Here is a 57,671-nt window from a genome sequence, read left to right on the forward strand (position 1 = left end):
TCCCGACCTCGCCCCGCCGAACGTGCGGATCACCGCCAACTATCCCGGCGCCTCCGCGCAAACCCTGGAGAATACCGTCACCCAGGTTATCGAACAGAATATGACCGGCCTCGATAACCTGATGTATATGTCATCCCAGAGCAGCGCCACTGGCCAGGCGACGATCACCCTCAGCTTCACCGCCGGTACCGACCCGGACGAAGCCGTGCAGCAGGTTCAGAACCAGCTGCAGTCGGCGATGCGTAAACTGCCGCAGGCGGTGCAAAACCAGGGGGTGACGGTGCGCAAGACCGGCGACACCAATATCCTGACCCTCGCCTTCGTCTCCACCGACGGCAGCATGGATAAACAAGATATTGCCGACTACGTCGCCAGTAACATTCAGGACCCGCTCAGCCGCGTCAACGGCGTGGGGGATATCGACGCCTACGGCTCGCAATACTCAATGCGCATCTGGCTCGACCCGGCGAAGCTCAATAGCTACCAGCTGACCACCAAGGATGTGACCGACGCCATCAGTTCGCAGAACGCCCAGATTGCCGTCGGCCAGCTTGGCGGGACGCCTTCGGTCGATAAGCAGGCGCTGAACGCCACCATCAACTCGCAATCTCTGCTACAAACCCCGGAGCAGTTCCGCAATATCACCCTGCGCGTCAATCAGGATGGTTCAGAGGTGACGCTGGGCGATGTCGCCACCGTCGAGATGGGGGCGGAGAAGTACGACTACCTCAGCCGCTACAACCGGCAGGCCGCTTCGGGCCTGGGAATTAAGCTTGCTTCCGGCGCCAACGAAATGGCCACGGCGGAGCGCGTGATCAATCGCCTCAATGAGCTGTCGCAGTATTTTCCTCACGGTCTGGAATATAAAGTCGCCTACGAGACGACCTCCTTCGTAAAGGCCTCCATCACTGATGTGGTCAAAACGCTGCTGGAGGCGATCCTGCTGGTCTTCCTCGTGATGTATCTGTTCCTGCAGAACTTCCGCGCCACCCTGATCCCGACCATCGCCGTGCCGGTGGTGCTGATGGGCACCTTTGCGGTGCTGTATGCCTGTGGCTACAGCATCAACACCCTGACGATGTTCGCGATGGTGCTGGCGATCGGCCTGCTGGTGGATGACGCCATCGTGGTGGTGGAGAACGTCGAGCGCATCATGAGCGAGGAGGGCCTGTCGCCACGCGAGGCGACCCGCAAATCGATGGGACAAATTCAGGGCGCGCTGGTGGGGATCGCCATGGTGCTGTCGGCGGTGTTTGTGCCAATGGCCTTCTTCGGCGGCACCACCGGGGCCATCTATCGCCAGTTCTCAATCACTATCGTCGCGGCGATGGTCCTCTCGGTGCTGGTGGCCATGATCCTCACCCCGGCCCTTTGCGCCACGCTGCTCAAGCCGGTTAAGCCAGGTGAATCCCATGAAAGAAAAGGCTTCTTCGGCTGGTTCAACCGCACCTTCAACCGCAGCGCCAGCCGCTACGAAACCTTTGTCGGCAAAATTCTTCACCGCTCGCTGCGCTGGATGCTGATCTACGTCGTCCTGCTCGGCGGGATGGTGTTCCTGTTCCTGCATCTGCCCACCTCGTTCCTGCCGCTGGAGGATCGCGGGATGTTCACCACCTCGGTCCAGTTGCCGAGCGGCAGCACCCAGCAGCAGACGCTGAAGGTGGTGCAGAAGGCGGAAGATTACTTCCTCAATAACGAGAAGCAGAACGTCGAGTCGGTGTTCGCTACCGTTGGCTCCGGCCCCGGCGGCAACGGGCAGAACGTGGCCCGCATGTTTGTGCGTCTCAAAGACTGGGACCAGCGCGACCCGGAAACCGGCTCCTCCTTTGCCATTATTGAACGCGCCACCAAAGCGTTTAATCAGATCAACGAAGCGCGGGTCATCGCCAGCAGCCCGCCGGCCATCAGCGGCCTCGGCAGTTCGGCAGGCTTCGATATGGAGCTTGAGGATCACGCCGGTAAGGGGCACGATGCGCTGATGGCGGCACGCGATACGCTGCTTGAGCTGGCCGGCAAAAACCCTCTGTTGACCCGGGTCCGCCATAACGGGCTCGACGACAGTCCGCAGCTGCAGGTCGATATCGATCAGCGTAAAGCGCAGGCGCTGGGCGTCTCCATTGACGACATCAACGATACGCTGCAAACCGCGTGGGGGTCGAGCTACGTCAACGACTTTATGGATCGCGGCCGGGTGAAGAAAGTCTACGTCCAGGCAGCGGCGAAATACCGGATGCTGCCTGACGATATTAATCTCTGGTATGTCCGCAACAGCAGCGGCACGATGGTGCCGTTCTCGGCCTTCGCCACCTCACGTTGGGAGACAGGCTCACCGCGTCTGGAACGCTACAATGGCTACTCGGCGGTGGAGATCGTCGGTGAGGCGGCGCCGGGTATCAGTACCGGCACCGCGATGGACATGATGGAGAAGCTGGCCGCGCAGTTGCCAACCGGCTTTGGCCTCGAATGGACCGCCATGTCCTACCAGGAACGCCTCTCTGGCGCTCAGGCGCCGGCACTGTACGCGATTTCGCTGCTGGTGGTGTTCCTGTGCCTGGCGGCGCTGTACGAGAGCTGGTCGGTGCCGTTCTCGGTGATGCTGGTGGTCCCGCTCGGGGTGATTGGCGCCCTGCTGGCGACCTGGGTGCGCGGCCTGGAGAATGATGTTTACTTCCAAGTGGGCCTGTTAACGGTGATCGGCCTGTCGGCGAAAAACGCCATTCTGATCGTTGAGTTCGCCAACGAGCTGAACGAGAAAGGCCAGGATCTGCTCAGCGCCACGCTGTCGGCCTGCCGTCAGCGCCTGCGCCCCATCCTGATGACCTCGCTGGCGTTTATCTTCGGCGTGCTGCCGATGGCGACCAGCACCGGGGCCGGTTCCGGCAGCCAGCATGCGGTCGGTACCGGGGTGATGGGCGGGATGATCTCCGCCACCGTGCTGGCCATCTTTTTCGTGCCGCTGTTCTTTGTGCTGGTACGCCGTCGCTTTCCGCTGAAGGAGCGTCCGCAATAAGCCGTCGGGCGTTGGCGGCGAGCCTTAATAACAGAAAAGGCGACCCTTAAGGTCGCCTTCTTTATGTGTTCAGAACCATGACGCGCTTATTTACTTCGCGTTATTCCCCTGCTCACATTGCGGAAATTTATTTACGAAGCATGCCTTCAATAAAATCTTTCCAGTTCCCCAGTTCATGTTCAATCATAATAGCCTCTCTTATTATTATGGTCGATTCTATATAACTTCATTGCTGATGGGAAGTTGGGCTCCCCTATTGCTCTGATTGTCTTGTGGACGTCTGACAGAGATAAAACCTCTGGTTGCCGCCACTATGCCGTTTCGTATGTAAAATTATGTGACGCAGAGCACTCTCAGGCAACATTTTCGCAATATTGTTAATAGCCTCACATCACTTCCGCGAATGAGCAAAAATTCACCACGCCGTCAATTGAATGAGATACCCGGTAAAAAGTTATATTTATTCATCTGAATCACGTATTATTTCAGTAAGACTTATATATTCGGAAATATCTGAGTTAACCGCTTAATTGAATGTGAAAGGTTTATCTATGCTCACCATGTACGGAATTAAAAACTGCGATACCATTAAAAAAGCCCGTCGCTGGCTGGAAGCGCATCAGATTGCGTATCAGTTTCATGACTACCGCGCCGATGGCCTTGACCGCGCGCAACTGGATACCTTTATTGCCGAACTGGGCTGGCAGGCGCTGCTGAACACCCGCGGCACCACCTGGCGCAAACTCGACGAGTCGCTGCGCAACAGCATCGATAATGCCGACGCCGCCGCCGCATTGATGCTGGAAATGCCGGCGATTATCAAACGCCCATTGCTCTGTGCGCCCGGTCGTCCTATGCTGCTGGGTTTTAGTGAAGCAAGTTATCAGCAGTTTAACGAGGTATAGTCTATGTCTTGCCCGGTCATTGAGCTGGCTCAGCAGCTTATTCGCCGCCCTTCCCTTAGCCCCGATGATGCGGGATGCCAGGCGTTAATGATTGAACGCCTGCGTGCGATCGGCTTTACCGTTGAACCGATGGATTTCGGCGATACACAGAATTTCTGGGCCTGGCGCGGCCACGGCGAGACGCTGGCCTTCGCCGGCCACACCGACGTGGTCCCGGCAGGCGACGCCGACCGCTGGATCAACCCCCCGTTCGAACCGACCATCCGCGACGGGATGCTGTTCGGCCGCGGCGCAGCAGATATGAAAGGCTCGCTGGCGGCGATGGTGGTGGCGGCGGAACGTTTTGTCGCGCAGTACCCGAATCATCGCGGCAGACTGGCGTTTTTGATCACCTCAGATGAAGAGGCCAGCGCCAAAAACGGCACCGTCAAAGTAGTGGAAACGCTGATGGCGCGTAACGAACGTCTGGATTACTGTCTGGTCGGCGAACCCTCCAGTACCGAAGTGGTCGGCGATGTGGTGAAAAACGGCCGCCGCGGCTCGCTGACCTGCAACCTGACCATTCACGGCGTGCAGGGCCATGTTGCCTATCCGCACCTTGCCGATAACCCTGTCCATCGCGCGGCGCCGATGCTGGCGGAGCTGGTCAATATCGAGTGGGATAAAGGCAATGAATTTTTCCCGCCAACCAGTATGCAGATCGCCAACGTACAGTCCGGTACCGGCAGCAACAACGTGATCCCCGGCGATATGTTCGTCCAGTTCAACTTCCGCTTCAGTACGGAACTGACGGACGAGATGATCAAAGCCCGCGTGGTCTCCCTGCTGGAAAAATACCAGCTGCGTTACAGCGTGGAGTGGTGGCTCTCCGGCCAGCCGTTCCTCACCGGGCGCGGTAAACTGGTGGATGCGGTGGTGAGCGCAATTGAGCACTATAATGAGATCAAACCGCAGCTGTTGACCAACGGCGGCACCTCTGACGGTCGGTTTATCGCCCGCATGGGGGCGCAGGTGGTTGAGCTGGGCCCCGTGAACGCAACCATTCACAAAATTAATGAATGTGTGAACGCCGCCGACCTGCAGCTGCTGGCACGGATGTATCAACGCGTAATGGAACAGCTGGTCGCCTGACGAATTGACGTAAAGAGGAAGCGCGCATGGAATGGCTTATTAAACACTGGTGGATTCTGGTTCTGGTCTTTTTGGTGGGGGTGATTATCAACGTGATCAAAGATCTGAACCGCGTTGACCACAAAAAATTCCTTAACAACAAACCCGATCTGCCGCCGCACCGCGATTTTAACGATAAATGGGACGATGACGACGACTGGCCAAAGCACGACCAGTCGAAGAAACCGTAAGTTTGCCTTTATCGCGGTACTGCCCGCCTGTAACCCCGTCCGCCGGGGTTACAGCATTTCGATGATATCGTCCCCTTTTGGCGTACTGCCGCTCAGCGCCTCATCAAAATAGTGCTTCGGCACGGTATAACGCAGACGCTCGATGGCAAACTGCATGCTGCGATCGTCAATGGCATGCCCCAGATCGTCAACAATATCTAAGGTCACGTCGCCGCCCGCCTGCTGTAATGCCTCCTGAGCCGACACCGCCCACGCCAGGTCGATAACCCGATCTTCCCCCCCGTGGATCAGATGAATGGTGGTGGCCGTCGTTGCCGTCATCGGCAGCGTCGCGTAGCGGCCATTAAAGGCGATCACTCTTGAAGCCAGATCTGGCGCCGCTTTGATACTCTCCAGCGACATAATCGCCCCCTGAGAGAAACCGATCAGCGCGGTGGCCAGTGGACTGACGCCGCTTTTCTCTTGCCAGTAGCGCACAATGTCAATGAAGGTCGGCATAATGGCATCGATGCGCTGCTGACGATTCTCTTCCGTCACTCCCTGCACCGAAAACCACTGCCGACCGTTGGGACCGCAAGGTTCGACCCCGCCGATGCTGACAATTAGCGCATCGGGAAACTGCGGCGCGAACCAGCTGCCGATTTGCCCCATAGAGACCGGGTTATCACCCACACCATGAAACAGCAGCAACAGCTGTTGCGCAGGCGTCGCAGGGCTTTGAACAATAAAATGATCGTGTTTCATGGCTGTCTCCTTAGTGTATGCCGGCAGTTTACGCCGCTCGCCAGATATGACCATGCCATTTAACTGAATGAGTTAGTTAAAATAATTGCAGATGCGCCACCTGCTGACGCAGCGCCTCAGCACGCGCTGCATCGAGGAAGCGCAAGGCGTCAGCGGCCTCAACACGCCATCTCGCCAGCAGGGCTTTACGCCCCGTCAGCCGCAGCGCAGCACACAGCGCGGCTTCCTCTTCCCCCTGCAGACGTCCGCGCAGAGCCGGCAACGGCATGTCGGCCTGCATCAGCAGGCGGTTGAGGCAGCCCAGCGCCGCGGCCAGCGGGCGATGGGCGAAAGCAAAGCTCGCCGCTTCCAGCCAGTCCTCATCACTAAGCATAGCGTCTGCGACGGCCGGCAGCGGCGCGGATTCGTCCCGCCACGGGCGAAGCCAATATTCATCCCGCAGCAGCCGCTGCGCCTCCCGCTGCGCGAGCTGGTGCCCCGCCGCAGTCAGCGGGAACAGAGCCATCGCGGTATAGCAGCCGCTGCTGGCCTCGCGATGGGTTCCCAGCCGCACGAGGATAAACCCGCAGCGTTGCCAGAAGCGCCACAGCTCAGGGGTATAGCCGAAGCTGACGGACAGATAGTCATAGCCTGCGGCATCGGCGGCGATACTGGCGATCATCTTCTGCCCGAGACCATCGCGCTGACGGGCAGGATGGACAGCGATCCGACTGACCCGCAGCCCGGACAGCGTCGCCGCCAGGGGACTGCCGCCATGCGCCGCCAGCGACTGGGCGACCAGATTCCCGCGCGGCCGGCGAAACCCTGCCCACACCGCCCGGCTAAGTTCGGGAGAAAGTCCCCCCTCGGCCACCAGCCACAGCGCGCCCGCCACCGCGCCGCTGGCGCGAGCGCAGCGAAAAGCCTGGCCGGGGGCATCCATCATGCGCCGCAGATCGAGCGGGGAAGTCCGGTAGTGCGCCCCGGACAATAGCTGGTACATCGCCTCCGGTAGCGCTGGCTGCGATTGCCAGCAGGACTGATTAACCGCTTCCAGCACCACCTCCCCCGTCGGCGCGTCGCGAAATGCCTCATCGTTAAAGATCAGCAACTGACGGATGGCTGACTCCAGCGGACAGCCCGCCGCCCAGCGGATCGGGGCGCTCAGGCTGAACGACTGCAGACGGGGCAGGCTGGCGCAAAATTTCAGCAGGAATCCGCGACCGGTGCCTTCATAACCCTGCACCGTCGTGGTGAGTAGCGTGCGGGGAAAACGGCTTACCAGCTGCCGGAGAAGCGGAGCCGGGATCGACGCGGCCTCATCGACAATCAGCCAGGCCGCCGTTTCTTGCGACGCCAACAGCGCATCGGGCGCCATAAAGCGGAACGCCTCGCCGGCAAAGCTCGCCAGCACCTCGACGGCGCTACGCGTTGGGGCGGTGACGATGGCCTCGCCCTCAAGCTGGCGCAGCAGCATGCCCGCGAGAGCGGATTTCCCTCGCCCGCGCTCTGCCGTCACCGCCGCGATACCGGGCGGCAGCCGTAACAGTTGCTCAAGGATTAGCGCCTGCTCGGCCTGGGGGTGGCCATCGGCGGGATGCCAGTCAGGGCGGGGGGCGGCCAGCGGGAAGCGCGGCCGGTCCGACTGCTGCCAGAGCAGCACCTCCGGATCGGCGATAAACTGCCGGCAGCAGCGGTGAACAAAGTTGGGGGTAACGATAGGGTCGGGAGTATCGCTCCAGCGCAGGGAGTCCTCATCCGCCCGGGTCGGCCAGTCGGCGAAGGGGGGCGTCAGCAGCACCAGCCAGCTTCCCGCCCGCAGCGTACCGCTCAGGGCCGCCAGGGCCGCCACGTCACACCCGCGCCGGGCATCGAAAAAGGCGTGCATCACTTCCCGCCCCAGCAGCGTCTTGAGGGCGCCAGGCGCCACGCAGGGCGCAGAAACCGGATCGGAGCCTACCCACAGACCATTGCCGCCGAGCCGCTCCCGTAGCGCCTGCGCCTGCTGCAGCGTCCAGGCCTCATCGCCGCTGAGCACCAGCAGGCGACGGATCCCCTCCCGCGCCATCTGCGCGGTGAGGTCAAGCAGCGCGTCCATCATCGGTGGCGATTACAGCGCGCTGCCGAAGGTATTGCACTGCGCCGGATCGCCGCTGTCGAAACCGCGTTTGAACCAGGTGTAGCGCTGTTTTGACGTGCCGTGGGTAAAGCTGTCCGGTACCACGCGCCCCTGGCTCTGCTGCTGCAGACGGTCGTCGCCGATGGCTTCGGCAGCGTTCAGCGCCTCCTGCAGATCGCCGGTTTCCAGAATATCCTGCTGCTGCATATTATGGCCCCAGACGCCGGCGAAGCAGTCCGCCTGCAGCTCCATCTTCACCGACAGACGGTTGGCTTCGGCCTCGGTGGCATGCTGCTGTTGCTGGCGAACTTTCGGCTCAATGCCCAGCAGTTTTTGCACGTGGTGGCCCACCTCATGAGCAATGACGTACCCCTGAGCAAAGTCGCCGTCGGCGCCCAGTTTATTTTTCATCTCATCGTAGAAGGACAGGTCGATATAGACCGTGCTGTCGGCAGGACAGTAGAACGGCCCCATCACCGACTGACCGGTGCCGCAGCCGGTACGGGTCGCGCCGCGGTAGAGCACCAGTTTTGGCTGGGGGTACTGGCGGCCCATCTTTTCAAAGATCGGTCCCCAGGTATCTTCGGTGGTGGCCAGAATGACGGAAGTAAACTTCGCCGCTTCATCGTCTTTCGGACTGATGGAGCGCTGCGTGGAGGTCTGCTGCTGCGGCATCGGCTCCCCGGTCAGCATGCCGGTCAAATCCACGCCGTAGTAGCCCGCCACCAGCACAATAATCAGCAGTACAATGCCGCCCTTCCCGCTCGGCAGACGGAAACCGCCGCCCCCGCTGCCGCCAAACGGCGAGCCTGATTGACCACGTCGATCTTCAACATTGTCGCTTTCGCGACGCCCTTGCCAGCGCATAAGCACCTCATTCCCTGTTATGTATCAATAGCAGAGATCGTAGGCGGTTCAGCGCAGGATTACCACAGGAAACAGCAAGAGACGCCAGAAGATGAGGCCATCTTCTGGCGGCGGGCGGGTTAGTCGAGTTTAACGCCCAGGCGGTGAGCCACTTCTTCGTAGGCTTCGATCAGGCCGCCAAGGCTCTGGCGGAAGCGGTCTTTGTCCATTTTATCGAGGGTATTTTTATCCCACAGGCGGCTGCCGTCCGGCGAAAACTCGTCGCCCAGCACCACTTCGCCTTTGAACAGACCAAACTCCAGCTTAAAGTCCACCAGAATCAGACCGGCGTCATCGAACAGCTTTTTCAGCACGTCGTTGGCTTTGTAGGTCAGCTCGCGCATCCGCGCCAGATTCTCTTTGCTCACCCAGCCGAAGGTTTCGCAGTAGGAGTCGTTGACCATCGGATCGTGCATAGCATCGTTTTTCAGGAACAGGTCGAACAGCGGCGGGTTCAGCTCGATACCTTCTTCAATGCCTAAACGTTTTACCAGCGAGCCTGCTGCACGGTTACGCACCACGCACTCTACCGGCACCATATCCAGTTTTTTCACCAGACATTCGGTATCGGAAAGCAGCGCTTCCATCTGGGTAGGGATGCCCGCTTCTGCCAGTTTGCTCATAATGAAATGGTTGAACTTGTTATTCACCATGCCTTTACGATCGAACTGCTCGATGCGCGCGCCATCACCTGCTGACGTATCGTTACGGAATTCCAGTACCAGCAGGTCCGGATTATCGGTGCTGTATACTGTCTTCGCCTTACCACGATACAACTCAGCTTGCTTTTTCATCTTTCACTACTCCAGTGATATTGAGCCTAAAAATACGTTTCCACCTATACACAAAATCATTCAAAGTGCATCGAGGCGGCAACTGAGCGAATCCCCAGGAGCTTACAAAAGTAAGTGACTGGGGTGAACGAAGGCGGCCAACAAAGAGGCAATTTGAAGGATGATGTGTATACGCACACGTTTGCGTCACTATATATTAAAAGGGCCGGATTGCTCCAGCCCTTTTGATTACTTGTTAAATGCGGCCTGGAATACGGCTACCAGGGCGTCATTTTGCGACTGCGTCAGGGTGTGACCTTTCGGGTCGATGAACTGCAGGCTACTGCGGTTATCGAGGTCACCGACCTGCAGTTTGTAGTCACCGGAGGCCAGCTGCGGGTCACGTGCGCCCAGCTCCTGCCAGCTGCTGTCAGACAGCGGCTTGTAGGTCAGCGCCATGCTGCCCTGAGAGCGCGTGCTGTCGGTCACTTTCATTCCCACTTTTTCGAGGGCGCCCGGCAGACGTTGCCACACCATGTTAAACGGCGCGCGAACGACAAGCATCGGCAGGCCGGTGTCATCGGCAGCGCTCTGCACGTCGAAGGTGGCGCCAGCACTGCGCTGGGCCGCGTTCTGGGCGCTGGTGGCGCTCGCATCAAGGCCTTCAGAAATGACGTTCAGCATGGCGGTGCTGTAGCGCTGCAGTGACGCCGGATCGGCAACCGGTTTACCCGCCTGCTCCAGATTCACCAGCTTAACGACCACCGCTTGCTGATAGCCCTGCGGTTTGACGGAGATTTGATAACGACCGCGATACTGCTGATCTTCATCAAGGCGGTTCCACTCAACCCAGTCGGTGTTCAGCGTCTGGCTCGCATCATCGCGTTTCGCGATAACGTAGTTCTTCGACTGAAGGATACTGGTGACCTGCGCCCACAGCGAGCCGCTGCGGCCGTTCTCAACCATCAGCGTCGCGGTATCGCCATTAAACTGGGTCCGCGCACCGCTGACCAACGCCAGCGGCTGCGCTGGCGGGCGAATGTCCAGCGCTTTGCCCACCGCGCCGGTGCTGTTGGCCACCGGAATGTTGTAATCGCCCACCTGAATCGGCAGGATCATCCCCGCCGGCGCGTGAAGTTCGCTCAACGGTGACGCCTGTAAATAGGCCTCATCACCGCTCACCTGACGCTTATAGCGCGAGTCGGAACTACAGGCCGCGAGGAGTAGAACCAGCGAAACACCCGCAACCTTCGCCAGGCGCGACTTCTGTACTGAGTAAGCCATCAAATCTCCCTAAACTTTACAGCAAACCGGCATGCTTCAGCGCGGCGGTGACGGCTTCACGACCATGGTCGGTGATGGGCGTCATCGGCAAGCGCAGCGTATCGGTCGCCACAAGACCCAACGCCTTGCATCCCCATTTCACCGGGATAGGATTGGGTTCGACAAATAATTTTGTATGCAGTGGCATCAGACGCTGATTAATCGCACGCGCTTCGGCAAATTGACCCGCCAGCGCCAGACGGCACATGTCGGCCATTTCGCGCGCCGCCACGTTGGCGGTGACGGAAATCACGCCCACGCCGCCGAGCTGCATGAAGTCCATACCGGTCGCATCGTCACCGCTCAGCAGAATAAAGTCGTCTGAAACCAGCTCTTTGATCTGGTGAACGCGACTTAAGTTCCCTGTAGCTTCCTTAATACCGACAATATTTTTAATTTCCGCCAGACGGCCAACGGTTTCCGGCAGCATATCGCAACCGGTACGGGACGGCACATTATACAGAATTTGCGGCAGGTCAGTATGTTCAGCGATAGCTTTAAAGTGCTGGAACAGGCCTTCCTGGGTCGGGCGGTTATAATAAGGAGTGACCGTCAGGCAGCCGACAACACCGCTGTCGTTAAAACGTTTGGTCAGGCTAATCGCCTCTGCGGTTGCATTGGCTCCCGTGCCAGCGATAACTGGAATACGCCCGTCGGCCAGTTCCAGCGTCATCATCACTACGTCGCCATGCTCTTCATGGCTCAGCGTTGCGGATTCACCGGTAGTCCCTACCGAAACGATCGCCGAGGTTCCGTTGGCGACATGGTAATCAATCAGTTTTTTCAGGCTTGTCCGGCAGACATTACCGTTTTCATCCATCGGCGTGACAAGCGCTACAATACTTCCCGTGAACATGGGCCATCCTCAGAGCAGAAGTGCGACAAGATTCTCAATGTTACGTTTGGAGCTGCAATAAAAGCAAGAGACCCGACGCCATCAGGGATGTTGTATGGCGGTTTTTTTTATGCTTTCCTAATGTTACCTCACCTTTTTAAAGGAAGAACAGGTTTGACAGCCTCATTACAACACTATCTGGTTATTACCGCCCTGGGGGCTGACCGTCCCGGCATCGTGAATACGATCACTCGCCACGTCAGCAGCTGCGGTTGTAATATCGAAGACAGCCGGCTGGCCATGCTCGGTGATGAGTTTACGTTTATCATGCTGCTTTCCGGGTCGTGGAATGCGATTAACCTGATCGAATCAACCCTGCCGCTGAAAGGTGCGGAGCTGGAATTGTTGATCGTGATGAAACGCACCACTGCGCGCCCGCCGCAGGCCATGCCAAACACCGTTTGGGTCCAGGTTGAGGTGCCGGACTCACCGCATATCATCGAGCGCTTCACTGCCCTGTGCGATACCTGGAATATGAATATTGCGGAACTGGTGTCCCGCACTCAGCCGGGAGACGGCGATTCCGCGCAGCTTTTTATCCAGATAACTGCCCACAGTCCTGCGACGCAAAATGCAGCAAATATCGAACAAGCATTCAAAGCCCTATGTACAGAACTGAACGCACAAGGCAGTATTAACATCGTTAATTATTCACAGCATGATGAACAGGATGGAGTTTAACCCATGACCCCACTGAAAGCCGGTGATATCGCACCGAAATTTAGCTTACCGGACCAGGACGGCGAGGAAGTAAATTTAACCGACTTCCAGGGACAACGTGTCCTGGTTTATTTTTACCCGAAAGCCATGACCCCAGGCTGCACCGTCCAGGCGTGCGGCTTGCGCGATAATATGGACGACCTGAAGAAAGCCGGTGTAGAAGTGCTGGGCATCAGCACCGATAAACCGGAAAAGCTCTCCCGTTTCGCCGAGAAAGAGCTGCTGAACTTCACGCTGCTGTCTGATGAAAACCATCAGGTTTGCGAGCAGTTTGGCGTCTGGGGCGAAAAATCCTTCATGGGGAAAACCTACGACGGTATTCACCGTATTAGTTTCCTCGTCGATGCCGATGGCAAAATCGAACACGTCTTTGATGACTTCAAGACCAGCAATCACCACGACGTGGTGCTGAACTGGCTGAAAGAAAACGCCTGATGCAAAGCAAGACGCCGGGGGAGGAGATCCTCACCCGGCGTCTTTTTTATCCCGAACACGTCAGTCGTCGTCAACCACCAGGCCATCCGGCCAGGCATGCACTACCGCTTTAATCAGCGTGGCCAGCGGAATGGCGAAGAAGACGCCCCAGAACCCCCACAGCCCGCCAAAGATCACCACCGACAGGATAATCACCAGCGGGTGTAAATTGACCGCTTCCGAGAACAGCACCGGGACCAGCAGGTTGCCGTCCAGCCCCTGAATAATCAGATAGACCGCGAACAGGCTCCAGAACTCGGTGCCAGCGCCAAACTGAAACAGCGCCACCCCTACCACCGGAATGGTCACCACAAACGCGCCGATATAGGGGATCAGCACCGAGAAGCCCACCAGCACCGCCAGCAGCAGCGAGTAGTTGAGGCCAAAGAGAATAAAGCCGATCCAGGTGGCGACGCTGACGACAATCATCTCCAGCACCTTGCCGCGAATGTAGTTGGTGATCTGCTGATTCATCTCCTTCCATACCTGCCCGGCAAGGCCACGATTACGCGGCAGTACACGGCGCACCGCGTTGAGCATCTGCTCTTTATCCTTCAACAGGAAGAAGACCATCAGCGGCACCAGCACCAAATAGACCGCCAGGGTAAGCAGCCCCACCAGCGAGGCCAGAGAGTACTTCACTACCGAGTCGCCCACCGTCAACATCCGATTGCGCATATTTTCCGCCATAGCATCGATGATGCCGGCATCCATTAACGCAGGATAGCGCCGCGGCAGCGTAGCGGCAAAATCAGAGAGTTTGTTGAGCATACCCGGCATATCGCGGATGAGATAGATCCCCTGCTGCCAGGCCACCGGCATCACCACAAAGGCCAGCAATAGCAGGATGCCCACAAAGAGGATCAGCACCAGCGAGGTCGCCCAGGTGCGCGACAGGCCAATCCGTTCCAGACGAACCGTCGGCCACTCCAGCAGATAGGCCAGTACGATAGCCACCAGTAACGGCGCTAACAGACCGCTGAAAAAGAACATGATGCCGAAACCGGCAAGCAAAATAACCAGCAGCGCTATCGCCTCAGGGTCGCTGAATCGACGGCGGTACCACTGCATTAACATCTCAAGCATAAAACCTTCCCTGAAGGGCCAAGCGGCGACAATCCGGGGAATTGTATCGAAATGTCACAAAAAAGACTTCGCTTTTTGATGCGCCGCAGACAAACCGTTCTCCGCCGTGAAGATCATATTTTCAAGGCGGCCAACGCCAGCTAAACTCGCTGGGATGCGGCCAGGGAACATTGCGTCGCACAATCGGTCAAACTGGCACACCCACATTACAGGACAGAGGTTATGTTCAGGCAGTTGAAGAAAACGCTGGTGGCGACCGTCATCGCCTCGCTGACGCTGGGTTCGATAGGCCCTGCTTTTGCTGACTCCGCAGATACGCTGCCGGACATGGGGACCTCTGCAGGAAGCACGCTGTCGATTGGTCAGGAAATGCAGATGGGGGATTACTATGTGCGCCAGCTGCGCGGCAGTGCGCCGCTGATTAACGATCCGCTGCTGGTACAATATATCAACGGGCTGGGCATGCGTCTGGTGGCACACGCCAACTCAGTGCGCACCCCGTTCCATTTCTATTTGATTAATAACGACCAAATCAACGCCTTCGCCTTCTTTGGCGGCAACGTGGTCCTCCACTCCGCCCTGTTCCGCTACTCTGATAATGAGAGCGAACTGGCCTCTGTCATGGCGCACGAAATTTCCCACGTCACGCAGCGGCATCTCGCCCGCGCGATGGAAGATCAGAAGCGCAATGCGCCGCTGACCTGGGTCGGTGCCCTGGGTTCGATTCTGCTGGCGATGGCCAGCCCGCAGGCCGGGATGGCGGCGCTGACCGGGACGCTGGCCGGTACCCAACAGGGCATGATCAGCTTCACCCGCCAGAACGAAGAAGAGGCCGACCGGATTGGCATTCAGGTTCTGCAACGCTCGGGATTCGACCCACAGGCTATGCCGATGTTTATGGGTAAACTGCTTGACGAGTCGCGCTACTCGACGCGACCGCCGGAAATGCTGCTCACCCACCCCCTGCCGGAAAGCCGACTGGCCGATGCCCGTAACCGCGCCAACCAGATGCGCCCGGTGGTGGTACAGTCCTCAGCGGACTTCTATCTGGCGAAGGCGCGTACCCTCGGGATGTACACCAACGGCGACAACAAGCTGGGCACCGATCTGCTGAACGCCTGGGATAAGGGCAATATTCGCCAACAGCATGCCGCCCAGTATGGTCGCGCTCTGCTGGCGATGGAAAGCAACAACTTTGACCAGGCACGCAAAACGCTGCAGCCGCTGCTCAGCGCCGACCCGCAAAATGCCTGGTATCTCGACCTGGCCACGGATATCGACCTCGGGCAGAAGAAAACCAGCGACGCCATCAATCGCCTTAAAAACGCCCGCGAGCTGCGCACCAATCCGGTACTGCAGCTGAACCTGGCCAACGCCTTGCTGCAGGGCGGACAGCCCGGGGAAGCGGCGACCATTCTGAACCGGTATACCTTTACCAATAAAGAGGATGGCAACGGCTGGGATCTGCTGGCCCAGGCGGAAGGTGCGCTGGGCAATCGCGACCAGGAGCTGGCGGCGCGGGCAGAAAGCATGGCGCTGGTCGGTCAGCTGGAACAGGCGATTTCCCTGCTCAGCAGCGCCAGCTCGCAGGTGAAACTTGGTAGCCTGCAGCAGGCGCGTTACGATGCCCGTATCGACCAGCTACGCGATCTGCAGGCCCGCTTCCGCCCCTATCAAAAAATGTAAGGAGACCCCATGACCGACGCGGTAACAATTTACCATAACCCACGCTGCTCGAAGAGCCGCGAAACGCTGAGCCTGCTGCAGAGCCGCGGCATCGATCCACAGGTGTTGCTTTATCTCGACACACCGCCGGATGCCGATACGCTGCGTGAGCTGCTGCAGCTGCTGGGTATGGAGAGCCCCCGCGAGCTCATGCGCCAGAAGGAGGATCTGTACAAATCGCTCAATCTTGCCGACCAGGCGCTTAGCGACGCGGCGCTGATTCAGGCGATGGTCGACAATCCTAAGCTCATTGAACGCCCTATCGTCGTCAGCCGCGGCCAGGCGCGTATTGGCCGCCCGCCGGAGCAGGTCCTTGAGATCGTAAGCTAACCCACCTGCGCCGCGCTTTCGCGGCGCTTTTTTTTACGTGGCCGATTCCAGATCTTCCACGCCAATCCCTCCCGCCCGCCGGACGATGCTACTGTTCATCTATCGCTCAATCCACTGGACGGATGAACATGAAAAAACCGACCTCCACGCCCCATGACGCGGTGTTTAAAACCTACCTCTCCCATCCCGATACCGCCCGCGATTTCCTGCAACTGTATCTGCCCGAAACGCTGCTTAAAGTATGCGATCTGCGTACGCTGCATCTCGAGTCGGGGCATTTTGTCGAAGACGATCTGCGCCCCTTTTATGCCGACATTTTGTATTCCCTGAAAACCACGGCGGGAGACGGTTATATTTATGCGCTTATCGAACACCAGAGCACGCCCGACCGGCATATGGCCTTTCGTCTGATGCGCTATGCCATCGCCGCCATGCAGCGTCATCTCGATGCCGGTCACGATCAACTACCGCTGGTGATCCCTGTCCTCTTCTACCACGGTCTGGCCAGCCCCTACCCATACTCTCTACGCTGGCTCGATGAATTCGCCGCCCCGGAACTGGCCAGCCGTCTTTATCACGAAGCGTTTCCGCTGGCGGACATTACCGTCATTCCGGATGACGACATTGCCACCCACCAGCGCATGGCAACGCTGGAGTTACTGCAAAAACATATTCGACAACGCGATCTGGCGCAGCTCCTCGACAAGCTGAGCGAATTATTATTGACTGGACTGGCGACACAATCGCAGGTACAAGCCCTGATGCACTATCTGGTGCAGGCAGGCAATACGCGCGAGCCGATCAAGTTCATACGCGAACTGGCGTTACGTACGCCGCAGCATAAGGAGACGTTGATGACGATTGCGGAATATCTCGAGCAACAGGGACTGGAGCGGGGACTGGCGCAGGGGCGACAGGAAGGCCGGAAAGAAGAGGCACAGCGTATCGCCGCCGCCATGCTACACAGTGGCCTGGCGCGCGATCTGGTCGCTCATCTGACCGGACTGACGGAGCAGGAGCTGGCCCCACTGGCGGACTAGAGCTTAAGGATCTCTTTCACGAAGGGGATCGTCAGCTTGCGCTGGGCGGTAATCGAGGCGTGATCCAGCTGATCGAGGGTCATAAACAGCGAGCGCATCTCGCGATCCAGCCGCTTCAGCAGGAAGCGGCACACGTCTTCCGGCATCTCGAAGCCGCGCAGTCTGGCGCGTAGCTGCAGCGCCTGCAGTTTGTCTTCATCCGACAGCGGCTGCAGCTTATAGATCTGCCCCCAGTCCAGCCGTGAGGCGAGGTCCGGCAGACCAAGATTCAGCTGCCGCGGCGGCCGATCGCCGGTGATCAGCAGTCGGGTTTTGCCTGATTCCAGGATCCGGTTGTAGAGATTAAAGATGGCCATTTCCCAGGGCTCATCCCCGGCGACGCATTCAATATTATCAATGCAGACCAGCGCCAGCTGTTCCATCCCCTCCAGTACCTCGGGCACAAACCACGTCCGTTTATCCAGCGGCACGTAGCCCACCGCATCCCCGCGCTGGGAAAGCTCGGCGCAGGCGGCGTGTAACAGGTGGCTGCGACCTGCCCCTTCACGTGACCAGATATAAATGTACCCGCTGTGTTCCTGGCGCAGTACGTTCTGGAGGGCAGCAAGTAGGGAAGGATTATCACCCGGCCAGAAACTTGCGAAGGTTTCGTCGTCAGGAAGATACAGTGGCAAAGAGAGCTGTGCCGGTGCGTTCAGATGGACCTCAACATAGGCTTACAGAAAAACGCGGAGAGTTTACCACAGATTTAGGTCAGGAGAGAACCGGGCGGGATCGCCGCCCGGTCAGGAGATCGTTATTTAACCTCTTCGCTATCCGCCGCGTCGAGGACCACCTCTTCCGGACGCAGGACGCTGATAAGCTTGAAAATCAGGCTCAGCGCGATGCCCACGATGGTCGCCAGCGCCATCCCTTTCAGCTCGGCGGCGCCAATGTGTACTTTAGCGCCGCTGACGCCGATGATCAGGATCACGGAGGTGAGGATCAGATTCTGCGCTTTACTGTAATCCACCTTCGATTCAATCAGTACGCGGATCCCCGAGGCGCCGATCACCCCGTACAGCAGTAGCGAAACGCCCCCCATCACCGGTACCGGAATGATTTGGATAGCCGCCGCCAGTTTGCCGACGCAGGAGAGCAGAATCGCAATGATCGCCGCGCCGCCAATAACCCAGGTACTGTAAACCCGGGTAATCGCCATCACGCCGATATTTTCACCGTAGGTGGTGTTGGGCGTCGAACCGAAGAAGCCGGAGATGATCGTCGACAGGCCGTTGGCAAACATCGAACGATGCAGACCCGGGTCGCGGATCAGATCGCGCTTAACGATATTGGCGGTCACCACCAGGTGCCCGACGTGCTCAGCAATCACCACCAGCGCGGCGGGCAGAATGGTGAAGATAGCAAACCACTCAAAGCGCGGCGTGTAGAAGGTCGGCAGCGCGAACCAGTGCGCCTCGGCGATCGGGGTGGTATCGACCACGCCCATCACAAACGACAACGCATAGCCCACCAGCACACCAATCAGGATTGGAATAATCGCCAGGAAGCCGCGGAACAGCACAGAACCAAATACCGTCACCGCCAGCGTTACCATCGAAATAATAATGGTTTTGCTGTCGGGGGCTTGACCGTCGGCTGGCAGCAGCCCGGCCATATTAGCCGCCACACCCGCCAGTTCGAGGCCGATAACCGCCACGATGGCGCCCATCGCCGCCGGCGGGAACATCACATCCAGCCAGCCGGTACCGGCTTTTTTGACAATAAAGGAGACGAGGCAGAACAGCACGCCGCACATAATAAAACCACCCAGCGCCACTTCGTAGCCCAGCGGCAACAGCAGCAGTACTGGAGAAATAAAGGCGAAACTCGATCCCAGATACGCCGGGATTTTGCCTTTACAGATAAAGAGGTACAACAGCGTACCAATACCGTTAAACAGCAGGACGGTGGCCGGGTTGATGTGGAACAGGATTGGCACCAGCACCGTTGCGCCAAACATAGCAAACAGGTGCTGCAAACTAAGCGGGATAGTCTGTAAAAGCGGCGGTCTTTCACTCACCCCGATAGCACGGCGCGTCATAGTGTTTTCCTCTGAGATGGTTAGTTATGTGTGTTTTATTCAAAAAAAAGCCGACTTTCAAAGTCGGCTTATTTATCGTTATTCGATTATTTCGTACCAAAGATCTTGTCGCCGGCATCGCCGAGACCGGGAATGATATACCCGTGTTCATTCAGTCCCTTATCGACAGAGGCGGTGTACAGCTCAACGTCCGGGTGCGCTTTCTCCAGCGCGGCAATCCCTTCCGGCGCCGCCACCAGTACCAGCACCTTGATGCTGGTGCAGCCAGCGTTTTTCAGCAGATCGATAGTGGCGATCATCGACCCACCGGTGGCCAGCATCGGGTCAACCACCAGCGCCATACGCTCATCAATGTTGGACACCAGCTTCTGGAAGTAAGGTACCGGCTCGAGAGTCTCTTCATTACGATAGATACCCACCACGCTGATACGCGCGCTGGGGACATGCTCCAGTACCCCTTCCATCATGCCAAGGCCTGCGCGGAGGATAGGCACAACGGTAATTTTCTTGCCCTTGATCTGCTCAACTTCCACCGGGCCATTCCAGCCTTCGATGGTCACTTTCTCGGTCGCCAGATCGGCGGTGGCTTCATAAGTCAGTAAGCTGCCCACTTCTGAGGCGAGTTCACGGAAGCGTTTGGTGCTGATGTCGTGCTCGCGCATCAGGCCCAGCTTGTGTTTGACGAGTGGGTGTTTGACTTCCACAATCTTCATTCTCTTTCTCCTCTGAGGGGCGGCCACAAAAAAAATCGCGGGATTATACCGCTTTTTGCGGATTGTGCCATACCCATCTTGCTTGACGTATATCAAGCAAAGTGATTTAGAGACAAAAAAACCGGAGGCAAGGCTCCGGCTTGGGTGCGGGGTGCAGTCCATACGCTTACGCGGGCCTACGTGTATTGTAGGTCGGTTAAGCGTTAGCGCCACCCGACTACGACAGGTTCTCCCCGTTGCTGGCAATCACCTGTTGATACCAGGCAAAGGACTTTTTCCGGCTGCGAGCCAGCGAGCCATTGCCTTCATTATCTTTATCGACATAAATGAAGCCGTAGCGTTTTTTCATTTCCCCTGTGCCAGCGGAAACCAGATCGATACAGCCCCACGGGGTGTAGCCCATCAGATCAACGCCATCCTCGACCACCGCCTTTTTCATCTCCGCGATATGGGCGGAGAGATAATCGATACGATACTGGTCATTGACGCTGCCGTCCGCTTCACGGACATCGATCGCGCCAAAACCATTTTCGACAATAAACAGCGGCAACTGGTAGTGATCCCAGAACCAGTTCAGCGAATAGCGCAGGCCAACCGGGTCAATCTGCCAGCCCCAGTCCGACTTTTTGACGTACGGGTTGGAGACCAGGCTGGTGGTTTCATCATAGTCGAGCAAGGGGTTGTCTTCGGTGGCTTTGGTAGCGAACGACATATAGTAGCTAAAGCCAATGTAGTCGACACAGCCCTCGGTTAACGCCAGGCGATCGGCTTCGGTGATATCCAGGGTAAAGCCGCGGCGGGCAAAATAGTTGAGCAGATGCTGCGGATAGCGGCCGCGCACGTGAACGTCGGTAAACCAGTAACGGCGGTGCATGGCGTTCATCGCCATCATCATATCGTCCGGGGCGCAGGTCAGCGGATAGATCGGACACATAGCGATCATGCAGCCAATCTGCAGTGCAGGGTTGATCTCGCGCGCCGCTTTCACCGCCAGGGCGCTGGCCACCAGCTCATAGTGCGCGGCCTGGTACATCACCGGTTCCCGGTCTTCATCCGGCAAATATTTCAAACCGGAGTTGGTGAAGGGGGCAAAGTCCTCATGGAAGTTGGCCTGGTTGTTGATCTCGTTAAAGGTCATCCAGTACTTCACTTTATGTTGATAGCGGGTGAAGACGACCCTGGCAAAGCGCACGAAAAAGTCGATCAGCTTCCGGTTGCGCCAGCCGCCATACTCGGTGACCAGGTGATAAGGCATTTCAAAATGCGACAGCGTAATCACGGGCTCAATGCCGTGCTTCAGGCATTCGTCGAACAGATCATCGTAAAACTGCAGGCCAGCCTCGTTGGGCTCCAGCTCATCGCCCTGCGGAAAAATACGCGTCCAGGCAATCGAGGTGCGAAAACATTTGAAGCCCATCTCGGCAAACAGCGCCAGGTCCTCCGGATAACGATGATAAAAATCGATCGCCTCATGGTTCGGGTAATTTTTCCCCGCCACCACGCCGTCGGTAATTTCACGCGGCACGCCGTGGGCACCGGCGGTCATCACGTCCGCCACGCTGATCCCCTTGCCGCCCTCCTGCCAGCCGCCCTCTAACTGATGCGCGGCGACCGCGCCGCCCCACAGAAAACCTGCTTTAAATCCGGACATAGTCTCTCCCTAATGTCGATCGTCGCCAGGCGAACGATAGTGCTGATTGAAATGGTAAACCGCGCCAATCAGGCCGGCATCGTTGCCGTGACTGACGGTATCGAGATAGTCGGCAATGCCAAACCAGGCCAGATGCTGGCGCAGCAGAGCCAGAAATCCTGGACGTTCCACAATGCCGCCGCCGATAAAGATGGCCTGCGGATCGAAGATATTGACGAGGTTATAAAGGCCATGACCCAGGCCATTGAAGAACTCAGCGACCAGACGCTGACAAACCGGGTCGCCAGCGTCATAGCGGTCAAAAATCATTTCGCCTGTCACGCTCTCCAGCGGCGCAGCGATATGTTCCGCATAGCGATGGCGTAGCACTCGCAGGGTGCAGTTCTCATTCATCGAATAGCGACGAGGATCGCGCCCGCCGGGACGGTCAGTGAGCATGTAGCCGAACTCACCGGCGCGAAAACGCGCCCCGTGAACCAACTGATGATGGCAATAAATCGCCCCACCAATGCCGGTGCCAATGGTGAGTACCAGAAAATTGGCCATTTCCGCCGCTTTGCCCTGCCAGCGCTCTGCCAGCAGCACACAGTTGGCATCATTTTCAACTGAGACCGGCAGTCCGGTCCGGGCTTCAAGCCATGCTTTCATGGCGAAGTTATCAAATCGACGAATAGCGCCGCCCATGGTGATAAAGCCGCTGTGCGGATCAACATAGCCTGGCGCGCTGATGGCTACCCCTTCACACGACGGGTGGGCCGCCAGCCATGACAGCATTACCTGTAAGATATGATCGCCATCGCTGTCATTGATCGACTGCTTCGCGCTTTCCAGTAGCCTGCCATCGCGGGTCATCACGCCCATCTTTAATGCGGTGCCACCGATATCAAATGCCGCAATTTTCATTCATCCCTCTCCTGACCAGCGTCAATCACTGGCAAAATGCGTGGCAAACCAACACAGAAACCGGTTTCAGTCTTATGATGAGGATTCCTTAAGGCTGAGGCAAGCACAAGACTGTACCCGGTTTCATTTTCGTGAGCAGTATCAAATTTGACCATCTATCCGCTGTTTCACGCCGACTGTAAAGCAGGCTCGCAAACGTTTGCTTTCCCTGTTAGAATTGCGCCGATTTTTCTTGCTTACCGCAAACGCGTGGAGACTTCGCAGTGACCGACAAAACCTCTCTCAGCTATAAAGATGCCGGCGTGGATATTGATGCAGGCAACGCTCTCGTCGACCGTATTAAGGGCGTGGTGAAGAAAACCCGTCGCCCGGAAGTGATGGGGGGACTGGGCGGATTCGGCGCGCTGTGCGCACTGCCGCAGAAATACCGCGAGCCGGTACTGGTCTCCGGCACCGACGGCGTCGGTACCAAGCTGCGTCTGGCAATGGATCTGAAGCGTCACGACACCATCGGCATCGACCTGGTCGCCATGTGCGTGAACGACCTGGTGGTTCAGGGTGCTGAGCCGCTGTTTTTCCTGGATTATTACGCGACCGGTAAACTGGACGTCGATACCGCGGCCAGCGTCATTAACGGCATCGCCGAAGGCTGCCTGCAGTCCGGTTGCGCGCTGGTGGGCGGTGAAACCGCAGAAATGCCGGGGATGTATCACGGTGAAGATTACGACGTAGCGGGTTTCTGCGTCGGGGTGGTGGAAAAATCAGAAATCATCGACGGCAGCAAAGTGGCCGACGGCGACGTGCTGGTGGCGCTGGCGTCCAGCGGCCCGCACTCTAACGGCTATTCACTGGTGCGTAAGATCATTGAGGTTAGCGGCGTTGACCCGCAGACCACCGACCTTGACGGCAAACCGCTGGCCGACCATCTGCTGGCGCCAACCCGCATCTATGTGAAATCGGTGCTCGATCTGATCGCCAGCGTTGACGTCCACGCTATCGCCCACCTGACCGGCGGCGGTTTCTGGGAAAATATTCCGCGCGTGCTGCCGGATAACACCCAGGCGATCATTGATGAGTCCTCCTGGCAGTGGCCGTCCGTCTTCAACTGGCTGCAAACCGCCGGTAACGTCAGCCAGCATGAAATGTACCGTACCTTTAACTGCGGCGTGGGGATGGTTATCGCCCTGCCGGCTGCAGAAGCAGACAAGGCCATTGCCCTGCTGAACGAGAAAGGTGAAAACGCGTGGAAAATCGGGTATATCAAAGCTTCCGATTCCGAACAGCGTGTGGTCATTGCATGAAAAACATCGTGGTGCTGATTTCCGGTAGCGGCAGCAATTTGCAGGCGATCATCGACGCCTGCGGCCGGAAACAGATAAACGGCACCCTGCGGGCGGTATTCAGTAACAAGGCTGATGCGTTTGGCCTTGAACGCGCGCGCGCGGCCGGCATCCCGGCCCACGCGCTGGCGCAAAGTCAGTTTGCCGACCGGGAAGCATTCGATCGTCAGCTGATGCATGAAATCGACGCCTACGCCCCGGATTTGGTAGTGCTGGCGGGCTATATGCGTATCCTGAGCCCGGCGTTCGTCAGCCATTATCAGGGACGTCTGCTGAACATCCATCCTTCGTTACTGCCGAAGTATCCTGGCCTGCATACTCATCGTCAGGTGCTGGAAAACGGTGATGAGGAACATGGGACCTCGGTGCACTTCGTCACTGATGAGCTGGACGGCGGTCCGGTTATCCTGCAAGCCAAGGTGCCGGTCTTCGCTGGCGACAGCGAAGATGAGGTGACGGCGCGGGTTCAGGCCCAGGAACATGCCATTTATCCGCTGGTCATCAGCTGGTTCGTCGATGGGCGTCTGCGCATGGCAGGCAACCACGCCTGGCTGGATGAACGACAACTTCCGCCCCAGGGCTATGCCGCTGAAGAATGAACAACAGCCCCGCCTTTTCCTGTCGCGGGGCTTTTTTTAATTAAAATTGTTTATTAATCAATCATCTCACAGAAATATTTCTTCTTACTGTCATATTGTTGTGACACAGTAAATCGCTATGCAGAAAAATTCGTCATAATAGTCTACGTCCTGTGAGTAAAACGGAGTGTGAGCGGTAATGGGCCAGGAAAAGCTATACATCGAAAAAGAACTCAGCTGGTTGTCTTTTAACGAACGCGTGCTGCAGGAAGCGGCGGACAAAAGTAACCCGCTGATTGAGCGCATGCGCTTCTTAGGGATCTACTCCAACAACCTTGATGAGTTTTACAAAGTGCGCTTCGCTGAGCTTAAGCGCCGGATTATTATCAGTGAAGAACAAGGCAGTACCGCCCATTCTCGCCACCTGTTAGGCAAAATCCAGGCCCGCGTTCTGAAGGCCGATCAGGAATTCGATAGTCTGTATAACGAACTGCTGCTGGAGATGGCGCGCAACCAGATCTTCCTCATCAACGAGCGCCAGCTGTCCGTCAATCAGCAGGCCTGGCTGCGCAACTACTTCAAACAGTATTTGCGTCAGCATATCTCGCCGATCCTGATTAACCGTGAAACGGACCTCGTGCAGTTCCTGAAAGATGATTACACCTATCTGGCGGTGGAGATTATCCGCGGGGAAAACATCAACTATGCCCTGCTGGAAATTCCGTCAGACAAAGTGCCGCGCTTCGTAAATCTGCCGCCGGAGGCGCCGCGCCGCCGTAAGCCAATGATCCTGCTGGATAACATCCTGCGTTATTGCCTGGATGATATCTTTAAAGGCTTCTTTGATTACGATGCGCTGAACGCTTACTCGATGAAAATGACCCGTGACGCCGAGTACGATCTGGTGCACGAGATGGAGTCGAGCCTGATGGAGCTGATGTCTTCCAGCCTCAAGCAGCGCCTGACCGCCGAGCCGGTTCGCTTCGTCTACCAGCGCGATATGCCGGACGCGATGGTCGAAATGCTGCGCGATAAGCTCTCCATCTCCAACTACGACTCGATGCTGCCGGGCGGCCGCTACCACAACTTTAAAGACTTTATCGGCTTCCCGAATGTGGGTAAGGCTAATCTGGTCAATAAGCCTATGCCGCGCCTGCGTCATCTGTGGTTTGATAAATTCCGCAACGGCTTCGACGCCATCCGCGAACGCGACGTCCTGCTCTACTATCCCTATCACACTTTTGAGCATGTGCTGGAGCTGCTGCGTCAGGCCTCGTTCGACCCCAGCGTACTGGCGATCAAAATCAACATCTACCGTGTAGCCAAAGATTCGCGCATCATTGACGCGATGATCCACGCCGCCCATAACGGTAAAAAAGTCACCGTGGTGGTGGAGCTGCAGGCACGCTTCGATGAAGAGGCTAACATTCACTGGGCGAAACGCCTGACGGAAGCGGGGGTCCACGTGATCTTCTCCGCGCCGGGTCTGAAGATCCACGCCAAGCTGTTCCTTATCTCGCGTAAAGAAGGCGATGAGGTGGTGCGCTACGCCCATATCGGTACCGGTAACTTTAACGAGAAGACCGCGCGGATCTACACCGACTATTCGCTGTTAACCGCCGATGCGCGCATTACCAATGAAGTCCGCCGCGTGTTTAACTTTATTGAAAACCCCTACCGCCCGGTCAGCTTCGATTACCTGCTGGTGTCGCCGCAGAACTCGCGCCGTCTGCTGTATGAGATGATCGATCGCGAGATCGCCAATGCGCAGAACGGGCAACCCTCCGGGATTACGCTGAAGCTGAACAACCTGGTGGATAAAGGGCTGGTGGACAGACTGTACGCCGCCTCCAGCTCCGGCGTGCCGGTCAATCTGTTGATCCGCGGCATGTGCTCGCTGATCCCTGGACTGGAAGGCATCAGCGAGAATATCCGCGTCATTAGCATCGTTGACCGTTTCCTCGAGCACGACCGGGTCTACTGTTTTGAAAACGGTGGCGATAAACAGGTCTGGCTCTCCTCTGCCGACTGGATGACGCGTAACATCGATTACCGTATAGAAGTTGCCGCCCCGCTGCTCGACCCGCGTCTGAAACAGCGAGTGCTGGATATTTTTGATATCTTGTTCAACGATACGGTAAAAGCGCGCTATCTTGATAAAGAACTGAGTAATCGCTATGTGCCGCGCGGCAATCGCCGTAAAGTGCGTGCACAGATGGCGATTTACGATTATCTCAAATCACTCGAACAACCCGACTAACCTATGCCAATAAACGAAATAACCCCTCGGCCGCAGGAATTCGCTGCGGTCGACCTTGGTTCGAACAGTTTTCATATGGTGATCGCCCGTGTCGTCGATGGCGCCATGCAGATCATTGGACGCCTGAAACAGCGCGTGCATCTGGCCGATGGCCTTGATGAAAACTCGGTGTTGAGCGAAGAAGCGATGACCCGCGGGCTGAACTGCCTGTCGCTGTTTGCTGAACGTCTGCAAGGGTTCTCCCCTTCCAGCGTCTGCATCGTCGGGACGCATACGCTGCGTCAGGCGACCAACGCGGCAGAGTTTCTTAAACGCGCGGAAAAAGTGATCCCCTACCCGATCGAGATCATCTCCGGCAATGAAGAAGCGCGCCTGATTTTTATGGGCGTTGAGCATACGCAGCCGGAGCGCGGTCGTAAGCTGGTGATTGATATCGGCGGCGGTTCGACCGAGCTGGTCATCGGTGAAGATTTTGAGCCCCGCCTGGTGGAAAGCCGTCGCATGGGCTGCGTGAGCTTCTCGCAAGCCTACTTCCCTGGCGGGACAATCAATAAAGAAAATTTCCAGCGTGCTCGTCTTGCGGCGGTACAAAAACTGGAAACCCTGGCCTGGCAGTTCCGTATTCAGGGCTGGACCGTGGCGCTGGGCGCCTCCGGCACCATTAAAGCTGCGCAGGAAGTGTTGGTGGCCATGGGTGAGAAGGACGGGTTTATTACGCCGGAACGCCTCGAAATGCTGGTCAGTGAGCTGCTGAAGCATAAAAACTTCGACGCGCTCAGTCTGCCAGGCCTCTCTGAAGATCGTAAAGCGGTCTTTGCGCCGGGTCTGGCGATTCTGTGCGGCGTGTTTGACGCGCTAGCCATTAAAGAACTTCGTCTGTCCGATGGCGCCCTGCGTGAGGGCGTGCTGTACGAAATGGAAGGCCGCTTCCGCCACCAGGATATTCGTAGCCGCACAGCGCAGAGTCTGGCGAATCAGTACAATATCGATCGCGAACAGGCACGCCGGGTGCTGGAAACCACCACCCATATGCTGGAACAGTGGCAGGAACAGAACCCCAAGCTGGCCAATCCGCACCTTGCGGCGCTGTTGAAGTGGGCGGTGATGCTCCATGAGGTAGGGCTGAATATCAACCATAGCGGTATGCATCGCCACTCCGCCTACATTCTGCAGAACAGCGACCTGCCGGGCTTCAACCAGGAGCAGCAGATGCTGATGGCCACCCTGGTGCGCTATCATCGCAAAGCGATAAAACTCGACGACCTGCCGCGCTTTACGCTGTTCAGGAAAAAGCAGTTTCTGCCGCTGATCCAGCTGCTGCGCCTGGGCGTGCTGCTGAATAACCAGCGTCAGGCCACCACCACGCCGCCGACCCTGCGGCTGCAGACGGAAGCTCACCACTGGACGCTGACCTTCCCGCATAACTGGTTTAGCCAGAATGCGCTGGTGCTGTTGGATCTGGAAAAAGAGCAGCAGTACTGGGAAGGTGTGCCGGAATGGCTGCTGAAGATTGCAGAAGAAGAGCCAGACGCCTGATCGGCGCTCCTGAATATTCTCCATGCCGGGCCATCGCGCCCGGCTTTTTTCTGCTTCAGGCAGTCATCCCTTCCGCCAGCTGCGCCAGTGGTACCGGTACGCCGATATCGTAGCCCTGCAAATAATCGATCCCCAGCGCGATGACCGCCTGGCGTATTTCCGGCGACTCGACATATTCAGCCACCACCTGCATGTTCTTCATACGCGCCAGACGACAAATAGAATCCACCACCTGGTAATCGAGACTGCTGGCAAGCAGATTGCGAATAAAGCTGCCGTCGATTTTAAGAATGTCGACGTTCATCGTTTTTAACCGGGCGTAGCTGGCGTAGCCGGTACCAAAATCATCGATCGCCACCCGGCAGCCCAGCGCCCGCAGATGCTCTAAAGTCTGACAGACCAGCTCAGGGTTACTGAGCGCATAGTTCTCGGTCAATTCGAAAATAATCTGCCATGGCTCAATGTTGTACGTCTGCAGCAGCGCTTCAACTTCCTGAGGAAACTGGCTGCGGCTCAACGTGACCGGAGAGAGATTGATCGCCAGCCGCAGACCGGGCAGTGCCCGCCGGTGGGTATCCATAAAGGCTAGCGTGTGCTCGATGACCCACTGATCCACACGAGAGGAGAGGCCAAACTCGTGCGCCACCGGCAGGAACGCGTTTGGCCCCGTCAGTTCACCCGACTCCCCTTCCATCCTCAGCAACACTTCATGGTAGTTATCGCCGCGGATGCCCTGGATAGGCTGCGCCATCAGGACAAAGTGGTCTTGCTCCAGCGCCTTGAGGATGCGATTCATCATCACCACTTTATCTTTCAGATCCTGCTGAACATGGCCGGCGCCGCGGCGCTGCATATTCTCCGGATGGCCGCTGGCCAGCGACATGTCGGCAATCGTGTTTAGTTCGCCAAGCAGCAAATACAGATGTTTGACCGGTGAGCGCACGTTGCAATAGCTCATGCCGATCCGCGGCTGGAGGGGAACCCCGTCCCAGTAGAAACGGAACTGCCGCAGGGAGCGGTCGATCAAATGAATACGCGCCTGATGCCCTTCACTGTTGAGGCGAAAAACCAAGTCATGGCCGGCAAGGTGATACACCGCTTCGTTAGGCTGCAGTAACGCGCTCAGGTGGTTCGCCAGCATTTGCTTATACTGAATGCGTAACAATACGCCGTAGTGGCGGCCCAGCAGTTCCAGCTCAGGAATGCGCAAAAAACAGAGCGTCGACCAGCTCGTGCCATTGAGCGCCCGACTCAGCGCCCGCAGATTAGGCATATGTACGACCGGGTCGAGGAAAGCCATCTGCCGGACGCGAGCGTAGATCAGCCGCTGCTGTGTCGCCAGCATCGCCGTGTAGGCGACAATAAACGAGAAGACCAGATAGCTTGACGAGGTGATCGCCAGTTGGGTGTTATAGCTTGGATAAACCGGTAAGTAACGGTAATGAAAATGGATCACGGCAATCAGTACCGGCGTCCAGATCAGCGAGATAAAACGATAACCAAAACGCATGGCTCCCCAGAGCATGACCGGCATAAGTAATGATAACGTATAATTCGTACTAAATATGGTGCTGGTATCATTAAGCGGCATCAATAATAGCCCCAGCAGCAGGATTAATATCGCCGCCCAGCAAATGATTTCAATTGTTTTTATTTTTGGATCAATTTGTAAGCGAACCTGAGAAATAAATCCGCGAACATGAAAAGGGTTCCGAATTATCCGCAGCAGAAAATAACACAGCGGCACGCCCGTCAGACACCCCACCATCAACGCCTGAAAGGTGATTAACGACCGTAAACTAAACGGCGTAATCCCCGTCATCTCCGTCGTACGTGGATGCAGTCCCAGATACTCAGCGATCTGTGACAGAATAAGAAAAATGACCGAGGGAAGCAGCATCTGCCAGAACAGACGGTGCGGCATCAGTTTGACGTTACCGTGCGAGACCTGCTGGCGCCGGGGTACAAAGATGCGATATCCGCCCCAGCACAGCACGCAGGGGATGAGAAAATGAAACAACACGCCGATAGCCTGCTCGGGCGTCATTCCTCGGGCCAGCGTGAGCAGCAGGCCAATAATAATACCCGGGATCGCCGCCCAACCGAAAAACATCATCAGGCTGAGTACTAATGCCAGAGGAAGATAATAAAGGAATACCATGTGGCCATTGAGCATGGTGTAGGTATTCGCCCATCTGGCGAAGGGTAATAACAGCGAGGGCAGAACAAGCGGTAAAGCCCACCACTTGTCGCGATATTGTTGATAATATTTTAATAAATTCATAGGTGCTCTACAGAGAGCCTCTGCTCCTGCGAGGCATATTCAGGCAGGCATCCAACCACCCCATGCTGACCGCATAAGTAATAACGATACGGTAATGTTCGCTGATTTTAGTGGTCAAGAGAATGGGACTGTTGATATAAATCAACAAATACTGACGCTAACATTAATAAAACTTATTTTTTTACCTTTTTATCGCTAATAAAGTGAGCATGTAAATACGATGATTATCTTATATAACATTAATTAATGTTTTCACTGCGGCACTTTTACATCTGCATCAATTGACCCCACCTCGTTCCTGTGCCTTAATACCCCCATCGCCCATCTTCGGGTATACTTCAAGGAACCTTTTGTGAGTCAGGCACCCAGTATGCGTAAACGACATCGATTTAACCGTCGCATGACCCGTATCGTACTGCTTATCAGCTTTCTCTTCTTCTTTGGACGCTTTGTCTACTCCTCCATCGGCGCCTGGTACCATCACCAGGATAAAAAAGCGTCGCAGGAGTCTTCACTCACCGTCGAGCCCTCCGCTCGCGAGTAATCCTTTGATTATAATACTGGAAGCGCCACACTCCGCAGACAGAGTCGCTCGCTGCTGATGTATTGTCTTTGATGCGGTAATTTTGCCGTCGGCGATTTATCAGCGCACGGCATGCAGCAGGCGCAGCATTTCTGCGATACCTTTTGTCACAATTTTGTCCTGACGCATGACTACCGCCAGCTGTCGATATAGCCGCGGCGCCAGCGAGTGCACGCTTAATCCGTCGCGATCCTTCTCCTGCTCCACCGCCATGCGGGGCACGATGCTGTAGCCCAGCCCTGCCCGCACCATCCGTTTAATCGCCTCGATGCTGCCCAACTGCATCACCGGCGTGACCGCCACTCCCGCCGAGCGGAACCAGCGGTCAATCAGATCCCGGGTGCCGCTGCAGGCTTCGAAGGCAATGAGCGGCAGATCCAGCAGTTCAGCAGGAGTATAATCCGCCAGCGTCCCCGTCTCGTGACTGGCATGGATAACCACGAACTCCTCGTCAACCACTGAGGTCACCGCCAGACTGCGTCCCTGTACGGGCAAGGTAACCAGCCCGAGATCGAGGCGATTTTCCTCCACCGCCCGGACGATATCCAGCGTGTTGCCGGTGGTCACCCCCACCGTCAACAGCGGATGCTGCTGACGAAGATGCTGCAGCAGCGGCGGGAGAAGATGAATGCAGGCCGTCGCGCCGGTCCCCAGCGTTACCGCCCCATTAACTTCCTGACTGAATGCGCTGACCGACTGCATTGCGCTATTCACCGCCCGATCGATCTGCTCGCTGTGGGCCAGCAGTGCCATTCCCGCCGCCGTCGCCTTGATCCCGCGGCCGGTACGCTCCAGCAAACGGGTCTGTAAAAACTGCTCCAGCTGACGCACCTGCAGGCTAACGGCAGGTTGGGAGATCCCCAGCGCGTCGGCGGCGGCAGAAAAGCTGCCGCGCTGTACGACCAGCCGGAAGGTCGCCAGGTTTCCCAGGTTCAGTGTTGTCATACAAAGTTTCTCTTATACCGCGCATAAGGTGGCCGCTCTGCCAGAACAATAGCCTGCCGGGTATGCTCAGGACAACTGCCTTAACGGAATGAAAACCATGGAAACACGCGCTATTCCCCGACGGCTCGCCTTCACCGCGGGCGGTCAGCAACTGATCAACTGGGGGATCTCTTTTTATATGCCCGGCACCTTTGCCGGGGCTATCGCCGCCGACAAAGGATGGTCCTTGCCGCAGATCTATCTCGGCCTGACGCTCGCCATGCTGATGATGGCCGCTGTTTCTCCGTTCGTTGCCAGGCTGCTGGCTCGCTTTGGCGGAAGGCTGGTGGTCACCAGCGGAACCTTACTGATAGCCGCCAGCTGCGCCATGATGGCCTGGCGCCCTTCGCTGGCCGGCTGGTACGGCGCCTGGCTGCTGACCGGCATCGGCATGCGGCTCTCGCTGTATGATGCGCTGTTCGCCGCAGTGGTGAATCTGTACGGTCAGCAGGCGCGGAAAACTATCTCTCATATCACTCTCGCTGGCGGTTTGGCCTCTGCCCTCTTCTGGCCGCTGGGCGAGGTGTTATTAACTATCATGCCCTGGCAGAATGCCCTGCGGATCTATGCGCTGTTTGGCCTGCTGAGCGCATGGCTGAGTTATCAACTGCCTCGCCAGCGACTCAGTACATCGGTGAAAATGATAGCCCCAACGACGACAGCAGAGGGCGATCGGCGTAACGGGGCGCGTTACGCAATCTTTATTGCGCTGATCACCTTCATCTCCAACGGTACCTCCACCCATCTGCCGGAGTTTATCAGCCACTTTGGTCTGCCGGTTGCCGTCGGTATGCTGTGGGGATTCGGCCAGACCGGCGCCCGGCTGGGGGAAGTCCTGGCCGGTCCCCGGGTCACCCCACTCACGCTGACGCGTTTTACCGCGCTCGCCATGCCGCTCTGTTTTCTCCTTGGATTGAGCAGCACGGCTTATGCCGGGTTCGCAGCCGGGTTTGTGCTGGGGTATGGCGCGATTAATGGGCTGGTGACGATTGTCAAAGCGACGCTACCGCTGGCGCTGTTTAGCGCAGAAAGCTATGCCAGCCGCACGGGTATCCTGCTGATACCCGGGCAACTGATGGCGGCTGCCTCCCCCTTTGCCTACGCATGGCTGAACCACCGGCTGGGCATTATCGGCGGAATGTGGGTGTCCACCGGGTTAACGCTGATCGTTGCCGGACTGGCGCTGGCGATGGTGCGCGGGGCGGGCACGGTACAGCCGGGTAAACTTTCCGCGCTCCGCACGGCGGCGGCAAAAAATGGGCCAGCTGAACATCTGCCGGAACCGCAAACGGGGAATTCACAGGGAAACCTCACCCTGCCAGATAACCTTCTGGGACGACGGGATTGAAGGGATGTCTAAAATAAAAAACCCTCTGTAAAAACAGAGGGTTTCGTTTCATTCAGCTAACGACGGGGATCATTCCCACTCAATCGTTGCTGGCGGCTTACCGCTGATGTCATACACCACGCGGGAGATACCGTTCACTTCATTGATAATGCGGTTAGAGACGCGGCCGAGGAAATCATACGGCAGGTGCGCCCAGTGCGCGGTCATAAAGTCGATGGTTTCCACCGCACGCAGGGAAACGACCCAGTCGTATTTACGGCCATCGCCCATTACGCCGACGGAGCGCACCGGCAGGAACACGGTAAACGCCTGGCTCACTTTGTTGTACAGGTCAGCTTTGTGTAGCTCTTCGATGAAGATAGCGTCCGCACGACGCAGCAGGTCGCAGTACTCTTTCTTCACTTCGCCCAGCACGCGCACGCCGAGGCCCGGGCCCGGGAACGGGTGACGGTAGAGCATATCGTACGGCAGGCCCAGTTCCAGACCGATCTTACGCACTTCGTCTTTGAACAGCTCACGCAGCGGCTCAACCAGCCCCATCTTCATCTCTTTCGGCAGGCCGCCCACGTTGTGGTGAGATTTGATGACGTGCGCTTTACCGGTAGCGGAAGCGGCAGATTCGATAACGTCAGGGTAGATGGTACCCTGCGCCAGCCATTTGACGTCGTCCAGCTTCAGCGCTTCTTCGTCGAACACTTCCACGAAGACGCGGCCGATGATTTTACGTTTCGCTTCCGGATCGTTCTCGCCTTTCAGCGCGTCGAGGAAGCGCTGCTCGCCTTCAACGTGAACAATGTTCAGGCCAAAGTGGTCGCCAAACATGTCCATCACCTGCTGCGCTTCATTCAGACGCAGGAGGCCGTTATCCACGAATACGCAGGTCAGGTTTTTGCCGATGGCGCGGTGCAGCAGCATCGCGGTCACGGAGGAGTCCACGCCGCCGGAGAGGCCAAGGATCACTTTGTCATCGCCAACCTGCTGGCGGATACGCTCGACGGCGTCGTCGATGATTTTCGCCGGGGTCCACAGGGCTTCACACTGGCAGATGTCGCGCACGAAGCGCTCCAGCATACGCATACCCTGACGGGTGTGGGTGACTTCCGGGTGGAACTGCACGCCGTAGAAGCGTTTTTCTTCATTGGCCATGATGGCGAACGGGCAGCTATCGGTGCTGGCAACGGTCACGAAGTCCGCCGGGATCGCGGTGACCTTGTCGCCGTGGCTCATCCACACGTCCAGCAGCGGTTTACCGTCTGCGGTCAGGGAGTCTTCGATACCACGCACCAGCGCGCTGTCGTTAACCACTTCAACCTGCGCGTAGCCAAACTCACGCTCGTTAGAACCTTCTACATGGCCGCCCAGCTGCATCGCCATGGTCTGCATGCCGTAGCAGACGCCAAATACTGGCACGCCGGCTTCAAACACATACTGCGGCGCGCGCGGGCTGTTCTCTTCGGTAGTACTTTCCGGGCCGCCGGAAAGAATGATGCCGCTTGGATTGAATTCGCGGATCTGTGCTTCTGTGACATCCCACGCCCACAGCTCACAGTAGACGCCCAGCTCACGCACGCGACGCGCCACCAGCTGAGTATACTGAGAGCCGAAGTCGAGGATGAGAATGCGATGTTTATGAATGTTTTCCGTCATTGACGCTAATTCCGAGGCAAGTGAAACAGAGTAAATAAATCGCCCGACGCTAGGTCGGGCGAAGAAATCAGGAGCCCAGACGGTAGTTCGGGGACTCTTTGGTGATGGTCACGTCGTGAACGTGGCTTTCCTGAATGCCCGCACCGCTGATGCGTACGAATTCAGCTTTGGTACGCAGCAGGTCAATGGTACCACAGCCGGTCAGACCCATACAGGAACGCAGACCGCCCATCTGCTGGTGAATGATTTCTTTCAGGCGACCTTTATAGGCCACGCGGCCTTCGATACCTTCCGGCACCAGTTTGTCAGCGGCGTTATCGCTCTGGAAGTAGCGGTCAGAGGAGCCTTTAGACATCGCGCCAAGAGAGCCCATGCCGCGGTAAGATTTGTAAGAACGGCCCTGGTAGAGTTCGATTTCACCCGGGGATTCTTCGGTACCCGCCAGCATAGAGCCGACCATCACCGCGGCCGCGCCGGCAGCGATGGCTTTGGCGATATCGCCGGAGAAACGGATACCGCCGTCAGCGATAACCGGAATACCGGTCCCTTCCAGTGCTTCCACCGCGTCGGAAACGGCGGTGATCTGCGGCACGCCCACACCGGTGACGATACGGGTCGTACAGATGGAGCCCGGGCCGATACCCACTTTCACCGCGCTGCAACCGGCTTCCGCCAGCGCGCGCGCGCCTGCACCGGTGGCCACGTTGCCGCCGATGATTTGCAGGTCCGGGTATTTCGCGCGGGTTTCACGAATGCGCTGCAGGACGCCTTCAGAATGACCGTGCGAGGAGTCGATCAGCAGAACGTCAACGCCCGCGGCTACCAGCGCGTCTACGCGCTCTTCGTTGCCGGCACCGGCGCCGACCGCCGCGCCTACGCGCAGACGGCCCTGCTCATCTTTACAGGCATTCGGTTTACGTTCTGCTTTCTGGAAATCTTTAACGGTGATCATGCCGCGCAGGTGGAAGCTCTCATCCACGACCAGCGCCTTCTCAACGCGTTTTTCATGCATCTTAGCGAAGACCACCTCGCGGCTTTCGCCTTCACGTACGGTAACCAGACGCTCTTTCGGGGTCATATAGACGCTGACCGGCTGGTTCAAATCGGTGACGAAACGCACGTCGCGGCCAGTGATGATACCGACCAGCTCGTTCTCTTCGGTCACCACCGGGTAGCCGGCGAAGCCGTTACGCTCGGTCAGCTCTTTCACTTCACGCAGGGTGGTGGTTGGCAGAACGGTCTGCGGGTCGGTGACCACGCCGGACTCATGTTTCTTCACGCGACGAACTTCTTCCGCCTGGCGCTCGATGGACATGTTTTTGTGAATAAAGCCGATGCCGCCTTCCTGTGCCAGGGCAATAGCCAGACGCGCTTCCGTTACGGTATCCATGGCTGCGGAGAGCATAGGAATATTCAGACGAATGGTTTTCGTCAGCTGAGTGCTGAGATCGGCAGTATTCGGCAGAACGGTAGAATGAGCGGGAACGAGGAGGACGTCGTCAAACGTCAGGGCTTCTTTAGCGATACGTAGCATGGGCAATATCTCGACCAGGGTGGATAAATATTGCCGTGGCATTATACAGAGCGTAACCGATTGCATCTACCCTTTTTTGCAAATAATACTTGCCATCCCCTCTGAGCGCGTTACTATCGACTGAATAACCTGCTGATTTAAAGTTTGATCTTGCTCACATGTTACCCTCTCAATCCCCCGCAATTTTTACCGTAAGCCGCCTCAATCAGACGGTGCGTCTGCTGCTTGAGCGCGAAATGGGCCAGGTTTGGATCAGCGGCGAGATCTCTAACTTCAGCCAGCCCTCCTCTGGCCACTGGTACTTCACCTTAAAAGACGATAACGCCCAGGTGCGCTGCGCGATGTTCCGCAACAGCAACCGCCGGGTGACGTTTCGCCCACAGCACGGGCAGCAGGTGCTGGTTCGCGCCAACATCACCCTGTATGAGCCGCGCGGCGACTACCAGATTATCGTCGAAAGCATGCAGCCCGCCGGCGAAGGGTTATTACAGCAGAAGTATGAGCAGCTCAAAGCGCAGTTAACGGCGGAAGGACTGTTCGAGCAAAAACATAAGCAGGCGCTCCCCTCACCCGCCCACTGCGTCGGCGTCATCACCTCGAAAACCGGTGCGGCGCTGCACGATATTCTCCATGTTCTCAGGCGCCGCGATCCCGGGCTGCCGGTGATCATCTACCCAACCGCGGTCCAGGGTGACGACGCCCCAGGGCAGATTGTGCGCGCCATCGCGCTGGCCAACGCGCGCCAGGAGTGTGACGTACTGATTGTCGGACGCGGCGGCGGTTCGCTGGAGGATCTGTGGAGTTTTAACGATGAACGGGTGGCACGGGCTATTTTCGCCAGCCAGATCCCTATCGTTAGCGCCGTCGGCCATGAAACCGACGTCACGATCGCCGATTTTGTTGCCGACCTGCGAGCACCGACTCCCTCAGCCGCCGCGGAGATCGTCAGCCGCAATCAGCAGGAGCTGCTGCGCCAGCTGCAGTCCGGACAGCAGCGTCTGGAGATGGCGATGGACTATTTCCTCGCCAGTCGCCAGCGCCGTTTTACCCAGCTGTTCCATCGCCTGCAGCAACAGCATCCGCAGCTGCGCCTGGCCCGCCAGCAGACCGCCCTGGAACGCCTGCGCCAGCGGATGCGTATCGCCGTGGAATCGCAGCTTAAGCGCGCCGAACAGCGGCAAAAGCGCACCGTTCAACGTCTGGATCACTACAACCCGCAGCCACGGATCCACCGGGCGCAATCGCGGATCCAGCAGCTGGAATACCGGCTGGCGGAAAATATGCGTGGCCGCCTCAGCGAGCGGCGTGAACGGTTTGGCAACGCGGTGACCCATCTGGAGGCGGTGAGTCCCTTAGCCACTCTGGCGCGCGGCTACAGCGTCACCTCGGTGAGCGACGGTACGGTGCTGAAACAGACGAAACAGGTCAAAACCGGCGATCTGCTCACCACCCGCCTGAAAGACGGCTGGATCGAAAGCGAAGTGAAGCAGATCGCGCCGGTGAAAAAAACGCGGGCCAGAAAGCCTTCACCCGCTAAACCAGCGGAATAAATTCCACCCGTTTTTTCGAGATCAGGCCATGCCCATGCTGGCAAAAGTAATCCACCGCGCCGCACGCCTTGAGCACCTCCAGCGGCTGGTGGCATTCCGGGCAGCGGGCCTCGAGGGCAAATACCCTTTCGCACTGGGCGCAATGCGCGCTGCTGCCTTTGACATCTAACGGCGCGTGGCACAGAGGGCAATCAAGTTCCATAACCATTCCTTTCAACGTTTATCTGCACCTATTTTATCATGTTCCGGGTTTAATGAGGGCCGCGTAATTGCTGCTGTAGCCGGAGCAGCCATTCCACTTCCTCAAGCCGACGTCGCGTCAACCCGGCCACGCTGTCGGGCGCCCGGATAAACAGATTATCCGCGCCGAGGATCTGCTCATCGAGGCAGTGCGAATAGATCGTCCCGGGGCGGGTCCAGCGCTGGATCCGCTCGCCGTCGTGCAGCGTCACCACTTCGCCCTCAGGGGAGCGGTCGAGGATGAGGATTCGCCCGTCCCGCAGCCCTATCCGCATTCCCTTTTGCCCGCCCGCGGGGCCCGCGTATTTGTTTAGCCAGATATTGAGCGGGATAGTGCCCAGGGTTCCCTGCAGATGCGCCTCCCCCTCTGCGGTGACCGTATCCCCAGGGGCAATGCCATGGCCGAGGCGGTCTTTCGCCACCCGAAGGGAAAGGCTCAGCGCCGTATCGCTTCCGCTGGCGTGCAGGGTTTCGCGGAGCATCGCCAGGACATGGGTGCCGATATCAAGGATCACCCCATCAGGGTGACGCAGCTGCCGGGTATCCAGCTCCCCAGTGGCAAAATTGAGCGCGACCGGCTCTCCGGCAGCGTTAAAGCCGCTTGGCTCCTGTAAATAGCCTTCGAGCCAGACGATATCCTGCGCTGACAGGTGCGGCGGCGGCTGGCGGCTGGCCTCCCCTTCCGCCCGCCACCGTGGGCCAGGAGCGTTCAGCGCAACGCCTCGCGCCATCCAGTGGTCAAGAGCCAGCACCCGCGCGGCCTGCTCAGGCGGCGCCAGCAGCGCCCGCAGCCGGGCGGCCTGCTCAAGGTTGGCCACGATCGGCTTTTCCACCACGATGCGGGAAATGCCGCTGGCTAACGCCCTCTCCAGCACGGGCAGATGCTGAAGTGATGAGGTGGTAATGAAGAGCGTATCCAGAGGTTCGGCCAGCAGTGCCGACAGCGAATTACAGCGCTGGATCCCCGGCAGCGCTCTGCTGCAGTCCAGGTCATAGCCATGGCAGCTGTCAATACGGTATCCCAGGCGACGCAGCGCCGGTAAATAGGCGGTTTCCACCACCGCGCCGAGGCCGATAAAACCAATCTGCATAGTAAGTCCACCTTTGAGCCGCTCTGTTCCCCGCGAAGTATCGCGGGATTATGGCGGAAGGTTTTGACATTTACCGGCATGGCGGCCACAAAAAACCCGCCGAAGCGGGTTTGATGATTATTTGCTTTTCTTGATGTGCTTGATCAAGCGCTTACGTTTACGCATCTGGTTCGGCGTCAGGGTGTTGCGCTTGTTGGCGAACGGGTTTTCCCCTTCCTTGAACTGGATCCGGATTGGCGTACCCATCACGTCCAGGGATTTACGGAAGTAGTTCATCAGGTAGCGCTTGTAGGAATCCGGCAGATCCTTCACCTGGTTACCGTGGATCACCACGATAGGCGGGTTGTAGCCCCCGGCGTGGGCATATTTCAGCTTCACGCGACGGCCACGCACCAGCGGTGGCTGATGATCTTCCGCCGCCATGTTCATGATCCGGGTCAGCATCGCGGTGCTTACGCGGCGGGTGGCGCTGTCATAGGCTTCGCGTACTGATTCAAACAGGTTGCCTACGCCGCTGCCGTGCAGGGCGGAGATGAAGTGCACCCGTGCAAAGTCGATAAAGCCCAGACGATAGTCGAGGGTCTCCTTCACCTGCTCCTTCACTTCCTGACTCAGGCCATCCCACTTGTTGACAACGATCACCAGAGAACGACCGCTGTTGAGGATAAAGCCCAGCAGCGAGAGGTCCTGATCGGAGATCCCTTCGCGAGCATCGATCACCAGCAGCACGACGTTGGCGTCTTCAATCGCCTGCAGCGTTTTGATCACCGAGAACTTTTCCACGACGTCGGTGATTTTCCCGCGCTTACGTACCCCGGCGGTATCGATGAGCACATATTCACGCTCGTCACGCTGCATCGGGATGTAAATACTGTCGCGGGTGGTGCCCGGCATATCGTAAACCACCACGCGATCTTCACCGAGGATGCGGTTGGTGAGGGTTGATTTACCGACGTTAGGGCGTCCAACAATCGCCAGCTTGATCGGCAGATCCTGCGGATTGAAGTCGTCCTCCGGCTCTTCTTCCGCTTCACCATTCTGCTCGGCTTCGAATTTTGCCCAGTATTCGGCGTCTTCATCCACCTCTTCCTGCGGGCTGATCTCATCCACCCATGGCAGCAGGGCCTGTTCCAGCAGGCTGGTCACGCCGCGGCCGTGCGAAGCAGCGATAGGATAGATATCACCCAGGCCTAAGGACCAGAAGTCCGCCATCGCCTGGTCGACATCGATGCCGTCGGTTTTATTGGCCACCAGGAAGGTGGGCTTTTCACGAGAGCGCAGATGTTTAGCGATGGCGATGTCCGCCGGCATCAGGCCTGCGCGCGCATCGACCATAAACAGCACCACATCGGCCTCTTCGATAGCCAACAGCGACTGCTCCGCCATCCGGGTTTCCACGCCCTCTTCCGTACCATCAATACCACCGGTATCGATACAGATGAATTCGCGGCCTTCGACTTCGGCCCGACCGTACTTACGGTCACGAGTCAGCCCCGGGAAATCCGCAACCAGCGCATCACGAGTGCGCGTCAGGCGGTTAAAGAGCGTGGATTTTCCAACGTTAGGGCGCCCGACAAGCGCGACCACAGGTATCATGTTAAATGCCTCATACAATCACTAAGCAACATCGTCTTAACGACGTTTTTAAAAAAGTCAAAACGGCCCCTGTCTGCCAGGGGCCGTTTCTTAATCATTCACGACAGCGGTAATTAACGCGTAATCGCGTACAGCGTACCGTCTTTCGCCTGGATCAGCAGTCGACCATCTGCAACCACCGGATCGGTCAGGAAGCCGGAACTATCGACTTTCTGCTGTGCCACAAAATGGCCATCTTCCGGATTCACCCAGTGCATGTAGCCTTCGCTATCACCGACGACCAGATTGCCATTATACAACACCGGCGCGGTCAGCAAACGGTGCAGCAGATCGCTTTGCGTCCACAGGGTCACACCACCATCGGTGGTCAGTGCCAGCAGGCGATCGTTCTGGTCAACCAGGTAGATACGGTTACCATCGACGATGAAATCATTCACCGAACCCAGCTCGCGTTTCCACATAATCTGGCCGCTACGCAGGTCCAGCGCGGTCAGGTTACCGTTATAAGCCAGCGCATAAACCACACCGTTAACGATGATCGGCGTCGTGTCGACGTCGTTCAGGCGGTCAATTTCCGTCGGGCCGGTGGCCGTAGAAATACGCTGCTGCCAAATCATCTGCCCCTGCTGCATCAATACTGCACTGACGCGGCCGTTGTCGCCTCCGACGATCGCCGCGCCATAAGCGGTCGCAGGCGCAGACTCGCCGCGCAGGGAGAGTGCCGGCATATCGAGGTTAACGGTCCACTTCACGGCACCATCGGTCTCATTCAACGCCTGCAGCTGGCCGTTACTGGTATGCACCAGCACCATGCCATCGCTCACCACCGGACGCGACAGCGCCTCGCCAGCAACGCGGGTTTGCCAGGCAACGGTACCATCGCTGGTATTCAGCGCATACAGCTGCGCTTTCTCACTGCCAATATAAACATGGCCGCCAGAGACGGTCACACCGCCGGAAAGCAGCGCTGGCACGCGCGAGAACCAGCCATCTTTCTCCGCCAGGTTCACAGACCACACCTCTTTGCCGTCGTCCGCGTTCAGCGCTTTGACGGTGCCTTTACGGTCAGCAGCATACACTACGCCGTCGGCGAAGGCCGGATGAAGGTTAGAGTAAAATTCGCCGATACCATCGCCAACCGAGGTGCTCCAGGACGTGGACGGCGTAAACTGGTTTTCTACCGTCGGCAGCGGTGACATTTTCACCACATCTTCTTCGCTATTAAACAGCGAACACCCGCTCAGCAAGGTAACGGAAAGCAGCCCTGGCAAAAGTAATTTACGCAATTGCATCGAGTCCCTCTCAGATGGACAAATTATTCATTTTCATACGCATCATTTCGCTGAGCGCAGGAGAAGCATCGCTTTTCACGCCAGCTTCCCACGCCGCACGGGCCCCTTGCTTATCGCCTTTGCTCAACAGAATTTCGCCGCGCAAATCGGCCACAATGGCGGTCCAGCCCTCACCTTTGATGCTGTCGAGGGTTTTCAGCGCCGCATCAGCCTGTTTCATCTGCAGCTGAACGCGGGCAAGACGCATGCTGATAACCGATTTCAGGTTATCATCAGACGCGGCCGCCAGCCCCTGCTGCAGCTGCTTTTCAGCGTTAGGCAGATCGTTCTGTTCAACAAAATGCTGTGCCAGCTCGAGAGAGGCGAAGGCGCCGTAGGTATTTTTATTGTCAGCCGCGAATTTCTCCGCCCCTGACAGTACTTCTGGCGTATTCGATTTCAGCGCGGAAGTCGCCTGTTCGTAAGCCAGAGACGCGTCTCTGGCCGTATCCTGCTGATGGGAGGTCCAGTAGCGCCAGCCAACCAGCGCGCCAATCCCTAAAATCACCCCGACCGCCAGCGCTTTGCCGTTTTCGGCAAAGAAGCGCTTCAGCGCATCGACCTGATCGTTCTCGTTGTTAAAAGTTTCCACGCAGTCCTTCTCCTGACTAATAATTCCCGGGAGATTAACCCAGAAGTGTGCGCAAATGCGCGGCAACGCTCTCCTGCGTTACGGTAGTTTGCTCACCTGAGCGTAAATCCTTCACTACCACGTTTCCGTCAGCGATCTCTGACTCACCGACCACCAGGGCGATACGGGCGCCCCACTTATCGGCGCGGGCAAACTGCTTCTTAAAGTTGCCGCCGCCGTGGTTGGTCATCAGCTTGACGCCGGGCAGCGCATCGCGAACCTGCTCAGCCAGACGCATTGCAGCAGACTGAGTATCGGTCCCGGAGGCTACCAGGTATATATCGACAACAGGATCGGCTTTAAATTCCGGATTCACTGCCTGGACCAGTAAAACAAGACGTTCCAGCCCCATAGCAAAGCCCACGCCCGGGGTGGCACGACCGCCAAGCTGCTCAACCAGACCGTCGTAGCGGCCGCCGGCGCAGACGGTGCCCTGGGAACCGAGGCTGGTGGTTACCCACTCGAACACGGTACGGTTATAGTAGTCGAGGCCGCGTACCAGACGCTGGTTGACGGTGTAGCGGATCCCGGCATCGTCGAGCAGCGCGCACAGGCCGGCAAAGTGGGTTTTCGACTCTTCGTCGAGGTAGTCGCCGAGCGCCGGCGCGTCGTTCAGCAGCGCCTGCACGTCCGGGTTCTTGGAGTCCAGCACCCGCAGCGGGTTGGTGTACATCCGGCGTTTGCTGTCTTCATCCAGTTTATCGGTAAACTGCTCCAGGTAAGCGACCAGCGCGTCGCGGTAGTTGGCACGCGCTTCCAGCGAACCGATGGAGTTCAGCTCAAGGCTGACGTGATCGGCAATGCCCAGCTCACGCCACCAGCGCGCGGTCAGCATAATCAGCTCGGCATCGATGTCCGGGCCCTGCAGGCCAAACACTTCGGCGCCAATCTGATGGAACTGGCGGTAGCGACCTTTCTGCGGACGCTCGTGGCGGAACATTGGCCCGACGTACCACAGACGCTGTTCTTGATTGTACAGCAGACCATGTTCGATGCCGGCACGTACGCAGCCCGCCGTCCCTTCCGGACGCAGCGTCAGGCTGTCGCCGTTGCGGTCCTCAAAGGTGTACATCTCTTTTTCAACCACGTCGGTCACTTCGCCGATCGCGCGTTTGAATAACGGGGTCTGCTCTACAATCGGCAAACGGATTTCGCTGTAACCGTAGCTACCGAGCACCTGCTTCAGTGAGCCTTCAATGCGCTGCCAGAGAGCGGTTTCGCCCGGCAGATAATCGTTCATGCCACGGATGGCTTGAATGTTCTTTGCCACGTTTATTCTCTTTATATATACAAAAATGAACCCCGGCGCCTTGCGCCCGCAGGTTCAATCATACACGGGAAGCGTATCGCTTCCCAACACGTTATTTTGCTTCAAGCTGTTGAACGTCAATACGACGGGCTTCATCGAGCATCGAGGCTTTGGCACGAATACGCGCTTCCAGCTGGTCGATCATGTCGTCGTTGTCCAGTCGATCTTTACGCACGCCGTCTTCATAAAGGCCGCTTTTCTTGTTGCCGCCGGTCACGCCGAGGGTGGAGACCAGCGCTTCGCCCGGACCATTCACCACGCAGCCGATGATCGAAACATCCATCGGGGTGATGATATCTTCCAGACGCTGCTCCAGGGCGTTGACCGTACCGATAACGTCAAACTCCTGACGCGAGCAGGTTGGGCAGGCAATGAAGTTAATGCCGCGAGCACGAATGCGCAGGGACTTGAGGATATCGAAGCCGACCTTGATCTCTTCCACCGGATCCGCCGCCAGCGAGACGCGCAGCGTATCGCCGATCCCCTCGGATAACAGCAGGCCCAGGCCGATCGCGGACTTCACCGCGCCGCTGCGTGCCCCACCCGCTTCGGTGATCCCGAGATGCAGCGGCTGATCGATCTGTTTCGCCAGCAGGCGATAAGACTCTACCGCCAGGAAGACGTCGGAGGCTTTAACGCTGACTTTAAACTGATCGAAGTTGAGGCGATCGAGATGATCGACGTGGCGCATAGCCGATTCGAGCAGCGCCTGCGGCGTCGGCTCGCCATATTTTTCCTGCAGATCTTTTTCCAGCGAGCCGGCGTTGACGCCGATGCGGATAGGAATGTTTTTATCGCGTGCGCAGTCCACAACCGTGCGAATGCGCTCTTCGTTGCCGATGTTGCCCGGGTTGATACGCAGGCAGTCAACACCGTATTCGGCGACTTTCAGCGCGATACGGTAGTCAAAATGGATATCGGCGACCAGCGGGACGTTGACCTGCTGTTTGATCAGTTTGAACGCTTCGGCGGCATCCATCGTCGGAACAGAGACGCGGACGATGTCCGCGCCGACGCGCTCTAACGCTTTGATTTGGCTTACCGTCGCGGCCACATCGGTGGTACGCGTATTGGTCATTGACTGGACGGCGATGGGGGCCCCATCGCCAATTGGCACATTACCAACGTAAATACGTTTAGATTTTCTACGTTGAATCGGAGCCTGGTTATGCATGAAAAATCTCCCGCGTTACCCGTCTGTTACTGCGCCGGTGATTGTTCGGCATTGAGGGTCAGACGCGCAACCTGGTTAGTTCTGATAAAACGACTCAAATCGACTGGCTTGCCGAGGAACTGGATCTGTACCGCTGCCGGGGCGCCAATTTTCAGTTTATACGGCGCCTGACCGCTCAGGTTCAGGTTGCCGCCTTTACGCTGCAGGCCGCTGAACAGTTTTTTACCGGTGGCATCGCTTACTTCCAGCCAGCAGTCGGCGGAAAAGTTCATCACCAGATCCTGTGCCGATGCCGCTGGGGTCGTGACGTTCGCCTGATCGGTCGGTAACGGCGAGGCCGGCGTTGCCGGGGTCGTCGGGGCCGTTCCGGCGGTATCGACATTAGCCTGAGAAGGTGCCACGACCGCGTTATTGTCCGCTGGCGTCTGAGCCGGGGCGCTGGTGGTCGGTGTGCTGGCGGTATCGGTTGGCGCGCTGTTCGCGGCGCTATCGGTGCCTGAGTCTACCGGCGCGCTGGTATCCAGCGGCACGTTCTGGCTGTTGGCGTCACCGCCGTTCAGCTCAGCGGAAGACTGATCGGCCATGGTCGAGATCTCTTCCTGCTGCGCCTTATGGTCTTGCCACCACCAGGCACCGCTCAGGCCGATAACCACAAACAGCACCAGCCAGGTAAAGCTCATCAGCCAGCCATCGCGCTTTTTGCGACGCTTGCCTAAAGAGAAGCTCTGCATTGGCGCGACCTTTGCCGCACGGATAGGCGCTTGCTTGGCCATCATCGGCAGCAGTTCTTCTTCAGGGATATGTACGAGGCGAGCGTAGGAGCGGATGTAACCGCGCAGGAAGGTGGAGGCGAGGTCGGCAGGTGCCTTATCGTCTTCAATATCACGAACCGTGGACACCTTCAGGCATAAGCGTTCGGCCACCGCTTGCTGGCTAAGTCCGAGTTGTTCGCGGGCGTGACGCAAACGCGCGCCCGTGGTGTTTGCTTCTTGATGATCTTGAGTGGCTTCAGTATTCATTCGCTACAACTACTGGTACGTGAAATTTAAAGTTCAGCGCGGGAAAACGCCGGCGCCGCGAGACATCTGTGGTACGTCAGCCTCACAGTATAGGACTGTCAGGCGCGCGATCACAGAGACGAATCAAAATTGAATGCTAAGCGGTTGTTGTGCCGCTACATACTGCCTCAAAGTCGACAAAAACGCACCGTAATTATTAACTGAATCAGCGTATTTCGCCTGGTTATTGGTCATAAATATGACCCGCGCCGCCTGTGCTGCACGGGTCATCATTTGTCAGACCGCTTTTACGTCAATCGCTTCACCCTGCATCCGCTTACGCAGCGTGCGCTTGGTACGGTCAATAACATCGCCCGCCAGCTGGCCGCAGGCGGCATCAATATCGTCACCGCGGGTTTTACGCACGATGGTCGTAAATCCATATTCCATCAGGACCTTGGAGAAACGGTCGATGCGGCTGTTGGAGCTACGGCCGTAAGGCGCCCCCGGGAAGGGGTTCCATGGGATCAGGTTGATCTTGCACGGGGTGTCCTTCAGCAGCGCCGCCAGCTCGTGGGCGTGCTCGGTACCGTCGTTGACGTGATCCAGCATGACGTACTCGATGGTCACCCGGCCCTGGTTGGCGTTGGACTTCGAAATATAACCACGCACCGAGTTGAGGAAGGTCTCGATGTTGTATTTTTTGTTGATCGGGACGATTTCGTCACGAATGGTGTCGTTCGGCGCGTGCAGGGAAATCGCCAGCGCAACGTCGATCATATCGCCGAGCTTATCCAGCGCCGGCACCACGCCTGACGTCGACAGGGTGACGCGACGTTTGGAGAGACCAAAACCGAAGTCATCCAGCATGATTTCCATCGCCGGGACGACGTTGTTGAGGTTCAGCAGCGGCTCGCCCATGCCCATCATTACCACGTTGGTGATCGGACGCACGCCGGTGGTCTTCACCGCGCCGACGATTTTCGCCGCGCGCCAGACCTGGCCAATAATTTCGGACACCCGCAGGTTGCGGTTAAAGCCCTGCTGAGCGGTGGAGCAGAATTTACATTCCAGCGCACAGCCTACCTGTGAAGAGACGCACAGGGTGGCGCGGTCTTCTTCCGGGATATAGACGGTCTCAACGCGCTGATCGCCAACGGCGATCGCCCATTTGATGGTGCCGTCGGTTGAGCGTTGCTCTTCCACCACTTCCGGGGCACGGATCTCAGCGACTTCTTTCAGTTTGCCGCGCAGGACTTTGTTGATGTCGGTCATTTCATCAAAGTCGTCGCAGCAGTAGTGATACATCCATTTCATCACCTGATCGGCGCGGAAAGGCTTCTCGCCCATGTTTTTAAAAAACTCGCGCATCTGCTGACGGTTTAAATCCAGCAGGTTGATTTTGGCATCTTTGTTCGGCACCGTCAGAGCGGCGGTATCAGGCGTGACAATTTGTTCAGACATAATGTTTTCCGGCCTCGTTATTACACGTTATGGCCCCAGGTGGGTTGAAAAAGAAACGCCCCGGAGAGCGACTGCTCGTCCAGGGGCGCTATATTCTACAAATTCTGGCGCATGGAAGCCATGCCTGCACGCAGTCAATGATAAAAAAATCATAACCGCATGCTTAATCCTCTAAGGCTTTTCGATTGTCGCAAGGCGGCAAGCAAGTGAATCCCCGGGAGCATAGATAACTATGTGACCGGGGTGAACGCGCGCAGCCAACGCCGCGACGGTCGAAAAGACGACGAGGATTAGCGAGTGCGCGGGCAAACCTCGCCTTCAGCAAAGAAGAACGCGATTTCGCGAGCAGCGGATTCTACAGAATCGGAACCATGGGTGCCGTTCTCGGTGAAGCTGTCAGCGTAGTCAGCGCGCAGGGTACCGGCCAGGGCGTTGTCCGGGTTGGTGGCGCCCAGCAGGTCACGGTGACGCTGTACCGCGTTTTCGCCTTCCAGAACGGAAACCACGATCGGGCCGGAGGTCATGAACTCAACCAGACCGTCGAAGAACGGGCGACCTTCGTGCTCAGCATAGAAACCGCGAGCCTGTTCAACGGTCAGGTGCAGCATTTTGGTGCCGACGATTTTGAACCCTGCAGCTTCAAAGCGAGAAAAGATGCTGCCAATAACGTTTTTTGCCACCGCGTTTGGTTTGATGATGGAAAAAGTACGTTCAATAGCCATGATTACCTCTAATTAAATGTTCTGTTGTTGCGCATACGATCGTATGGCCTGGCGCGCATTATAATGAGCAACGTCGGCGATTCCTACGGATGAAGGTAACATTTTGTTAAAATAAGATGAGTATTGGAAACACAAACCGCCAACAACAAATTTACCCTGGTTATTGCAGGGTGAAACTGGCGGCCGCCGTTTGCCCAGCCTCATCCATGACCACCAGCTGCCACTCGCCAGGCTTATCCAGCGTTAGCGTGGTTGTCGCACCGGTGGCGTCTAACGGCTGGCCGTTGATAAACCACCAGCGCTGCCCTTCTCCACCGCTGGTTTGCACGGGTAACATCACCCGCGCCTCGCCCGGCAGACGTTTTATTAACGCCCCTTCGCGAATACCTGACAACACCAGCGGCGCGGCATTCTGAGTTTGCAACGGTGGGCACACTTTCGATACCGGCCCCAGACGCGCGCGACGGCGCTCGCTGGCCGGCAGCCACGGTTCCAGCGGCAGCGGCCAGACATCAATAACGACTTCAGTCGCACCCGGACAATCCGCGGCCACCCTTTCCCCTGCTGCGTTGCGCCACACCGGGAAGCGGATCCCGCGCACGCCCTCCTGCCCGGGCAGCAGCAGCGTCGGTGGCTGGCTGGCATCCAGCAGCCAGCTGGCTAAGCGCCGGCGGCAGTTGCTGTCGCCGGCCGGTAGATCCTGCCCGCCTGGCCAGCAAATAGTCCCGCGGCTCACCGTTTGCGGGCGCGGGTCGACCGGCAGTCCGCCGCGGCTCATCGCCTGGCGCGCCAGCAACAGATTATTGACCTGGTTTAACAGCGGCACGGCGCTGGCGAAGCCAAACTGGCCCACCACCGGCGTACCGTCTGGCCGTCCGGTCCAGATACCTATCAGATATCGCGCATTGAGGCCGACCGCCCACGCATCGCGATAGCCATAGCTGGTACCGGTTTTCCACGCCAGCGGCACCACTTGCGGCAGTGAGGCATCGGGAACCGGTTGCGCTTCGCCGGCTAAAATGCGCCGGACAATCCACGCCGCGCCGGGTGACATCAGCGATCTTTCCACCAGCGGGTCGTCGGGCTTCAGGCGCAGCCACGCCGCCTTGCCGTGACGGGCAAAGGCGCTGTACGCCGCGACGATATCTTCCAGCCGTGCCCCGGCCCCACCGAGGATCAGCGACAGGTTCGGCTCTGCGCCAGCGGGCAGCGTCAGGGGCAGCCCGGCGTTGCGTAAATTCGCCGCGAAACGTTTGGGCCCGTAGGCTTCAAGCACCTGCACCGCCGGCAGATTCAGGGAGCGCACCAGCGCCTCGCTGACGCTCACCGGGCCATGAAATCCGCTGTCAAAATTGCCGGGACGATAATCGCTAAAGCGTCGTGGAACATCCTGTAATAACGACGCCGGATGGATCAGCCCGTCATCCATCGCCATCGCGTAGACAAAGGGTTTCAGCACCGATCCCGGCGAACGCACCGCCGAGACCATATCAATATGGCCGAAGCGGCTGTCGTCGGTGATATCCGCCGATCCCACCCAGCCGCGGACTTTCATATCCGTGTGATCGACGACAACAATCGCCAGTGAGCTGCGCGGCGGCAGGCGCGATTTCCAGTTCAGCGCCAGATCCTCAAGCTGCCGCTGGAGCCCGGCATCGAGCGTTGTCGTCACCTTTTCGTCGCGACTGGTCGCCAGCGCCCGGCGCGAAAAAAGCGGCGCCAGCTGCGGCATCTGCCGGGGGAATAGCCATACAGGTTCCTCCATCGCTTCCTGTACCGGCCGTTGCGGCCAGACGCCCTGGCTGACCATGCGCGTGAGGACTTTATCGCGCGCCGCCTGGGCCCGCTGCGGCCAGCGGTCCGGGCGCAAACGACTGGGCGCCTGGGGCAGCACCGCCAGCAGCGCCGCCTCGCCGTAGCTGAGCTGAGCGGGCGGTTTGCCAAGATAAGCCCAGCTGGCCGCGCCGATCCCCTGTAAGGTGCCGCCAAACGGCGCGCGGTTCAGATAGAGGGTAAGAATGTCGTTTTTTGACAGATGCCACTCCAGCTGCAGCGCCCGCCATAGCTGGCGTAGCTTGCCGCCGAAGGTGCGCGGATGAGGGTCGAGCAGACGCGCCACCTGCATGGTGAGCGTGCTGCCGCCGGAAATGACCCGCCCGGAGGTTAAATCCTGCCAGGCGGCGCGCAGCACCGCGAAGGGATTGACCCCAGGATGTTTCCAGAACCAGCGGTCTTCATACTGGATGAGCGCCTGCAGATAGCGCGGCGACACGTCGGCGAGAGTCACCGGATAACGCCAGACGCCCTGCGTATCGGCAAAGCGCCAGAGCGGCGTGCCGTCTTCCGCCACGACCACGCGGGCAGGCGTGACGTCCTGCAGCGGCAGCGGCCACAGGCGATCGGCGGCCAGCACCGCCAGCCACAGCAGAAAAATAAACGCCGCCAGCCAGCGCCAGCGGCGTTTTACCCGAGGCAATACGCGCATTTACGGCGTCACGGTGAGCGGACCGCTGGCCGCCCCGGTCGCCCGCCACTGCGGCACATACATCGATTCCACCTGGGGCTGCGGGACCTGATAAGTGCCTGGCGTTACCGCCCGCGCCAGATAGACCAGCGTCACCGGCTGGCCTTCATTGACAGCGACAGCGGCGACGAAACGGTCGTCACGGAACTCGATATGCTGAATATCCGCCTGCTGCATCTGGTTAAGGAGATTTTGCACCGCGTCGCCATTCTCCTGCAGGCTGGCGCTGCTGTTGGCCAGGTTCTGGTTTTCCAGCTCCAGACCGGCAGGCAACAGATCAACCACCAGCGCGTCAGGCACATTGCGTTTGGCGGTCACCTCCAGCTTCACCAGTACCAGTTCGCCGCTGCGCAGCGAGGTCAGCGATTTCTGCTGACCCTGGGTATCGAAAATAGTGCGTTCAATCCCCAGGACATTACCGCCTGGCTGTGGCGCGCTATGCGGATAGCCGCTGCTGTCGAGACGCAGCCACAGCGGCTGACTGCCGGTATTACTCACCTGCAGCGTCGCCAGCCGATCGCCGTCGAGGTTACGGGTTTGCGCTTTATCGCCGGCCAGCGGCTCAGCCTGCAGCGAGGTTTGCGCCTGCCAGTTGCCCGGCAGGTCGGCAAGCGTACGTCCGGCAAGGAACAGGGCGTTGGTTTCCTGGGTCGACAGCCAGCGCTGGCCGTAGGCCTCTTCCGACAGCGTGCTCAACAGCGTGTTTTGCACCTCCGGCAGCAGCTTGTTCTCTTCCAGCAGCGCCAGCTTCAGGGCGTCATCGCGAAGCGGGCTACCGTAATCGCCCAGCCAACGATTCTCATCCTGGCGCGGGGTCGCAACCGCCAGCTTCATGGCCTCATCGCCGCGCGGCGCATCGCCCATGGTTTTCAGCGCAATGCCGAGCTGCAGCAGCGGCAAGCCGGATCGCGCCTGGTCGTGACGGCTCCAGATTTCACGCAATGCGCCGAGCGGGGCTTTTTGCTGACGCGCCAGCACCAGCGCGGCGTATGCCTGGGCGGCAAAGCGGCTGGCCTGGGCGTCATCGCTGTAGCGCACGGTCATCAGCCCCGGCTCCTGCAGATAGCGCAGCAGGCGTTCGTTACCTTTATTAATGGCGTTGACCGGTACGCTATAGCCCTGCTCGCCCGCGCGGACGAGGAAGTCCATGGCGTAGGCGGTCAGCCAGTACTCTTCCGGCCCCTCTTTATCCCACAACGCAAAGCCGCCATTTTCCAGTTGCATCTGCAGCAGGCGTGAGATACCAACATCGATTGCCGCGCGGCGTTTTTCATCGCTATCGCCGCTGATGCCCAGCGCTTTTAGCTGCGCCGCGCTGGTGTACAGCGACGGGAACAGGCCGCTGGCGGTCTGCTCAAGGCAGCCGTAAGGATAGGCTTTCAGCTCACGGATATAGCGCGCGAGGTTCAACGGCGGTTTCCCGCTGAGCAGCAGTTGGCCCTGCAGCGTTTGCGGGGCGAACCCCTGGCTCTGCGCCGCCGGCGCCTGCCAGCTTTCGCCGGGCTGTAGCACCGCGCCGCTGTTGACAGTCTGGGCCGGGAACGCCGGACGGACGCCGATTCTCCACTGTTTCTGCAGCGGGGCGAAGGTTTCTCCCGGCAGACTCAGGCCGCTGATAGTAGCATTGACCTGACCATCGCCGAATCCCGCCAGCGCGCTCACCGGTATAAACAGCGTGCTGCGCGCCCCCGGCGCCAGTTGCACCGGTGGCAGTTGGCCATCGGTCAAGGTCACCAGCCCGCTGGCGGTAAGATGTACCTGCAGGGTTTGCGGTTTATCGGTTAGATTGCTGAGATCCAGCGCCAGCCGTGTGGTATCGCCGCTGGCGAGGAAGCGCGGGGTGTTCAGTTCGGCGATGACCGGGGCGGCCACCACCACTTTATCTTCGCTGCTGCCGAAGTCATCCGCCGTCCACGCCTGGGCCATCACCCGCAGCTCGCCGTTAAAATCGCCAATGGGTAACGTCACCGTGCCTTCGCCCTGATCGTTCAATACCACCGGCTGCGCCTGCTGGGCGACGATCGTCACGTGGTTGACCGGCGGTTTGCCGCCGCGTTTTAACTCGTCGCCATCGCCGCCGAAGCGCAGGCTGGCCACACGTCCCTGCCCTTCGATCACCTGGCCGTAGATGTCATAGATATCTGCGCCGTAACGCTTCTGGCCAAAGAAGGCGTTCCACGGATCCGGGGTAGCGTAATCGGTGATATTCAGTACCCCGCTATCCACCGCCGAGAGCAGGACGTTGACCTGTTTCGGCGCCTCGCCCTCTTTGACGCTGGCTTTCACTTTCACCGTCAGCGGCTGGTTGGGGCGCATTTTGTCCGGAGCCTCCAGCGCCAGCGTCAGGCGGCGGTTTTCATCGCCCAGCGGCAGATGCAGCAGGCCGACCGCGCGTTTCGGCGTCGCCGAGCGGGATTTATCGCCGGGGCGAACCACCAGCGTGCTGAGGTAGAGATCGTGGCGGTTCCAGGCTTTATCCACCGGAATAGACAAATCCATCCCCTCCGCCGGGACGTCAATTTCCTGCCACCACAGCGGCCCTTCGCTGGATTCCACCATCGCGTAGCCTTTACCCGCCGCCGGGGCGGCGATGTGCAGCTTGATGGTGTCGCCCGGTTTATAACTCGGTTTATCCAGCTTCATGGTGACCCGATCAGGACGCGCCGCGCCGGTACCTTCGCTGTTATCCTGCCAGCTATAGCCGGCCCAGAAGCGCACGCTGCTGACCACGTCGTCCGGCCCTTTCACCTCCAGGCGATAGGAGCCCCACTCTACCGGGAAGCTCACTTTGCCGGTTTGTCCGGCCTGCAGATCCAGCGACTCCTCGCCCTCCTGCAGATCTTTTTGATCGAACTGCGACTGCCAGCCTTCGCTGTCGGACCAGTTCCAGTAGTAGTCGCGGCGCTCGCGGATCAGCCGTACCTGCAGGCCCGAGACCGCTTTTTTCTCGCCTTTGGCGTCGGCATAGACGATATCAAACGCAGCGTTACTGTTCTCATCGACCACCGGCTGCTTCACGGTGGTATCGGTGCGGTAATCGTAAACGTCCTTCAGCGTAAATTGCGGGCGGATCCCCGGCAGCGCCCCGGCGGGCCAGATCGGCTGCTGTACGGTACGGGTCACCGGACGCCCCCCGGATTCCAGCAGGCTCGCCTGCAACACCACCTGCAGCGGCGAATGGCTATCCTGCCACTGGCTTGAGGTGGTCACTTCGCCATGACCTTTTTCGTCCAGCGTCAGCTGGACTTCATCCAGACTACGGGAGAGGTTTTCTTCCGCAATATCGCCGAACTGGAAGCCCGGCAGCGCAGCGACGGCGTCGCGCAGCGGGCGCAGGAACAGCTTGCCCTGCAGCTGGTTGCCGCTGGCCGGCGCGCCGTAGAGATAAACGCCGCTGACGCCAAAGGTGACGTCGGCATCCGGCGCGACTGGCGCGGCCTGCGGCGTCAGGTTCAGGGCCATGCGTTCCGGCATAAAGTCTTCGACGTGGAAGTCCCACTCGCGCGGCTGGTTATCGCCGGTGCTGACGCGAATGTGCCACATGCCGGTAGCCGCGCCGCTGTCGAGCGGATAAGTGAACTGGTACAGACCATTCACCGGTTTGCTCATCACCGAACGGATCACCTGGCCGTCCGGCTGCACCACCTCCAGCTTCACCGGCTGCTCCGCCAGCGGCTTGCCGTCGCTATCGCGCAACAGCGCATTGAGGATCACCGTTTCGCCCGGCCGATAGAGATCGCGCGGGCCAAACATAAAGAACTGTTTGCTAAAGCCGGGCGCCCCTGCGATAGAGAATTCCGCCAGATCCAGCGCCGGCAGCTTGAGATCGAGCAGCGTCGTCTGCCCCTCTTTACGCGCCAGCAGCAGCGCGGCTTCTTTATCGGTTTGCAGAGTAACGTGGCCCTGGCTGTCGCTTTTCGCCTCCGCCAGGGTCTGCCCTTTGGCGTTGAGCAGCTGGACGTCGATACCAGACTGGGCGGCGCCGTTTTCCAGGCTCTGGGTAAAGACGTCCAGCCGATTGTGGTAGCGATGCGCCGAGACGCCGATATCGCTGAGGGTAAACAGCGTCGCCGCGTTGCTGTAGCTATAATGGCCCGCCGGGTTCATCACCGCCACGTAGACGCCCGGCTGCTGGAGCGGCTTGATATCGTTCAGCGGCAGCAGCAGCTTTTCGCGGGTATTGCGTGCCGGGTTCAGATCGAAGCGGCCGGTATAGACCAGATCTGCCATCTTCAGCAGCTCGTCAGACTCCCAGTTGCTTAACGAGTTACGGTATTCCCACTGGCTGACAAACGCGGAGAGTGATTCCGGCTTAATACGGAAGAAATTGACATCGACATTGTCGACGTTCAGCGCCATCACCGGCAGCCCGGCGACCACGTTGCCCGGCAGCAGCGAGCCGCGGCTGGCAAACCCAACGCTCGGTGCGATATCGCGGGTGGTCAGGGTCTTCTCAAACGGTTTGTCGAGCGTGGCCTTGTTCAGGGCGGTCAGCGTCGGGTCGACCGAGACAATCAGCTCTCGCTTTGGCTCAAGGTGACGCAGACGCAGCTCTTTCAGATTCGGCGCCAGTTCCCAGGCACCGTCGACCTTACCGCTTTTCTTGTCGACCAGATGCACGCTGCGGGAGAAATCCTGGTCCGGCTGCAGCGGCACGGAAAACGTCAGCACCAGGGTCGCGGCGCCATCCAGTTGCACCTCCGAGGCGTCGAGCAGCGTCAGCGCTTTGCCCTGGCTTTTTTCCGCCAGCGCCGCCAGCTGGACGCGGTCCGGTTTTGCCGTCGCGCCTGGGTTGCTATCCGCAGCTGGCGCCGGGGCCGTGGCCTGCGGCGTACCGCTGTCATCACACCCGGTTAATGAAAATGCGGTAAGGAGCGCCAGTGACAGCGCCGCTAAACGAAATGGTTTCATCCTTCTAACCCCTCGGCCGGTGGGCCTGATGCAAATTATCACTTTTTATTATGCGTTAAGGCGGCACTTCTCAACAGTGATGACGCGGGTTTCTGCCGATTAATCAGAAAAGTGCCGTGACGTCGTCCCCACTCTGACGTCCTTAACTTGTCAGCGTGAGATAAAACGCCGACAATTCAGTCATGAATTGTAAAACGGAGGCACCCATGTCCACCTCGTTTTTTGTCGCCGCCGACTGGCTGGCAGAACATATTGATGACCCGGAGATCCAGATTATCGACGCCCGTATGGCGCCCGCCGGGCAGGAGGCCCTGCGCGATATGGCCGCGGAATACCGCGCCGGCCACGTGCCGAACGCGCTGTTTTTCGATATCGAGGCGCTGTCCGATCACACCAGCCCGCTGCCGCATATGATGCCGCGCGCCGAGGCGTTTGCCGTCGCCATGCGCGAGCTGGGCGTCTGCAGCGATAAGCACCTGGTGGTTTATGACGAAGGCAATCTGTTTTCCGCGCCTCGCGCCTGGTGGATGCTGCGCACCTTTGGCGTGGAGAAGGTGTCCATACTGGCCGGTGGGCTGGAGGGCTGGCGACGTGACGAACTGCCGCTGGAGCAAGGCGTGCCCGAGGTGGCCGAAGGGGAATTCGACGTGCGTTTCGATCCCCGGCAAATTAAGCGCCTGACCGACGTCCTGCTGGTCAGCCATGAAGGGTCGGCGCAGATTGTCGATGCGCGTCCGGCGGCCCGGTTTAACGGCCAGGCCGACGAACCGCGCCCGGGCCTGCGTCGCGGGCATATCCCTGGCGCGCTTAACGTGCCGTGGACGGAGCTGGTGATTAACGGCGAACTGAAAACCGTCGACGAGCTGAACGACATCTTTTTACGTCAGGGTGTCGATTTTGAACGGCCGATCATCGCCAGCTGCGGATCGGGGGTGACGGCGGCGGTGGTCGTGCTGGCGCTCACCACGCTTGGCGTGAACGGCGTCTGCCTGTACGACGGCTCCTGGAGCGAATGGGGCGCGCGGAGCGATCTGCCGATTGAACCGGCCTCTGCCGCTCCGTAAACACGGCGTGACCGCGGGCCTCCCGTCCCGCGGTCACTAAATAATTTCTGATTTTCCCTCTCCCCTCCTTCTGCTTCTCGCTAAACCGGTTACTCTGTGCTGCCGCAGGGTTTGTACCTGCCGTATTCGCTTTACTGCCACTCACTATATAAGGAAATTGAATAATGGCATTTTCATTACCGGATCTCATGGATGTCGTACATAAGTACAACCGCAATCCCACCCCGAAACC

The 57,671-nt window shown here is 58.3% G+C and carries 47 protein-coding genes and 1 pseudogene (2 of these 48 cut by a window edge); 18 read left to right on the forward strand and 30 right to left on the reverse strand.

The window, feature by feature from the left end; all coding sequences use genetic code 11:
* Positions 1–3,010: the 3' portion of a multidrug efflux RND transporter permease AcrD gene (gene acrD / locus A1WC_RS07035; RefSeq protein ID WP_016161624.1), read on the forward strand. The gene continues 104 nt to the left of window position 1, outside the view; the window shows 3,010 of its 3,114 coding nt (coding positions 105–3,114); its start codon lies beyond the left edge, outside the window; it ends in the stop codon at positions 3,008–3,010.
* A 127-nt stretch (positions 3,011–3,137) separates the two neighbouring features.
* Here acrD and ypfM read toward each other — a convergent pair whose 3' ends face one another.
* Positions 3,138–3,197, reverse strand: a complete 60-nt coding sequence (gene ypfM, locus A1WC_RS27605) for a protein YpfM (RefSeq protein ID WP_100181659.1) — start codon at positions 3,195–3,197, stop codon at positions 3,138–3,140.
* Positions 3,198–3,561: 364 nt separating this feature from the next.
* Here ypfM and A1WC_RS07030 point away from each other — a divergent pair, with 364 nt between their 5' ends.
* Genes A1WC_RS07030 through A1WC_RS07020 form a run of 3 tightly spaced genes read left to right on the forward strand, consistent with a single transcriptional unit; the run spans position 3,562 to position 5,276 of the window.
* The gene (locus tag A1WC_RS07030; RefSeq protein WP_008803838.1) at positions 3,562–3,915 is read left to right on the forward strand and encodes an ArsC family reductase; all 354 of its coding nucleotides are present in this window, start codon (positions 3,562–3,564) and stop codon (positions 3,913–3,915) included.
* Between the two features lie 3 nt (positions 3,916–3,918).
* Positions 3,919–5,046, forward strand: a complete 1,128-nt coding sequence (gene dapE / locus A1WC_RS07025; RefSeq protein WP_012540914.1) for a succinyl-diaminopimelate desuccinylase — start codon at positions 3,919–3,921, stop codon at positions 5,044–5,046.
* Positions 5,047–5,072: 26 nt separating this feature from the next.
* Positions 5,073–5,276, forward strand: a complete 204-nt coding sequence (locus A1WC_RS07020; RefSeq protein ID WP_002913768.1) for a YpfN family protein — start codon at positions 5,073–5,075, stop codon at positions 5,274–5,276.
* A gap of 48 nt (positions 5,277–5,324) precedes the next feature.
* Here the strand turns inward: A1WC_RS07020 and ypfH are convergent, their stop codons facing one another.
* From ypfH to dapA, 6 genes are all read right to left on the reverse strand, one after another.
* Positions 5,325–6,020 (reverse strand): esterase, encoded by a 696-nt coding sequence (gene ypfH, locus A1WC_RS07015; protein WP_008803836.1) that lies wholly within the window; start codon positions 6,018–6,020, stop codon positions 5,325–5,327.
* Positions 6,021–6,096: 76 nt separating this feature from the next.
* Positions 6,097–8,100: a tRNA(Met) cytidine acetyltransferase TmcA gene (locus A1WC_RS07010; RefSeq protein ID WP_016161625.1), complete on the reverse strand. Its 2,004-nt coding sequence runs from the start codon at positions 8,098–8,100 to the stop codon at positions 6,097–6,099.
* A gap of 9 nt (positions 8,101–8,109) precedes the next feature.
* On the reverse strand, positions 8,110–8,985 hold the full coding sequence (locus A1WC_RS07005; RefSeq protein WP_012540912.1) for a neutral zinc metallopeptidase: 876 nt from the start codon (positions 8,983–8,985) through the stop codon (positions 8,110–8,112).
* Between the two features lie 119 nt (positions 8,986–9,104).
* A complete protein-coding gene (gene purC / locus A1WC_RS07000; protein ID WP_002913801.1) occupies positions 9,105–9,818 on the reverse strand; it encodes a phosphoribosylaminoimidazolesuccinocarboxamide synthase in 714 nt (237 codons plus the stop codon).
* 228 nt (positions 9,819–10,046) lie between these two features.
* The gene (gene bamC / locus A1WC_RS06995; protein ID WP_008803834.1) at positions 10,047–11,081 is read right to left on the reverse strand and encodes an outer membrane protein assembly factor BamC; all 1,035 of its coding nucleotides are present in this window, start codon (positions 11,079–11,081) and stop codon (positions 10,047–10,049) included.
* 16 nt (positions 11,082–11,097) lie between these two features.
* Positions 11,098–11,976, reverse strand: a complete 879-nt coding sequence (gene dapA, locus A1WC_RS06990) for a 4-hydroxy-tetrahydrodipicolinate synthase (protein WP_002913803.1) — start codon at positions 11,974–11,976, stop codon at positions 11,098–11,100.
* Between the two features lie 153 nt (positions 11,977–12,129).
* Here dapA and A1WC_RS06985 point away from each other — a divergent pair, with 153 nt between their 5' ends.
* Together A1WC_RS06985 and bcp are read left to right on the forward strand one after the other, a co-directional pair.
* Positions 12,130–12,696, forward strand: a complete 567-nt coding sequence (locus tag A1WC_RS06985) for a glycine cleavage system transcriptional repressor (protein ID WP_002913804.1) — start codon at positions 12,130–12,132, stop codon at positions 12,694–12,696.
* A gap of 3 nt (positions 12,697–12,699) precedes the next feature.
* Positions 12,700–13,170 carry a thioredoxin-dependent thiol peroxidase gene (gene bcp, locus A1WC_RS06980; RefSeq protein WP_008803833.1) on the forward strand — a complete coding sequence of 157 codons (471 nt, stop codon included), beginning with the start codon at positions 12,700–12,702 and terminating at the stop codon, positions 13,168–13,170.
* A gap of 60 nt (positions 13,171–13,230) precedes the next feature.
* On the opposite strand, the gene A1WC_RS06975 is transcribed toward bcp, so the two are convergent.
* Together A1WC_RS06975 and A1WC_RS28040 are read right to left on the reverse strand one after the other, a co-directional pair.
* Positions 13,231–14,295: an AI-2E family transporter gene (locus tag A1WC_RS06975; protein WP_012540911.1), complete on the reverse strand. Its 1,065-nt coding sequence runs from the start codon at positions 14,293–14,295 to the stop codon at positions 13,231–13,233.
* 54 nt (positions 14,296–14,349) lie between these two features.
* On the reverse strand, positions 14,350–14,466 hold the full coding sequence (locus A1WC_RS28040; RefSeq protein WP_012540910.1) for a hypothetical protein: 117 nt from the start codon (positions 14,464–14,466) through the stop codon (positions 14,350–14,352).
* A gap of 51 nt (positions 14,467–14,517) precedes the next feature.
* On the opposite strand from A1WC_RS28040, the gene bepA reads away from it, so the two are divergent.
* The 3 genes from bepA (at position 14,518) to A1WC_RS06960 (ending at position 17,390) form a co-directional block, all read left to right on the forward strand.
* A complete protein-coding gene (gene bepA / locus A1WC_RS06970; protein ID WP_008803831.1) occupies positions 14,518–15,981 on the forward strand; it encodes a beta-barrel assembly-enhancing protease in 1,464 nt (487 codons plus the stop codon).
* A gap of 9 nt (positions 15,982–15,990) precedes the next feature.
* Positions 15,991–16,350, forward strand: a complete 360-nt coding sequence (gene arsC, locus A1WC_RS06965) for an arsenate reductase (glutaredoxin) (protein WP_016161626.1) — start codon at positions 15,991–15,993, stop codon at positions 16,348–16,350.
* A gap of 128 nt (positions 16,351–16,478) precedes the next feature.
* Complete coding sequence (locus A1WC_RS06960) at positions 16,479–17,390, forward strand: Rpn family recombination-promoting nuclease/putative transposase (RefSeq protein ID WP_012967455.1); 912 nt, start codon at positions 16,479–16,481, stop codon at positions 17,388–17,390.
* On the opposite strand, the gene A1WC_RS06955 is transcribed toward A1WC_RS06960, so the two are convergent.
* The 5 genes from A1WC_RS06955 to bglK form a co-directional block, all read right to left on the reverse strand.
* Positions 17,387–18,088 carry a DnaA inactivator Hda gene (locus tag A1WC_RS06955; RefSeq protein ID WP_020947395.1) on the reverse strand — a complete coding sequence of 234 codons (702 nt, stop codon included), beginning with the start codon at positions 18,086–18,088 and terminating at the stop codon, positions 17,387–17,389. The genes A1WC_RS06960 and A1WC_RS06955 overlap by 4 nt on opposite strands.
* Before the next feature lie 98 nt (positions 18,089–18,186).
* Positions 18,187–19,473, reverse strand: a complete 1,287-nt coding sequence (gene uraA / locus A1WC_RS06950; RefSeq protein ID WP_012540908.1) for a uracil permease — start codon at positions 19,471–19,473, stop codon at positions 18,187–18,189.
* Between the two features lie 86 nt (positions 19,474–19,559).
* Positions 19,560–20,186 (reverse strand): uracil phosphoribosyltransferase, encoded by a 627-nt coding sequence (gene upp, locus A1WC_RS06945; protein WP_004201927.1) that lies wholly within the window; start codon positions 20,184–20,186, stop codon positions 19,560–19,562.
* 217 nt (positions 20,187–20,403) lie between these two features.
* Positions 20,404–21,837, reverse strand: coding sequence for a 6-phospho-beta-glucosidase (locus A1WC_RS06940; protein ID WP_012967454.1), 1,434 nt, complete (start codon positions 21,835–21,837; stop codon positions 20,404–20,406).
* Between the two features lie 9 nt (positions 21,838–21,846).
* Complete coding sequence (gene bglK, locus A1WC_RS06935; RefSeq protein WP_016161627.1) at positions 21,847–22,740, reverse strand: beta-glucoside kinase BglK; 894 nt, start codon at positions 22,738–22,740, stop codon at positions 21,847–21,849.
* Between the two features lie 263 nt (positions 22,741–23,003).
* On the opposite strand from bglK, the gene purM reads away from it, so the two are divergent.
* From purM to ppx, 4 genes are all read left to right on the forward strand, one after another.
* Complete coding sequence (purM, locus tag A1WC_RS06930; protein ID WP_008803825.1) at positions 23,004–24,041, forward strand: phosphoribosylformylglycinamidine cyclo-ligase; 1,038 nt, start codon at positions 23,004–23,006, stop codon at positions 24,039–24,041.
* Positions 24,038–24,679 (forward strand): phosphoribosylglycinamide formyltransferase, encoded by a 642-nt coding sequence (gene purN / locus A1WC_RS06925; protein ID WP_012540904.1) that lies wholly within the window; start codon positions 24,038–24,040, stop codon positions 24,677–24,679. The genes purM and purN overlap by 4 nt, the downstream gene beginning before the upstream one ends.
* Positions 24,680–24,857: 178 nt before the next feature.
* A complete protein-coding gene (gene ppk1 / locus A1WC_RS06920) occupies positions 24,858–26,918 on the forward strand; it encodes a polyphosphate kinase 1 (protein ID WP_002913838.1) in 2,061 nt (686 codons plus the stop codon).
* Positions 26,919–26,921: 3 nt separating this feature from the next.
* Positions 26,922–28,454 carry an exopolyphosphatase gene (ppx, locus tag A1WC_RS06915; protein WP_008803823.1) on the forward strand — a complete coding sequence of 511 codons (1,533 nt, stop codon included), beginning with the start codon at positions 26,922–26,924 and terminating at the stop codon, positions 28,452–28,454.
* 55 nt (positions 28,455–28,509) lie between these two features.
* On the opposite strand, the gene A1WC_RS06910 is transcribed toward ppx, so the two are convergent.
* Positions 28,510–30,738: an EAL domain-containing protein gene (locus tag A1WC_RS06910; protein ID WP_008803822.1), complete on the reverse strand. Its 2,229-nt coding sequence runs from the start codon at positions 30,736–30,738 to the stop codon at positions 28,510–28,512.
* A gap of 370 nt (positions 30,739–31,108) precedes the next feature.
* Here A1WC_RS06910 and A1WC_RS26590 point away from each other — a divergent pair, with 370 nt between their 5' ends.
* On the forward strand, positions 31,109–31,282 hold the full coding sequence (locus tag A1WC_RS26590) for a YfgG family protein (RefSeq protein ID WP_012967451.1): 174 nt from the start codon (positions 31,109–31,111) through the stop codon (positions 31,280–31,282).
* A gap of 99 nt (positions 31,283–31,381) precedes the next feature.
* On the opposite strand, the pseudogene A1WC_RS06900 reads toward A1WC_RS26590, so the two are convergent.
* Positions 31,382–32,291, reverse strand: a pseudogene (locus A1WC_RS06900) (LysR family transcriptional regulator).
* Positions 32,292–32,363: 72 nt separating this feature from the next.
* Here A1WC_RS06900 and A1WC_RS06895 point away from each other — a divergent pair.
* Positions 32,364–33,653, forward strand: coding sequence for an MFS transporter (locus tag A1WC_RS06895; RefSeq protein ID WP_016161629.1), 1,290 nt, complete (start codon positions 32,364–32,366; stop codon positions 33,651–33,653).
* 69 nt (positions 33,654–33,722) lie between these two features.
* On the opposite strand, the gene guaA is transcribed toward A1WC_RS06895, so the two are convergent.
* Positions 33,723–35,300, reverse strand: a complete 1,578-nt coding sequence (gene guaA, locus A1WC_RS06890; RefSeq protein ID WP_016161630.1) for a glutamine-hydrolyzing GMP synthase — start codon at positions 35,298–35,300, stop codon at positions 33,723–33,725.
* A 67-nt stretch (positions 35,301–35,367) separates the two neighbouring features.
* Positions 35,368–36,834: an IMP dehydrogenase gene (gene guaB / locus A1WC_RS06885; RefSeq protein WP_004151980.1), complete on the reverse strand. Its 1,467-nt coding sequence runs from the start codon at positions 36,832–36,834 to the stop codon at positions 35,368–35,370.
* 158 nt (positions 36,835–36,992) lie between these two features.
* On the opposite strand from guaB, the gene xseA reads away from it, so the two are divergent.
* Positions 36,993–38,384, forward strand: coding sequence for an exodeoxyribonuclease VII large subunit (xseA, locus tag A1WC_RS06880; RefSeq protein ID WP_016161631.1), 1,392 nt, complete (start codon positions 36,993–36,995; stop codon positions 38,382–38,384).
* On the opposite strand, the gene A1WC_RS06875 is transcribed toward xseA, so the two are convergent.
* The 12 genes from A1WC_RS06875 to A1WC_RS06820 all read right to left on the reverse strand — a co-directional run bounded on the left by A1WC_RS06875 (position 38,368) and on the right by A1WC_RS06820 (position 56,375).
* Positions 38,368–38,586 (reverse strand): zinc ribbon domain-containing protein, encoded by a 219-nt coding sequence (locus A1WC_RS06875; protein ID WP_004201901.1) that lies wholly within the window; start codon positions 38,584–38,586, stop codon positions 38,368–38,370. The genes xseA and A1WC_RS06875 overlap by 17 nt on opposite strands.
* Positions 38,587–38,635: 49 nt before the next feature.
* Positions 38,636–39,715, reverse strand: a complete 1,080-nt coding sequence (locus A1WC_RS06870) for a Gfo/Idh/MocA family oxidoreductase (protein WP_016161632.1) — start codon at positions 39,713–39,715, stop codon at positions 38,636–38,638.
* A 117-nt stretch (positions 39,716–39,832) separates the two neighbouring features.
* On the reverse strand, positions 39,833–41,311 hold the full coding sequence (der, locus tag A1WC_RS06865; protein WP_008803808.1) for a ribosome biogenesis GTPase Der: 1,479 nt from the start codon (positions 41,309–41,311) through the stop codon (positions 39,833–39,835).
* 113 nt (positions 41,312–41,424) lie between these two features.
* Positions 41,425–42,603: an outer membrane protein assembly factor BamB gene (gene bamB / locus A1WC_RS06860; protein ID WP_008803807.1), complete on the reverse strand. Its 1,179-nt coding sequence runs from the start codon at positions 42,601–42,603 to the stop codon at positions 41,425–41,427.
* A gap of 10 nt (positions 42,604–42,613) precedes the next feature.
* The gene (locus A1WC_RS06855; RefSeq protein ID WP_004201892.1) at positions 42,614–43,234 is read right to left on the reverse strand and encodes a YfgM family protein; all 621 of its coding nucleotides are present in this window, start codon (positions 43,232–43,234) and stop codon (positions 42,614–42,616) included.
* Positions 43,235–43,268: 34 nt separating this feature from the next.
* Positions 43,269–44,543, reverse strand: coding sequence for a histidine--tRNA ligase (hisS, locus tag A1WC_RS06850; RefSeq protein WP_016161633.1), 1,275 nt, complete (start codon positions 44,541–44,543; stop codon positions 43,269–43,271).
* 91 nt (positions 44,544–44,634) lie between these two features.
* Entirely contained in the window at positions 44,635–45,756 is a 1,122-nt protein-coding gene (ispG, locus tag A1WC_RS06845; RefSeq protein ID WP_008803805.1) for a flavodoxin-dependent (E)-4-hydroxy-3-methylbut-2-enyl-diphosphate synthase, read from the reverse strand.
* 26 nt (positions 45,757–45,782) lie between these two features.
* Positions 45,783–46,775 carry a cytoskeleton protein RodZ gene (gene rodZ, locus A1WC_RS06840; protein ID WP_008803804.1) on the reverse strand — a complete coding sequence of 331 codons (993 nt, stop codon included), beginning with the start codon at positions 46,773–46,775 and terminating at the stop codon, positions 45,783–45,785.
* 276 nt (positions 46,776–47,051) lie between these two features.
* Positions 47,052–48,218, reverse strand: a complete 1,167-nt coding sequence (locus A1WC_RS06835; protein WP_008803802.1) for a bifunctional tRNA (adenosine(37)-C2)-methyltransferase TrmG/ribosomal RNA large subunit methyltransferase RlmN — start codon at positions 48,216–48,218, stop codon at positions 47,052–47,054.
* Between the two features lie 290 nt (positions 48,219–48,508).
* Positions 48,509–48,940, reverse strand: coding sequence for a nucleoside-diphosphate kinase (ndk, locus tag A1WC_RS06830; protein WP_004866348.1), 432 nt, complete (start codon positions 48,938–48,940; stop codon positions 48,509–48,511).
* Positions 48,941–49,100: 160 nt separating this feature from the next.
* Positions 49,101–51,425: a peptidoglycan glycosyltransferase PbpC gene (gene pbpC / locus A1WC_RS06825; protein WP_016161634.1), complete on the reverse strand. Its 2,325-nt coding sequence runs from the start codon at positions 51,423–51,425 to the stop codon at positions 49,101–49,103.
* A complete protein-coding gene (locus tag A1WC_RS06820; protein ID WP_016161635.1) occupies positions 51,426–56,375 on the reverse strand; it encodes an alpha-2-macroglobulin family protein in 4,950 nt (1,649 codons plus the stop codon).
* Positions 56,376–56,581: 206 nt separating this feature from the next.
* Between A1WC_RS06820 and sseA the strand changes: the two genes are divergently transcribed.
* Both sseA and A1WC_RS06810 read left to right on the forward strand, forming a co-directional pair.
* Positions 56,582–57,439 carry a 3-mercaptopyruvate sulfurtransferase gene (gene sseA, locus A1WC_RS06815; RefSeq protein WP_016161636.1) on the forward strand — a complete coding sequence of 286 codons (858 nt, stop codon included), beginning with the start codon at positions 56,582–56,584 and terminating at the stop codon, positions 57,437–57,439.
* Between the two features lie 164 nt (positions 57,440–57,603).
* On the forward strand, positions 57,604–57,671 hold the start of the coding sequence (locus tag A1WC_RS06810; RefSeq protein ID WP_008803797.1) for a DUF5066 family protein. 583 nt of this gene lie beyond the right edge of the window; 68 of the gene's 651 nt are visible here — the first part of the coding sequence; the start codon lies at positions 57,604–57,606; its stop codon lies beyond the right edge, outside the window.

Origin of the sequence: Klebsiella sp. KTE92, assembly GCF_000398905.1 — a bacterium.
GTDB classification, from domain to species: Bacteria; Pseudomonadota; Gammaproteobacteria; order Enterobacterales; family Enterobacteriaceae; genus Klebsiella; species Klebsiella variicola.

Coding starts and splice junctions, on each gene's coding strand:
- A1WC_RS07030 (WP_008803838.1), top strand. CDS start 3,562: ATGCTCACCATGTACGGAATTAAAAACTGCGATACCATTAAAAAAGCC.
- dapE (WP_012540914.1), top strand. CDS start 3,919: ATGTCTTGCCCGGTCATTGAGCTGGCTCAGCAGCTTATTCGCCGCCCT.
- A1WC_RS07020 (WP_002913768.1), top strand. CDS start 5,073: ATGGAATGGCTTATTAAACACTGGTGGATTCTGGTTCTGGTCTTTTTG.
- ypfH (WP_008803836.1), bottom strand. CDS start 6,020: ATGAAACACGATCATTTTATTGTTCAAAGCCCTGCGACGCCTGCGCAA.
- A1WC_RS07010 (WP_016161625.1), bottom strand. CDS start 8,100: ATGATGGACGCGCTGCTTGACCTCACCGCGCAGATGGCGCGGGAGGGG.
- A1WC_RS07005 (WP_012540912.1), bottom strand. CDS start 8,985: ATGCGCTGGCAAGGGCGTCGCGAAAGCGACAATGTTGAAGATCGACGT.
- purC (WP_002913801.1), bottom strand. CDS start 9,818: ATGAAAAAGCAAGCTGAGTTGTATCGTGGTAAGGCGAAGACAGTATAC.
- bamC (WP_008803834.1), bottom strand. CDS start 11,081: ATGGCTTACTCAGTACAGAAGTCGCGCCTGGCGAAGGTTGCGGGTGTT.
- dapA (WP_002913803.1), bottom strand. CDS start 11,976: ATGTTCACGGGAAGTATTGTAGCGCTTGTCACGCCGATGGATGAAAAC.
- bcp (WP_008803833.1), top strand. CDS start 12,700: ATGACCCCACTGAAAGCCGGTGATATCGCACCGAAATTTAGCTTACCG.
- A1WC_RS06975 (WP_012540911.1), bottom strand. CDS start 14,295: ATGCTTGAGATGTTAATGCAGTGGTACCGCCGTCGATTCAGCGACCCT.
- A1WC_RS28040 (WP_012540910.1), bottom strand. CDS start 14,466: ATGTTCCCTGGCCGCATCCCAGCGAGTTTAGCTGGCGTTGGCCGCCTT.
- bepA (WP_008803831.1), top strand. CDS start 14,518: ATGTTCAGGCAGTTGAAGAAAACGCTGGTGGCGACCGTCATCGCCTCG.
- arsC (WP_016161626.1), top strand. CDS start 15,991: ATGACCGACGCGGTAACAATTTACCATAACCCACGCTGCTCGAAGAGC.
- A1WC_RS06960 (WP_012967455.1), top strand. CDS start 16,479: ATGAAAAAACCGACCTCCACGCCCCATGACGCGGTGTTTAAAACCTAC.
- uraA (WP_012540908.1), bottom strand. CDS start 19,473: ATGACGCGCCGTGCTATCGGGGTGAGTGAAAGACCGCCGCTTTTACAG.
- upp (WP_004201927.1), bottom strand. CDS start 20,186: ATGAAGATTGTGGAAGTCAAACACCCACTCGTCAAACACAAGCTGGGC.
- A1WC_RS06940 (WP_012967454.1), bottom strand. CDS start 21,837: ATGTCCGGATTTAAAGCAGGTTTTCTGTGGGGCGGCGCGGTCGCCGCG.
- bglK (WP_016161627.1), bottom strand. CDS start 22,740: ATGAAAATTGCGGCATTTGATATCGGTGGCACCGCATTAAAGATGGGC.
- purN (WP_012540904.1), top strand. CDS start 24,038: ATGAAAAACATCGTGGTGCTGATTTCCGGTAGCGGCAGCAATTTGCAG.
- ppk1 (WP_002913838.1), top strand. CDS start 24,858: ATGGGCCAGGAAAAGCTATACATCGAAAAAGAACTCAGCTGGTTGTCT.
- ppx (WP_008803823.1), top strand. CDS start 26,922: ATGCCAATAAACGAAATAACCCCTCGGCCGCAGGAATTCGCTGCGGTC.
- A1WC_RS06910 (WP_008803822.1), bottom strand. CDS start 30,738: ATGAATTTATTAAAATATTATCAACAATATCGCGACAAGTGGTGGGCT.
- A1WC_RS26590 (WP_012967451.1), top strand. CDS start 31,109: ATGCGTAAACGACATCGATTTAACCGTCGCATGACCCGTATCGTACTG.
- A1WC_RS06895 (WP_016161629.1), top strand. CDS start 32,364: ATGGAAACACGCGCTATTCCCCGACGGCTCGCCTTCACCGCGGGCGGT.
- guaA (WP_016161630.1), bottom strand. CDS start 35,300: ATGACGGAAAACATTCATAAACATCGCATTCTCATCCTCGACTTCGGC.
- guaB (WP_004151980.1), bottom strand. CDS start 36,834: ATGCTACGTATCGCTAAAGAAGCCCTGACGTTTGACGACGTCCTCCTC.
- xseA (WP_016161631.1), top strand. CDS start 36,993: ATGTTACCCTCTCAATCCCCCGCAATTTTTACCGTAAGCCGCCTCAAT.
- A1WC_RS06875 (WP_004201901.1), bottom strand. CDS start 38,586: ATGGAACTTGATTGCCCTCTGTGCCACGCGCCGTTAGATGTCAAAGGC.
- A1WC_RS06870 (WP_016161632.1), bottom strand. CDS start 39,715: ATGCAGATTGGTTTTATCGGCCTCGGCGCGGTGGTGGAAACCGCCTAT.
- der (WP_008803808.1), bottom strand. CDS start 41,311: ATGATACCTGTGGTCGCGCTTGTCGGGCGCCCTAACGTTGGAAAATCC.
- bamB (WP_008803807.1), bottom strand. CDS start 42,603: ATGCAATTGCGTAAATTACTTTTGCCAGGGCTGCTTTCCGTTACCTTG.
- ispG (WP_008803805.1), bottom strand. CDS start 45,756: ATGCATAACCAGGCTCCGATTCAACGTAGAAAATCTAAACGTATTTAC.
- rodZ (WP_008803804.1), bottom strand. CDS start 46,775: ATGAATACTGAAGCCACTCAAGATCATCAAGAAGCAAACACCACGGGC.
- A1WC_RS06835 (WP_008803802.1), bottom strand. CDS start 48,218: ATGTCTGAACAAATTGTCACGCCTGATACCGCCGCTCTGACGGTGCCG.
- ndk (WP_004866348.1), bottom strand. CDS start 48,940: ATGGCTATTGAACGTACTTTTTCCATCATCAAACCAAACGCGGTGGCA.
- pbpC (WP_016161634.1), bottom strand. CDS start 51,425: ATGCGCGTATTGCCTCGGGTAAAACGCCGCTGGCGCTGGCTGGCGGCG.
- A1WC_RS06820 (WP_016161635.1), bottom strand. CDS start 56,375: ATGAAACCATTTCGTTTAGCGGCGCTGTCACTGGCGCTCCTTACCGCA.
- sseA (WP_016161636.1), top strand. CDS start 56,582: ATGTCCACCTCGTTTTTTGTCGCCGCCGACTGGCTGGCAGAACATATT.